Here is a 57,064-nt window from a genome sequence, read left to right as displayed (position 1 = left end):
GGCCTACCCGGTGCGGTTCGCGTCGGCGTTCGACCGGTTGCGGGCCACGCACGCGTCGGGTGCGCTCGGCACGGTGTTCTCGGTCCGTGGCGCGAACAACGGCATGCTGCCGCTCACGCGCGACTGGTTCACGGACCCGGCGCTGAGCGGCGGCGGCGCGATCGTCGACCACGTCGTGCACGTCGCCGACCTCGTCGACGGGCTGACCGGCGCGCGACCGGTGTCCGTCACCGCCGTCGCGAACCGCGTGCTGCACGCCGAGCGCGCACGGGCCGAGACGGCCGGGCTCGTGACGGTGACCTACGACACCGGGATGGTCGTCGCGATCGACTGCTCGTGGAGCCGCCCGGACACGGCGCCCGCGTGGGGCGGCCTGACGCTCGACGTCGCGGGGACGAGCGGCACGGTGTCGGTCGACTTCTTCGGCGCGGCGGCCAGGGGGCTCGACGCGGTCGGCGGCCGGCCGATCGAGCTGCGGTACGGGGCGGACCACGACGTGCCGATGCTGCGGACGTTCCTCGACGCGGTGCGGGACGGCGTGCAGCCCCAGCCCGACGTGCAGGTCGGGTTGCGGACGCTGTCGATCGTCCTCGCGGCACAGGAGTCGGTGCGGACAGGCAGGACGGTGCCCGTCCCGACGGCGTGAGCGACGCGTCGCCCGGCGACCCCACTGCGGACGGGAGGCGCGTGGCGGCCCCGACCCGCGCCTCCAGTCCGCCACACGGCCGGACGGGAGGCGCGCGACCGGCCCGACCCGCGCCTCCGGTCCGCCACCCGGCCGGTCGGGGCATGCTGGACGCATGACCCTCGAGCAGTACGCCAACTCGTTCGGAGCCGCTGCCGACGCCTACGAGCGCGGACGGCCGGGGTACCCGGACGCGGCGGTCGACTGGCTCCTGCCGGCGGACGCCCGACTCGTCGCCGACGTCGGCGCGGGGACCGGCAAGTTCACGCGGAGCCTCGTCGGACGCGCCGCCGAGGTCGTCGCCGTCGAACCGGACCCGGCGATGCGCGACCGGCTCACCGCGGTGCTGCCCGACGTGCGGGCGCTCGCGGGGACCGGCGAGTCGATCCCCCTCGCCGACGGGAGCGCCGACGCCGTGACCTTCGCGCAGGCGTGGCACTGGGTCGACCCGGTGCGGGGGTCGCAGGAGGTGGCCCGGGTCCTCCGCCCCGGCGGCGTGCTCGGTCTGGTGTGGAACGTCCGCGACGAGACCCGGCCCTGGTCCGCCCGGATCAGCGCGATCCTGGCCCAGCCCGAGTCGCGGGCGAGCGTCCAGAGCGCGCCGGTCGTCGGAGCACCGTTCGACGACGGCGCCGTCGAGCACGAGCGGTTCCCGTGGGTGCACGAGCAGGACCGGTCGGCGTTCCTCGACATGGTCGCCTCGCGCAGCTACGTCATCGTGCTGCCGCCGGACGAGCGCACCGCCCTCCTCGACCGGGTGCGGCGCGTGCTCGACGACGATCCGGAGACCGCCGGGAGCGCGACCGTCCCCGTCGGCTACACCACGTACGTGCACCGGTACGTGCGTCCCTGAGCCGCAGCCGCGCTACGCTCGTGGCGATGCGCGCGACCGTGCGGGACGTGGCTGCCCTCGCCGGGGTGTCGCCGAAGACCGTCTCCAACGTCATCAACGGCGGTGTCGTGGTGCGCCCGGAGACCCGCGCACGGGTCGAGCAGGCACTCACCGAGCTCGACTACGTGCCGAACCTGTCCGCCCGGGGTCTGCGCAACGGACGCTCGGGTGCGATCGCCCTGACGCTCCCCGAGATGGCCAGCGCCTACTCGGCCGAACTCGCGCAGTGGTTCGTCGAGCTCTCGCGGGAGCGCGGTTGGACCGTGCAGCTCGACCAGACCGCGAACGACCCCGCCCGCGAGCGGGACCTCGTCTCGCGTGCCCGAGCGCACCTCGTCGACGGGCTGATCCTCAACCCGGTGTCGCTCAGCGCGAGCGTCCTCGCCTCGACCGAGGGGCTGCCCCCGACCGTCGTCATCGGCGAGGTGGAGCCCGAGCACGTCGACCAGGTGCACGTCGACAGCCGTGCCGCGGCCGAGCAGGTGACGTCGTACCTCGTCGGACGGGGCCACCGTCGGATCGCGATCGTCGGTGCCGCCCGTGACGTCGAGGCCACCGCGACGAGCGAGCTGCGGGAGCGCGGGTACCTCGCCGGCCTCGCGGCAGCGGGCATCGGTGCGGACCCGGAGCTGCGGGTCCCGCTGCCGGCGTGGTCGACCAGTGCGGCGGCGTCGGCGTTCGCGGCGTGGCTCGACGAGCACCCGCTGCCCGACGCGGTGTTCGCGTTCACCGACTCGATCGCGTTCGGCGTGCTGCACGTCCTCGCCGCGCGTGGTGTGCGGGTCCCGGAGCAGGTGAGCGTGATCGGGTTCGACGACGTCGACGGGGCCGCGTACGCGATCCCCGCGCTGAGCACGGTGTCGTTCGACCGACGGGCGTTCGCGACGGCGGCGCTCGACCTGCTCACCCGGCGGATCGAGGACCGCGAGGCTCCGCCCGAGACCGTCGTGGTGCCGCACCGGATCGTCGAGCGCGCGAGCGTGGCCACGCGCTGACCGGGGCGGGCGGGTCCGGCGTACGCTCCGCCGCATGACCGCTGCTGACCCGTCGATGCCGACGCTCGCCGCCACCGTGCTGCAGTCGCCGGACCCCCTGGCGCTCGCCCGGTTCTACGGCGCGCTGACCGGCTGGACCGTCCACGAGGACGACCCGACCTGGGCCCGCATCCGCCCCGAGGACGGCCCGGGCCTCTCCGTGCAGTACGAACCCGCCTACGTGGCGCCCACGTGGCCCGGCACCGAGGACGCCCCCGGCATGCAGCTGCACCTCGACTTCCAGGTGGAGGACCTGCCGGCGGCGGTGACCAGGGCGGAGGGGCTCGGCGCTCGTCAGGCGGCGTTCCAGCCGCAGGAGGACGTCCGCGTGCTGCTCGACCCCGACGGACACCCGTTCTGCCTGTTCCTGCCGGGCGCCTAGGGCTCAGGCCGGGGTCGGGCCAGGCCGGGGCTCGGCCGTGCCCGGGTGGTCCGGATCCGCCGCTGCCAGCACCGCCGCACGCGTGCGCGGGTCGCCGAGGATGCGGAAGTGCCCGCCGACCGGGACCCGCACGTTCGTCGCTCCGGCGAGCGCACTGCCCTCGGGGATGAGCGTGTCGAAGACGCCGTACACGCTGGTGATCCGGGCGTTCGCGTCGAGCTCCCGTGCGAGGCCGGCGAGCACCGGGTCGCTCGACCGGAACGCCCGCAGGTGGCGGACGGGTGCGAGCCGCGCGTACCCGGAGCCCGCGAACGGCGTCGACACCGCCACCATGCGGTCGATCCGCGCGCGGTCGTCGAGGCGCGTCATCGCGTACTTCCCGATCAGCCCGCCCTTGCTGTGCGCGACGAGCAGGACGTCGCGGAGGTCGTGTTCGTCGAGGTAGGCGAGCACCTCCGCCGCGGACTCCGGCACCGGACGCAGGTTGTGCCGCAGCACCGGCAGCACGTGCACGGGGTGTCCGCGGTCGTGCAGGGCGTCCATGAGCGGACGCATGAAGTGCCAGGTCTCGTAGACGCCGGGCACGACGACGACGGGCTGGCCGTCGCCGCTCCGGTAGTCGTCGGCGGTCGTCGGCCCGAGGCTCCGCACCTGCCAGCGGATCGCGTACCACCAGTCGAGGACGGCCCACCGGGTGCGGCGGAGCAGGGAGACGTGGACGGGAGGCGCGGTGCGGTCCGTGCGCGTCCCGTCCGTCCCCGACGTGGTCGCGTCGGTCACCGCAGCCCCTCCAGGGTCTGCACGCGGCGGAACTCCCCCACGAGCCGCGCGAACGCCACCGGCTGGCGCTCCTGCACGTGGTGCGGCCCCGGCAGCTCGACGAACGCGCCGCGCGGGGCGGTGGCGGCGACCCGGGCGGACCAGTCGTGGCGCGCGATCGGGTCCTCGGTGCCACGGACGACCAGCACCGGCTGCGCGAGCTCGCCGACGGTGTCCTCGAGGCGGTAGCGGAGCATCGGTCGGAGTTCGGGCACGTACTGCCGCACGCTCCGCAGGTAGTCGGTCACGAGGACGGCGTTCATCCGGGCGCCCTCGACGAAGCCGTCCCGCCCGAGGTCGAGCGCCTGCGTGAGCAGCCGACGACGACCGGCGGCGATGACCGGGCCGACGAGCACGACCGAGGCGACGGCGTCCGGGTGCCGGCGGGCCGCCTCGGCGACGACCTGCGTCCCCATCGACTGCCCCACGAGCACGAGGTCCCCGGCCCCGCGGGACCGCACGGCGCGGACGACGAGGTCCCCGAGCTCCGTCATGGTGAGGCGCCGGCCGGCCGCCGGGAGCCCGCCGAAGCCCGGCAGGTCGACGCTCACGGTCCGGTGCGTCGCGGCGAGCGCCCGCTGCGACCGTGCGAACGACCGGTGCGACATCCCGATGCCGTGCACGAGCACGACGGTCGGGGCGAGGGCGTCGTGCACCCTGCCGGCCGGCGCGAGGGTGTGCAGGCGCACGGGGAGTCCGTCGATCCGGACGGTCTCGACTCTCGCGCGCACGATGCGAGGCTACGCGGACGGCGCTGTGCACAGTGACGCACCAGCGTCGTCATCGCCCGCACATAGGTGACCGGTCTGTACTCGTCCTCATGACCGAGCGCACCCCCGTGAACCCCGAGTCCCGCGAGTCCCGCGACGACGTGGACCCCGCAGCCCACCAGCCCACCACGCCGTACCCCGCCAGCCCGGCCGGCTGGGGCGCCGCACCGACGCCCACATCGACCGCGACGCTCGACGCCCCGGCGCCGGCGCCGGCGCCCGAGCACCCGTACGCGACACCGGCCCCTCCGGCGGGCTCGTGGAACCCGGGCGCCCCGAACGGCGCGACGCCCTGGTACGGCTCCGCGGCGACGCCCCGGCGCGGGCGCGGCCCGCGACCGCCGTGGTTCTGGCAGGTGCTGGCCGTCGGGGTCGGCCTCGCGGCACTGCTGGTCGGTGGCGGCATCGGCTTCGCCATCGGACACGCGATCGGCGGCGGCACGAGCCAGTCCACGACGCAGGTGCCGGGCACGAACGGCGGCACGAACCAGTTCCCCGGCGGCGGCACCGGACAGTTCCCGGGCAACGGCACGCAGGGCGGGACCGGGACCGGCACCGGATCGGACACGAGCGGTTCCTCCGCGAACGGCTGAGGGCTACGCTCCGACCATGCGCAAGGTCACCGCTGGACTCTTCACGTCGGTCGACGGCGTCGTGCAGGACCCGTACACCTTCCAGTACGACTCCTTCGACGACGAGCTCGGTGCGGGCATGGGCGCGTTCATGGCCCGCACCGACACCGTCCTCCTCGGCAGGAACAGCTACCTGGAGTGGTCCGAGTGGTGGCCCGCCCACCCCGACGACCCCTTCGGCCAGTGGATCAACCCGATCGAGAAGCACGTGGCGTCCACCACGCTCGGCGACGACCTGGCGTGGGAGAACAGCACCCGGATCACGGGCGACGTCCCGGAGTTCGTCCGCGGGCTGCAGCAGCGGGACGGCGCCGACATCGCGGTGTGCGGCAGCGTCACCCTCGTCCGCAGCCTGCTGTTCGCGGGGGTCCTCGACGAACTGCAGCTGATGGTGCACCCGGCGATCGCCGGCTCGGGCCGCAGGCTCTTCGAGCCGACCGACCCGCCCACGCGCCTGCGCTTGGTCGACAGCACCGTGACGAGCAAGGGCAACGTCGTGAGCACCTACGCACGGCTCGACGCCTGACGGAGGTGCGCAGCGCCTCCCGGCCGTCGAACGACTGTCCGAACCGCGCGTACCCTCGGTGGTGACCATCTCACCATCCGAGGAAGCCGGAGTCAGCATGCCCCAGGACACCCGCCCGCACGTCGTCATCGTCGGCGGTGGATTCGCCGGTGTCGCGGCCATGCGCGAGCTCGCCGACGCACCGGTGCGGGTCACCCTGGTCGACCGCCACGTCTACAACATGTTCCAGCCGCTCATGTACCAGGTGGCGACCGGTGGGCTGAACGCCGGCGACGTGACGTACTTCCTCCGGAGCCTCCGCGCGAAGCAGAGCAACGCCGAGTTCCGGCACGGGCTGCTCACCGGCATCGACCCGGTCGAGCGGGTCGCCGAGATGTCCGACGGCGAGCACCTGCACTACGACTGGCTGATCCTCGCGAACGGCGTGAACACGAGCTACTTCGGCACGCCCGGTGCGTACGAGTACGCCTACTCGATGTACTCCCGCTCGCAGGCGCTCCGCATCCGCGACGAGCTGTTCACCCGCCTCGAGGAAGCCGCCGCCAACCAGGGCCCCGACGAGATCAAGATCGTCATCGTGGGCGGTGGCGCGACCGGCGTGGAGATGGCCGGTGCGCTCGCCGAGCTCCGCGACCAGGCCCTCGTCGGCGCGTACCCGGAGATCGAGCGCGGCAACATCTCGATCACCCTCGTGCACCGCAGCGGCGAGCTCCTCAAGCCGTTCGCCCCGCGGCTGCGTCGGTACGCGGCCAAGGTCCTCCGCAAGCGCGGCGTGGTCCTGCGCCTCAACACCGGCGTCTCCGAGGTCAAGCCCGACGGTGTGATGACGGCCGAGGGCGAGTTCATCCCGGCGTCGCAGGTCATCTGGGCGACCGGTGTGGCCGCCCACAAGGAGGTCTCCGGCTGGGGCATGCCGCAGACCCACGGCGGGCGCATCCAGGTGAACGACGACCTCAGCGTGAAGGGCGTCGAGCGGATCTTCTCCGCCGGTGACATCGCCGCGCAGGACGACGCCCTCGCGCAGCTCGCCCAGCCGGCGCTGCAGGGCGGACGGCACTCGGCGCGGCAGATCGTGCGGCTCATGGCGGGCAAGCCGACCGAGCACTTCAAGTACTTCGACAAGGGCACGATGGCGACGATCGGCACGAACGCCGCGGTGGCCCAGCTCCGTGGCGGCATCACGATGGTCGGGCCCGTGGCCTGGGCGGCGTGGGTGGCCGTGCACATCGCGTCGCTGCTCGGCAACGGTAACCGGCTGTCGACGCTATCGCACTTCTTCGTGCGGTACCTCTGGTTCATGCGGAAGCGGGCGATCCCGATCGTCGGCGACGTCCGGCCCGTGCGGCCGAACGGCGACCGCGAGCCCGAGCCCTGGCAGATGCAGAAGGCGGAGTAGGCGCGCGGGCGCCGCGCGCCCCGCGGGGCGCGCCCCCGCGCCCCGCGCGCCCACTTGGTGAGCAGAAATGGTCGGTTCCGGAGACGGGACCCGACCATTTCTGCTCACCAAGGGCGCGGTGGTCCGGACCGGCGGCGGTGGTCCGGACCGGCGACGGCCTGGAGGCGCGGGGCGGGGCCGCCACGCGCCTCCAGGCCGACGGTGGGTCGCGCTACGCCACCCGCACGTCGGAGTAGGCGCCGGCGGCGATGTCCTCGAGCAGCCCCGGCCCGGTGGGCTCCCAGCCGAGGAGCTCGCGCGTGGCCTCGGACGTCGCCGACATCTCCATGCCGAAGAACTGCCCGATGAACCCGAAGTGCGACACCGCGTCGGCCGGGTCGACCGAGGTCACGGGCAGCCCGAGGGCGTCGCCGATGGCCTCGGCGATGGCCCGGGTCGGGATCGCGGTCTCGGCGACGGCGTGCAGCCTCGTGCCCGCGGGTGCGTGCTCGAGGCCGAGCCGGACGAGCCGAGCGGCATCGGTGACGTGCACGGCGGCCCAGCTGTTCGTGCCCTCGCCGATGTAGCCGGAGACGCCGGTGCGCTGTGCGGCGGCGACGATCGCGGCGATGAACCCGTGGTCGCCGGTGCCGTGCGTGGTCGGGCTGAAGCGGGCCGCGATGGTGCGCACGCCCTGGTCGACGAAGTCGAACCCGCGGTTCTCGCTGCCGCCGCGCATGCTGTCCGGGCCGACGAACGGGTTGGGGTCCGCCTCGGTCGAGGGGCGGCCCTGTGCGAGTCCGGCGACGCCCGAGGCGACGACGAACGGCCGGTCGGTGCCGACGAGCGCCTCGCCGATGGTCTCGACCGCGGCGCGTTCGCTGGCGTTCGTGGCGGCCGGGTTCGCCCAGTCGTGCTTGTTCGCGAGGTGCAGGACCCCCTCGGACGCGGCGGCCCCGCGGCGGATGGCGTCGAGGTCGTCGAGGTCACCGCGGACGACGGCGACGCCCTTCGCCTCGAGCGCGGCGGCCGACGAGTCGGAGCGGGCGAGGCCGGTGACGGTGTGTCCGGCGGCGAGGAGCTCGTCGACGGTGTGGGAGCCGATCCATCCGGAGGCCCCGGTGACGAACACGTGCATGTGCTTTCCCTTCGCAGGTGTCCACGGCGGTGATGTCATGAACTGACATCACCGTAGCACTCGATGTCAGTCGCTGTCATCAGTAGACTGCGGACATGGCGAGATGGCAACCCGGGACCCGTGAGCGACTGCAGGCCACGGCCCTGCAGCTCTTCGCGGAGCAGGGGTACGACGAGACGACGGTCGCCGAGATCGCCGCCGCGGCCGAGGTCACCGAGCGCACATTCTTCCGACACTTCGCCGACAAGCGCGAAGTGCTGTTCGCCGGGCAGGACGACTTCCTCGGCATGTTCACCACCCCGATCGAGGCCGCACCGGCCGGCACCCCGCCCTTCGACCTCGTCCGGCTCGCGCTCGACGCCAGCGGCGCGTTCTTCCCCGACGAGCGCCGCCCGTGGTCGCGCGCACGCCAGGGCATCATCGACGGCAACCCCGCGCTCGGCGAACGGGAGCTCGGCAAGCTCGCGACCCTGAAGGTCCGACTGGGTGAGGTCCTGCGCGACCGCGGCGTGCCGGAGCCCGCCGCGACCATCGCCGCCGAGACCGCCGTCACCGTGTTCCACCTGTCGTTCGCGCAGTGGATCGCCGACGACGAGGACCGCCCGTTCGCCACGATCGCCCACGAACGACTCGACGCCCTGACGACCCTGGTGCACCCCGGTCGTTGAGACGGCTCTTACCTTCCGCGAGCATCATGTAACGATCCGGTCACGGCCCGACGGCCCGTGACCCCATCGACAGCATCGCGCAGGAGGCGTCCGTGGCCATCACCACGACCTCGCCGGAGCGGACCCGCACGACATCCGCACCGGCCGACACCGACGGCAGGCACGCACGACCGACGCCCCCGCCGCCGCTCACGAACCGTGCTCCGGCGCTCGACGGGCTCCGGACGGTCGCGATCCTCATCGTGATCCTCTACCACCTGCACGTGCCGCAGTTCGAGGGTGGGTTCATCGGCGTGACGGTGTTCTTCGTGCTCTCCGGGTTCCTCATCTCGACGCTGCTCCTCGGCGAGCACCGCCGCACCGGGCGCATCCGGCTCGGCTCGTTCTGGACGAAGCGGCTCCTCCGCCTCTACCCGGCACTGCTCGCGCTCGTCATCGTCGGCCTCGCGCTGTGGAACTGGGTCGGCGACTACAAGGGCGCCTCGTTCTCCCCCGGCGAGGCGGCGTTCATCGCGCTGAGCTACACCGGCAACCTCTTCCGCTCGTACTGGGACACCACGCAGGGCGTCTTCGCGCACACGTGGAGCCTGTCGATGGAGGAGCAGTTCTACCTCGTCTGGCCGCCGGTCCTCGTGCTCCTGTTCGCACTGCGGTCGCGTCGGCGCTGGCTGATGACCGGGCTCGGCGTCGTGATCGTCGGTGCCGCAGCGGCATCGTGGCTGAGCTACCGGACGCCGAACAGCGGCGCGACCCCGGACGTGTACTTCTCCCCCGTGCTCGGCGTCGTGCCGCTGGCGACCGGGTGCCTGCTCGCACTGCTCCTCGACGACGAGCGCTTCCGGACGTGGGCCTCCGGGATCCCCGGACACGTCGGCACCTGGCTCGGCATCGGGCTGCTCGCCGCGGTGCAGTTCTGGATCGACGACGACTGGACGCAGCACGCCTGGTCGTTCGGCGTCGTGCTCCCGGTGACCGGGCTGATCTCGGCGCTGCTCATCGGTGGCCTGGTGTCGGTGCGGTCCCCGCTGTCGGCCGCGCTCGCGTGGACGCCCGTGTCGTGGTTCGGTCGTCGCGTGTCGTACTCGGCGTACCTCTGGCACCCCGTGGTCATCGCGCTGCTCGGCACGTTCGCGATCGGGGCGTGGGGCACGGTGTGGCTCGTGGGGGCGGCGCTGCTGGTGGCAGTCGGGGCGGCCTACGCGGTCGAGGTGCCGGTCGAGCGGTTGCGGAAGCGGTTCCGTGAAGCCCGACGGCTGGTCGCCGCGGATCGGTCCGCGCGCGAGACGGCGGACGCGACCGCCTGACGGACGGGAGGCGCGGGTCGGCCCCGCACCGCGCCTCCCGACCCGCGGTCTGCCGGACGCGACACGACCGACGGCGCGTGCACCGCGCCTCCCGACCCGCGGCCTGCCGGACGCGACACGACCGACGGCGGCTGCACCGCGCCTCCGGGGTCCGCGTCAGCGGGTGCGACGGCTGCGTCCGACCAGCAGTCCGACCGCGCCGACCACGAGCACCAGCGCGACGACCACCGGCAACCGGAAGGCGAGCTCGGTGACGATCCCGGCGACGCCACCGCCGCCGAGCAGCACCCGACCGGCGATCCCGAGCACGGCGAGGACGACGATCGCGCCCGAGGCCACCACGACCGCGGCCTCCGACCGAGCGACCGGTGGCATCCGACGCGGTGTGCTCCGTCGCCACCACACCACGGCCGCGACGACGAGCCCGAGCAACCCGAGCACGCTCGAACCGTCCTGCACGCCGGCCCAGACCGGGTAGGCCGCCGGACCCTCGCGGAGGAACGGGATCGCCTGCACCGCCCACCCGGCCTCGTGCGAGAACGCGTCCCACACGACGTGCGTCACGCTCCCGACGAGACAGGCGACGACGATCGCGACCGCCCGGCGGACCGGCCGGTCCCCGGCACGCGGAGGGGCCGACCAGCTCGCCGGCAGCCGCTCGCGGACGCCGGGCACCGCCTCCGCCCACGCCGGCCGCACCAGGTACCACCAGGCCACGAGGACGACCAGCGCGACCACCAGGTCGATCGTCACGACGCCCACCCACGAGTGCGCCACGACGTAGGGCGGCAGGAACGGCGCGAACAGGACCGCGTCCGGCGCCATGGCTCCGACGGCGACCGCCGCGACGGGCAGCGGGGTGCGGCGGGCGGCCAGGGCGACGACCGCGTGGCTGACGGTGAAGGGCACGACCCCAGCATCGCGGACGGCCCCGGTGGAGCGCTTCGGTCGAGCGGATGACCCCGGGGCGCCGATCGGCTGGGTGGGCGCTGCGTCGACCGTCCGTAGGCTCGGGCCGTGACCACGGAGCGCGTCGACGTCCTCGTCGTCGGCGGTGGGCCCGTCGGCCTCTTCGCCGCGGCGCTCCTCGCGGCCCGCGGGCTCGAGGTCGTGGTGTGGGAACGGCGCGAGGGTGTGCCGACGGGCTCTCGCGCGATCGGGATCCACCCGCCGTCCCTCGACGCGTTCGCGGCGATCGGGCTGGACGGGCCGGTCCTCGCGGAGGCCGTCCGGGTCCGCCGCGGGGTCGCGCGCAGCCGTGGCCGGGAGCTCGGCGCCCTGACGTTCGACCACGCGTCGGCCACGCACCCGTACGTCGCGACGCTCGACCAGCACCGGACCGAGGCCCTGCTGCGGGAACGGCTCGCCGTGGCAGCGCCGGGCGCGCTCCGGACCGGCACGGTGCTCTCGGCGCTCGAGCGGCACCCGGACCACGTCGACGCGGTCGGGACCGGCCCCGGCGGCGCGGTGGCCGTGCGGGCCCGGTTCGTCATCGGGGCGGACGGCTCGCGGAGCACCGTGCGGGACCTGCTCGGCATCGCCACCACCGGTCGCGACTACCCGGACCGCTACGCGATGGGGGACTTCGCCGACGTCGAGGACTCCGCTGCCCGGACGGACGCGCTCGTCGACGTCGGACCGGCCGGTGTGGTCGAGTCCTTCCCGTTGCCCGGCGACCGTCGTCGGTACGTCGTGCTCCTGGCGTCGTCGGACGATCCGTCGCCGAGTGCGGCGGACCTCGCGGCGATCGTGGCGGCACGCACCGGTGTCCGGCCGGACCCGACGTCCTGCAGCATGCGCAGCGGCTTCGGTGTCCGACGCCGGGAGGCCGAGCGGGTCGGCGTCGGCCGTGTCGTCCTCGCCGGGGACGCGGCGCACGAGATCAGCCCGATCGGCGGGCAGGGCATGAACCTCGGGTGGCTCGACGCGGCCGAGCTCGCGCCGCTCCTCGTGGAGGCGGTCGCATCGGGCAGCGCCGGCCCGTGGCCGGAGTACGCGCGGCGGCGGCAGGCGGTCGCGCGGCGGGCGGCGCGGCAGGCGGAGGTGAACATGGCGCTCGGACGTCCGTTCGGCCGTCCGCTCGGCAGGGTGGGGGCGGCCGGACGGGAGGCGCTGCTCCGGACGGTCCTGTCCCTCCCGACCGCGGATGCGCTGGCCGGTGTGTACGCGATGCGGTGGGCGTGACGGGTCGCGGGGGCGCCGGTCAGGCGACCAGGCGGGCGCCGGCGAGGCCGAGCTCGACGACGAGCACGAGCGACGACGCGATGACGAGCCGGAACAGCACCCGCGATGCCCACCCGGCCAGCACGCGCCGCACCCCGACCCCGGCGAGCGCGACGACCACGACGGTCCCGAGCACCGCGAGCACCACCCCCACGCCCCGGACCGGATCGTCCCCGAGCACCTGACCACCGAGCACGAGCAGCGCCGCCACGACGAGCGACCCGAACGCCGTGACGCCCGCGCCCCGGAGCCCGAGCCGTTGCGGGAACCCCCGGACCCCGGTGGCCGCGTCGTCGACCAGGTCCGGCAACACGTTCGTGCAGTGGATCGCGACGCCGAACACCGCCCCCGTCGCGATCGCCCACCACGCCGGCCAGTCGCCGTCCGGCCCGGCCGAGACCGCCACGACCGGGAGCAGCCCGAACGCGACCACGAACGGCACGACGGACCAGACCGTGCGCTTGAGCCCCGCGTCGTACCCCCACCCCGCGGCCACGAGCACGAGGTGCGCGACGGCGGCGACCGGCCCGAGCAACACCGACAGGACGACGGACGCCCCGGCGGTGCCGATCGCCGCGCCACGGACGGTGCCGACGGCGATCGACCCCTGCGCCACGGGCTTGTCCGACCTGCCGACGGCACGGTCGCGATCGGCGTCGATCCAGTCGTTCGCGAGCCCGATCGAGAGCTGCCCGGCGACGACGGTCAGGGCGACGAGGACGACCGTCCACCACGCGTGCCCGACCGCCACGGCGATGACCGTCGCGAGCACGGTCACGGTGACGGTGGGCCCCGGGTGCGACGACGCGAACAGCAACCGTGCGGTCGAGGGTCGGCGTGGCCGGGTCACAGGTGCCAGCGTACGTCCGGCACCCGCCGAGTCACTCGCCTCAGGCCTGCCGGACGCAGTCGAGCCGTTCCGGGAGCATCGTGAAGCCGGCCGCCCGGTAGGTCGCGACGGCGCTGTCGAGGTCGCTCGGGGTGCAGACCCACGCGGTCGACGCTCCCGCCTCGCGGAGCAGTGCCGCACCGGCGACGCAGATCGCGGTCCCGTGCCCCGCACCGCGGTGGGCGGCGTGGACGCCGAGCGGCTCGATGAGTCCGGGACGGCCGCGACCGGCCGACCAGACCGTGATCCCGGCGACCGGTTCTCCGGCGTCGTCCCTGCCGAGCAGACAGCGAGCCTCCGCGAACGGTGCACCGGCGGACATCGCCCTCCAGCGCTCGTCGGTGAACGACCCGTTGTCCCAGGCCGAGCGGTGGACCGCCGTGAAGTCGGACGTGTCCGCGCCGTGCACGATCTCGACGTGCAGCGACGACCCGCGTGCTCCGACCGGCGCGGCCAGGTCGAGGGACAGCGGCGTCCAGGACTCGCCGGCGCCCCATCCCGCAGCGTGCAGCGCTCCGCGCAGGGCGGTGCCGTCCGGTACCTCGATCGACGCAGGGCCGCTCGGGAGCACGCCGGTGCCGGGGTCGGAGGCGTCGGCCGCCAGGGCGCGCGCGAGGTCCGGGTCCGTCCAGCGCTCGGGGGCCACCGTCATGCGGAGCGTGGTCGGTCCGTCGAGGAAGCCGAACGCGACGATCTGCCCGTCGGCCTCCCAGAGGTGCACCGCACGCGCGACCGCGTCCGCCCCCTGGCGCCACGCCCACCCGAGGTCGCCGGGGTGGAGCTGCACGAGTGCGTCGTCGCGCTGCCACGACCGCAGCGCCGCCAGGCCCCGAGCGAGGTCGGCCGGCGACGGTGACCGCACGACGGTGTCCACGTCCACGTCAACTCGCCGCCGGGACCTCCGCGCCGAACCGGTCGACGAGCTCGCGCTTGAGCACCTTGCCGCTCGGGCCGAGGGGCAGCGCGTCGAGGACGTGCACCGCCCGGGGGTACTTGTAGGCAGCGATCTCGGCGGCGACGAAGTCGATCAGCTCCTGCGGCGTCGCCGTCGCCTCGGCACGGAGCACCACGGCGGCCTCGATCTCCTGCCCGTGCAGCTCGTGCGGCACGCCGAACACCGCGGCCATCGTGACGTCGGGGTGGGTTGCGAGGACCTCCTCCACCTGCCGCGGGTACACGTTGTAGCCGTTGCGGATGATCATGTCCTTCGTCCGGTCGACGATCGTCAGGTAGCCGTCGTCGTCCTTCGTGCCGAGGTCGCCCGTCCGGAACCACCCGTCGACGATCGCGGCGGCGGTGTCCTCGGGACGGTCGAGGTACCCGTTCATGAGGTTGTGCCCGCGGATGACGAGCTCGCCGATCTCGCCGTGGGGCAACATCACGATCGCGTCGTGCTGCTCCGGGTCGGCGATCTCGACGTCGACGCCCCACACCGGGGTGCCGATCGTGCCGGGGCGCGGTGGCCGTCCGACGTGGTTGAAGGTCGCGACCGGCGAGGTCTCGGTGAGGCCGTAGCCCTCGTGGATCGGCGCGTCGTAGACGTCCTGGAACCGCTCGAGGACCGCCAGGGGCAGCGAGGCGCCGCCGGAGATCGCGTACCGCAGCGTCGGACGGGCATCGGAACGGGTCGCCGCGTCGAGCAGCGCCATGTACATCGTCGGGACGCCCATGAAGATTCCGCACCCGTGCTCGACCATCGCGGCGAGTGCCGTGTCGCCGTCGAACTTCGGCAGCATGACGATCGTCGCGCCGACCCGGAAGCCGGTGTTCATCGTGCAGGTCTGCCCGAAGGTGTGGAACAGCGGCAGGGCGCCGAGCAGGACGTCCCCGCGGTGCATGTCGAACGTCGTCATCAGGTTCGTGTTGACCTGTTCGAGCAGCGAGAAGTGCGACCCCTCCGCGCCCTTGGGCTTGCCGGTGGTGCCGCTCGTGTAGAGGATCGTCGCGGTGTCGAACGGGTGCCGGGGGACGTAGGTGTCGAGCGGTTCCGCCTGCTGCGCGAGCGCTTCGAGCCGGTCCGGGGAGTCGGCCGGGGCGAGCACCGTCACCACGTCGACCTCGGCGAGCTCGGCACCGGCCGCGCCCTCACCGAGCAGCGGTGCGGCGCAGACGAGCAGCGAGGCGCCGCTGTCGCGCAGGACGTACTCGATCTCGCGTCGTTTGAGCAGCGCGTGCACGGGGACCGCCACGGCGCCGAGCGCGAGGGTCGCGTAGTAGACCCGCGGGAAGTCCTCGACGTTCGGGACGAGCATCGCCACACGGTCGCCCGGTCCCACGCCGCGGGCCCGCAGCGCACCGGCGTACGCGAGCGTCTGGCTCCAGAGCTCGGCGTAGGTGGTGTGCCGGTCGCCGACGATGACGGCGACGTCGTCCGGGTACCGCGCTGCGGACTCGGCGAGGATCGCTGCGACCGAGGCGGTGGCGCTGGTGTGGTGGGTGGCGGTCATGACCGGTCTCCGTCTCCGTCGACGACTCCGTGGACGACTTCTCGGCCCGATCCTACGGCCGCGGTCGCTTCCGGATCCGGCCCCCGTTCAGGCGGGAGCCCGCACGCCCAGACGCCGCCGACCCACCACGCCCGACGCCAGCGCGATGCCGAGCAGCACCACGAGTCCCCCGACCGGCTCGTTCCACCGGACGTGCTCGCCGAGGACCAGCACGCCGAGCACCACCCCGACGACGGGTGTCAGGTAGGTGACCGTCGAGGCGCGACCCGCTCCCCACGCCTGCACCAGCCGCGTGTTCCAGGCGTAGGCCAGCCCCGTGCCCACGCAACCGAGCGCGACCATCGCCCCCACGATCCTCCAGTCCAGCCGTACCGGACCCGTGGCGATGACGGGCGCGACCAGCAGGAGCAGTCCGGAGGCCAGCGTCAGCTGCACCGTCGCGAGGGTGACCGGGTCGTACGCGCTGCCGACCGCCACCCGGCGCAGGTACGCGAGGCCGATGCCGTAGCACGCGGTCATCCCGAGCAGCGCGACCTGCCCCGGCACGCTCGCCAGGACCTCCGGGTCCCCGATGACGTTCCACGGACCGACCAGCACCAGGACGCCGACGATCCCGAGCACGATGCCCGCGACCTGCCGTCCGCGGAGCCGCTCGGACGGTACGAGCACCGCGAGGGCCGCCAACGTCATGATCGGCGTCGTCGCGTTGTAGATGCTCGCGAGACCGGACGGCACGGTCTGCTCCGCCCACGCCATGAGCGACGACGGCACCGCGTTGAGGAACACCGACACCACGAGCAGGTGTCCCCAGACCCGTGGCTCCCGCGGCCAGCGCCGGCGGGTCGCGAGCAGGACCGCGACGAGCGTGAGCGCGCCGAGGACCGTGCGCACCGTGGCGACCTGCTGCGGTGCCAGCCCGTCGAGCCCGATCTTCGCGAACAGGAAGCTCGAGCCCCAGGTCAGTGCCACGAGGAGGTAGAGGACCGCGTTCATGTCGCCTAGTGTCGACATCCTCGGCGCATGCGGCAAACGCATGTCGCTCATGAACGGATGAGGAAGACGCATGACCGTCTCGGTGCCCCAGCTACGCGCGTTCGTCGCCACCGTCGACGCCGGCTCCTTCACGGGCGCGGCGTCCACGCTCGGCGTCGGGCAGTCCGCCGTGTCGCACGCCCTCGCGGGTCTCGAGCGCGAGGTGGGCGGTCCGGTGATCCGGCGCGGGGCGGCCGCCGTCACGACGCCCCTCGGCGACCGTCTGCTGGCCCACGCCCGCAGCGTGCTCGCCTCCGTCGAGGCCCTGGAGGCAGTGATCCGGCCCGCCACGGCGCGCGGCACCGTGCGCCTCGCGGCCGTCCCCACCGTCTGCCAGGGCCTGCTGCCGCGGCTCCGCGAGCTGTGGGCGGTGACGCTGCCGGACGTCGACGTGCAGGTCTACGAGGGAGACGACGACGAGATGCCCGAGTGGCTCGAGGCCGGCACGGTCGACGCCGCCGTGCTCGTCGACCCGACGCCGGTGCCACCGGGCGGTGTGGTCGTCGCGCAGGACGAGATGGCCGCGGTGGTCCGCCGCGACCACCCGCTCGCCGACCTCCCCGCGCTGACGCTCGACGACCTGCACGAGGACGGCCTCGTCGCGGGCGGTGGCGGGTGCGAGCACCAGATCCAGCGGCTGCACGAACTCGACGGGCAGGCGTTCCGGTACGCCCACCGGGTGCGGGAGATGAGCACCATGTTCGGGATGATCGAGCGGGGCGAGGGCGTGTCCATCGTGCCGACGCTCGGGCGGGTGATGCTGCCGCCGGACCTCGTCATGGTGCCGATGGCCCGGCGGCTGTCACGGACGCTCGTGCTGAGCGGGCCGACGTCCCGCGAGTGGCACCCGCTGGCGAGGGCGCTCGTCGAGGCGGTCTGACCCGCTACGGAGGCGACACCGGCAGGATGGGGCGATGGCCGAGACGCACGTGAAGACCTTCGCCTCCCCCGACGAGGCCGCCGCCGAGGCAGCCGGTCTGGACTGGCTCGCCGAGGCCGAACCCGACGGCGGCACCCGGATCGCCCGCGTGCTCGGTCGACCCCGCCCGACGGTCCTCGACCTCGAGCTGATCCCGGACGGTTCGCCGTCGACACGGCAGGCCGAGCGGTTCGGGCGGTCCCTGGCGCACACCCACGCCGCGGGCGCCGAGCACTGGGGCGCGCCGCCCTCCGGCTGGCCGACGGGCACGCCCCTGCGGATGGGACGCTCCCGCACGCCGTTCGTCGCCGCGGCGGACGCACCGGCGACCTGGGGCGAGTTCTTCGCGGAGTACCGGATCCGCGACTTCGTCCGCCGCATCGTCGACGCCGGCGGGTTCGACCACGCCCAGGCAGCCGTGTTCGACCGGGTCGCCGACCGGGTCCAGGACGGGACGCTCGGGTCACCGCAGCCGAAGCTCGTCGGGGACCGGCCGGCGAGACTGCACGGCGACCTCTGGGCGGGCAACGTGCTCTGGCCGACGGAGGCGGAGCCGGTCGACGGGACGACGCCCACGGGAGCGGTGCTCATCGACCCCATCGCGCACGGCGGGCACGCCGAGACGGACCTGGCGCTCCTCGGGCTCTTCGGACTCCCCCGGCTCGAGGCCGTGCTCGCTGCCTACGACGCCGAGTCCCCGCTCGCCGCCGGGTGGCAGGAGCGGGTCGAGCTGCACCAGCTCGCGCCGCTGCTCCTGCACGTGTTCCTGTTCGGCGGCTCGTACACGGGAGCGGCGCTGCACGCGGCGCAGCGGTACGCGTGAACTGCGCGCCGCGCGTCTTAGGGCGCGCATAGCCGACGCAGGGTGACAGTCGGGGAACGCCCGGAATCCTCACTGCCATGACCACGTACCCGATACCCGTGACCGATCGACGCGAGACCGCGCGCACCGACGCGCGGGATCGGCGCCGCAAGCCCGTCGCCCGCCTGTTCCTCGGCGAGCGCGAGGACGCCCGCTGGCTCCGGCCCGCGTTCTGGGCGCTCCTCGCCGTGACCGCCGTGGTGTACCTCTGGGACCTCAGCGTCTCCGGGTACGCGAACAGCTTCTACGCCGCCGCCGTGCAGGCCGGCACGAAGTCGTGGGAGGCGTTCTTCTTCGGCTCCCTCGACTCGTCGAACTTCATCACGGTGGACAAGCCCCCGGCCTCGCTGTGGGTGATGGTGCTGTCCGCCCGGCTGTTCGGCTTCTCGAGCTTCAGCCTCCTGCTCCCCCAGGCCCTCATGGCCGTCGGGTCCGTCGCGCTCGTGTGGGGCACGGTCCGCCGCACGCTCGCCCGGCTCGGGGCCACCACGGCGAACGTCGGCGCGCTGCTCGCGGGCTTCGTCGTCGCGGCGACCCCGGCCGCCGCGCTGATGTTCCGGTTCGACAACCCGGACGCGCTGCTCGTCCTCCTCATGACCGCCGGCGCGTACTGCACCGTGCGGGCGCTCCCGACGGGCAGCTGGAAGTGGATCGCCCTCGCCGGGGTCGCCCTCGGGTTCGCCTTCCTGACGAAGATGCTGCAGGGGCTGCTCGTCCTGCCGGCGTTCGGCCTCGTGTACCTGTTCGCCGCTCGCACCACCTGGGGCAGGCGCGTCGTCGGCCTGCTCGTCGCCGCCGGGTCCCTCGTCGTCGCGGCCGGCTGGTGGGTGGTCGCCGTGTGGCTGTGGCCCGCCGAGTCCCGCCCCTACATCGGCGGTTCGACGAACAACACCGTGCTCGACCTCGTGTTCGGCTACAACGGCCTCGGTCGGATCTTCGGCGGCTCGGGCAACGGCGGCGGAGGCGGCGGCATGACCGGCGGCACCGCGGGCGGTTCGTTCGGCGGTTCGACGGGTCTGAACCGGCTGTTCTCGTCCGAGATGGGCCTCGAGATCTCGTGGCTCCTGCCCGCCGCACTCATCGCGCTGATCGTCGGCCTGGTCGTCGTCGGCCGCCGTCACCTGGCAGACCCGGCCCGCGCCGGACTCGTGCTCTGGGGTGGCTGGCTGCTCGTCACCGGACTCGTCTTCTCGTACATGTCCGGCACGATCCACCCGTACTACACGGTCGCGCTGGCCCCGGCGATCGCCGGACTCGTCGGCACCGGCGGCGCGCTGCTCTGGCACGCCCGCGAGCGCTTCACCGGCCGCATCGGTCTGGCCGCCATGATCGGCGTCACGGCCTTCTGGGGCTGGTGCCTGCTCAACGAGAACCCGACGTGGCTGCCCTGGCTCCGCTGGGTGATGCTGGCCGGCGGCCTGCTGTCGGCAGCGCTCGTCGTGATGGGCAGCGTGCCGTCGCTCCGCAGGCTCGTCACGATCGGCGTGCTCGCCGGCACCCTGTTCGGGCTCAGCGGCACCACGGCCTACGCCCTCGCCACGACGACCGTCGCGCACTCCGGTTCGATCCCGAGCGTCGGTCCGGCGGGCAGCAGCACCGGCGGCATGGGCGGCGGTGGCACGGGTGGCATGCCGGGAGGCGCGGGTGGACCCGGCGGGTCGACCTCCGGTTCCGAGAGCGGCGGCTCCACCTCCGACGACGGCTCCCAGCAGGGTCCCGGCGGGACCCCGCCGGAGGGCATGAGCGGCGAGGCGCCGGAGGGTGCCGACGGGACGGCGCCCGGTGGCGCCTCCGGGACCACCGAGGGCTCGACCGGGACCGACGGCACCGCCGAGGGATCGACCGACGGCGCCCCGAGCGGCATGGGCGGTGGCGGGTCGACGACCTCGTCGGCGTTGCAGAAGCTGCTCGAGGCGTCCGACGCCAAGTGGGCCGCGGCGGTCAACGGCTCGCAGTCGGCCGCACAGCTCGAACTCGACACCGACACGGCCGTGATGGCGATCGGTGGCTGGTCGAGCGACCCGGCACCGACGCTCGCCCAGTTCCAGGCGTACGTCGCCGACGGGGACATCGGGTACTACGTGTCCTCCGGCTCGGGCGGCGGCGGCATGGGCGGCGGATCGTCCACGGCGTCGGCCATCCAGGAGTGGGTCGCGGCGAACTACGAGTCCACGACGGTCGGCGGGCAGACCGTCTACGACCTGAGCAGCACGAAGTGATCGACGACGAGGGCGCGGTGGATAGGCTCGCGGGCGTGACCGGGCAACCGCTGCAGCGCACCGACGGCTCACCCGTCCGCGCCCTCGTCGTCGACGACGAGCACGCCCTCGCGGACGCCGTCGCCCTCGCGTTCGCGGGCGACGGCTGGGAGGTGCGGGCCGTGCACCGCGGGCGCGACGTGCTGTTCGCCGCCCGGGACTTCCGACCCGACGTGGTCGTCCTCGACGTGATGCTCCCGGACATCGACGGGTTCGAGGTGCTCGAACGGCTCCGGGACGCCCGGGACGACGTGCGGGTGCTGTTCCTCACGGCGCGGGACGCCCCCGAGGACCGGCTCGCCGGACTCACGGGCGGCGGCGACGACTACCTGACCAAGCCCTTCGGGATCGACGAGCTGCTCGTCCGGGCGCGGATCCTGGCCCGGACGTCGCCCCGGGTCGCAGCCGTCGGGAGTCCGACCGCGACGAGCGTCGGCGACCTCCGGCTCGACGAGGACGCCAGGACGGTCACGCGCGCCGGTGAACCGATCGACCTCACCCCGACCGAGTACGAGCTGCTGCGGCACCTCGCACGGAACGCCAACCGCGTGCTCTCCCGGGAGCAACTCCTGGCGAACGTCTGGGGGATGGACTTCGGCACGTCGTCCAACCTCGTGGACATGTACGTGTCGTACCTGCGCAAGAAGCTCGACGCCGGACGCGAGCCGATGCTGCAGACCGTCCGCGGAGCAGGGTACGTGCTCCGGCCGACGACGTGAGCCGACCGCGGACGGCGAGCCGCGCCTCCCGGGCCCGGAACGGAACCGACCGTCGGCGGCGCGTGCCGTCGCTGCGGTGGCGGATCGTGGCGGCCGTGGCGCTCCTGCTCGTCGCGACCAACGTCGTCGTCGGAGCGGTGACGGTCGTCGCGTTCCGCGGGTACCTGGTCGACCGGCTCGACGCGGAACTCGCGACCGCGGCCGAGCGGACCGTCGGCGGGCCGGACGGCGAACGGCCACCGCCCCCGTCGACCGGTACCGGCTCCGGCTCGGACCCGGACAACGCGTTCATCGGCGCTCCCGGACAGTCCGCCGGCACCGTCGTCGCGATCCTGCGCGACGGCGCGACCGTCCTCGGCGGGTACACGGACAGCAGCGGCCGGCAGCACGGGCTGTCGTCGGCGCAGGAGGCGACCCTGTCGCGCATCGCCAGCGACGGCGACCCCGTGACGGTCGACCTGGGGAAGCTCGGCACCTACCGGGCGCAGGCCGTCGGCGACGACGGCGACGTCTTCGTGACCGCGCTGCCGCTCGGCGACCTCGACGCCGCCATCGGCCGCCTCCTGCTCGTCATCGGTGTCGTGACGGTCGTCGGGCTGCTCGTCGCGGCCTGGGCGCTGACCCTGCTCGTCCGGCGATCGCTCCGCCCGCTCGAACGGGTGGCGGCCGTGGCGTCCGACGTCACCGAGCTCGACCTGGAGCGCGGGGACACGGACATCCCGGTGCGGGTCTCGGCCGGGGACCTCGCGGCGAACCGCGAGGTCGAGCAGGTCGGCACCGCGCTCAACCGCCTCCTCGGACACGTCGCCCGGGCGCTCACGGTCCGACGCGAGGCCGTGACGGGCATGCGGACGTTCGTCGCCGACGCGTCGCACGAGCTGCGGACCCCGATCGCGACCGTGCGGGCGTACGCCGAGCTCTCGGCGTCGTCGGACGACCCCGAGGCGGTCCGCCGCAACGTCGACCGGATCGGGCGCGAGGCGGTGCGGATGGGCGATCTCGTCGAGGAGCTGCTCCTGCTCGCTCGTCTCGACGCCGTCGCCCTGGCGTCCGGCCCGGCACCGGCGCGCGAGCCGGTCGACCTGACGTCGATCGTCGTCGAGGCGACGATGGACGCGCGCGCGACCGCACCCGGGCACCGGTGGACGCTGCAGGTGCTGGACGACCACCCGCTCGTGGTGTCCGGGGACGCGGCGCAGCTGCGGCGGGTCGTGACGAACCTGCTGGCGAACGCGCGGACGCACACGCCGGAGGGCACGTCCGTGGTGGTCTCCCTGCAGCGGACCGGCGACGTCGTGCGTCTCGTGGTCGCGAACGACGGACCGGTCATCCCCGCCGAGGTGCTCCCGACGCTGTTCGACCGCTTCACCCGTGGCGAGGCGTCCCGGTCCCGCGAGCACGGCACGAGCGGCCTCGGGCTGGCGATCGTCCGGGCCGTCGTGACCGCGCACGACGGGCTCGTCCGGGTCGCCTCGGAGCCGGGGCGGACGGCGTTCACGGTCGATCTGCCGGGTCGGACACCGGACGCCGGCTGACCGGGTTGGTTCGCTCGGGAGCGGCCGAGCAACTAGGTTCGGACGGTGCCCTCACGACTGTCCGCACTCGCCGGTGACCTCCGCATCCGGGCAGGAGTGGCGGCCGTGGTCCTGCTCTGGGCCCTGTACCAGTGCTTCTGGAACATCGGCGGGCCCAACATCACCGGCGACGAGGACATCTACCTCCGCGCCGGGTGGCAGTACGTGCACGGCGACTTCTCGTTCAACCGCGAGCACCCCCCGACCGCGAAGTACCTGTTCGGTCTCGCGCAGCTCGTCGCCGGGCAGGGGCCGATCGGTCCGCGGGTGCTCGTCGCCCTGCTCACCTTCGGCGTCGGCGTCGCGCTGTACTGGTGGCTGCGGCGCGAGATCGGCTACTGGGGCGCCCTGCTCGCCGCCGCCCTCTGGTGGCTGACGCCGCGCGGTGGTGCCGGTCCGCGCGTCGACCGTCTGGCACTGCTCGACCCGGTGATGACCGCGTTCGCCGTGCTCGCGGTGGCCACGGCGTGGGTGTGGATGCGCGGCGACCGGTGGTGGCTCGCGCCCGTGTCCGGTGCGCTGATGGCCCTGTCGGTGACGTCGAAGGTCTCCACCGTGGTGCTGCTGCCGGTGTTCCTGCTGCTGCCCGTGCTGTTCCGGGCCTGGCGTCGACTGCTCGTCGGCGGCGCGATGTGGGCGGCCGCGTTCGGGCTGGTGTTCGTCGTGTCGTACGTGCCGATGGGGATCCGGTCCGCGATCCGGTACATGATCGAGTTCCAGGAGGGGCAGAACACCACCGGCCACCCGATCACCATCGGCGGCACCGTCTACCGGTTCGCCCCGTGGTGGGCGAACCTGCACTTCATGGAGGCCGGCACGGGTGTGCTGCTGCTCGTCGTCCTCGCCGTCGGGGTCGTCGCGGCGCTGGCGATCCGGGCCGACCGGCTCGTCGCGTACGTCGGCATCGCCCTGGCGCTCCTCGTGGGCTTCTACGTGGTCGTCGCGAAGATCGCGCTGCCCACCTACTACTCGGCGTGGATGCCGTTCCTGCTCGTCCTGGCCGCGATCGGGCTGGCGCGACTGCCGCGTGTGCCGGTGCGGCCGGCGGTCCCGGTCGCGACGGCGCTGTCGCTCGTGCTGGTCGTCTCGCTCGTCGTGCCGTCCGTCCGGCTCAGCCAGGACATCGCACGCCAGCACCCGACGGGCATCGCGCTGCTCGGGGACTACCTCGAGGAACAGCACGTGCCCGACGGCAAGATCCTGTTCGTGTCGGCGACCCCGGGGCTCTTCGTGCCGTACGTCGCCGAGCGCGGCACCACCCGGGCCGACCAGGGGCCGTACGTCGCGATCGTGGTCGGGAACGACCGACGCTTCCCGCCGTCCGGGGCCGTGACGCAGCTGTTCGACTCCGAGCGGTCGCGGTTCTCGGTCGCCGAGGTCGGCGGACTCCAGGTGTGGCTGCCGAAGGACGGGCGGGTCGTCCTGCAGTCGGGAGCGCTCACCGTCCAGGGTTGACCCGCAGCTCGGCTGCCGGTGGGCGCGCGGCTGGCGCGGAAGCCGTCGGTGCCGTCGGTGCCGTGGCACACTGGACGGGAACGGACGGGGGCCCGCATGCCGAACGACTTCGCACGACTGCCGGAGCGGCCGCGCGCCGACGACCTCGTGGTCGAGGTGCCCGCGTTCGAGGACGACCGGCCCCAGCCCGAGCCCGCGCCGCCGGCCGCGGCCCCGGAGCTCATCGCGGCGACCGAGTTCGCCCGGACGTCGCACGCGCCGGCCACGATCCGGCGGACGCAGGTGCGCGCCGGGGTCTGGATCGCGGGCGTCCCCATCGCGGTGCTCGTGGTCATCGCGGTCGTGCAGGTGCTGTTCGCGCGCTGACCCGCTGCGTGCTGCCCTGCCGCGGGTGCGCGCTGTTCGCTCCGTGCTGTCCGGCCACGGGTGTGCTCTGACGACGACTGCTCGTGGTCCACCGTGCGCAGTCGTCGCCCGACTGTGCGGTGGCCGCCCGCGCGTTCTTAGACGCGGCACAGCAGGCTGCTGCGGTCCCCGTATGCCCGGTCCCGAGCATGTGCGGTATGACGGAGACGAACCACACCCTCGACATCGACATCGTCGTCCCCTGCTACAACGAGCAGGACACGCTCGCCGCCCACGTCCGCCGCTTGCACACCTTCTGCCGGACGTCGCTCCGGAACACCTGGCGCATCACGATCGCGGACAACGCCTCGACCGACGACACCGCACGCATCGCCGACGACCTCGCCGCGATGTTGCCGGACGTGCACGCGGTGCACCTGCCGGAGAAGGGCCGGGGCCGTGCGCTCAAGGCCGTCTGGGCAGCGTCGCCGGCCACCGTGCTGGTCTACGTCGACGAGGACCTCTCCACCGACCTCGCCGCGCTCGAACCCCTCGTCGCCCCGCTGCTGTCCGGGCACTCGGACGTGGCGATCGGCACCCGGTTGGCGGGCTCGTCACGCGTGGTGCGCGGCGGGAAGCGCGAGTTCATCTCCCGCTCCTACAACCTGCTGCTCCGCACCACGATGGGGGTGTCCTTCTCGGACGCGCAGTGCGGCTTCAAGGCGATCACCCGGCAGGCCGCGGAACACGTCCTGCCCCTCTGCGAGGACGACGCGTGGTTCTTCGACACCGAACTGCTCGTGCTGGCCGAGCACGCCGGACTGCGGATCCACGAGGTCCCGGTCGACTGGGTGGACGACGTGAACTCGTCGGTGCACATCGCCTCGACGGCGACCGAGGACCTCAAGGGGATGTGGCGGGTCTCCCGTGGGCTCGCGACCGGACGGGTGCCGGTCGGCGCCGTGTACGACGCCATCGGCCGCCGTCCGTTCACGCCGCCGCACGTCGGGATCGTCGGGCAGGTGCTGCGCTTCGGGGCGATCGGCGTGCTGTCGACGATCGCGTTCGCCGTGCTCTACGCCCTGTTCCGCCCGGCGATCGGTGCCCAGACGGCGGACTTCCTGGCGCTCCTGGTCACCGCGATCGGCAACACGGCACTCAACCGACGCTTCACGTTCGGGGTGCGGGGACATGCCGGCGCAGGGCGGCACCACGTGCAGGGGCTGGTGGTGTTCGGGATCGCGTGGGCGATCACGTCCGGGTCGCTGGTGATCCTGCACTCGGCGGCACCGGGATCGTCGCACGGTGCGGAGATCGTGGTGCTCACGGCCGCGAACCTCGTGGCGACGCTGGTCCGCTTCGTCCTGTTCAAGGCGTGGGTGTTCCGGTCCCGGCGTCGTCCGGAGCTCATCCGCCCGGGCACGACCCCGGCGGCGGACGCGAGCACGGCGGCGACCGAGCCGATGGCGGTCGACGAGCGCCACGCCGCCTGACGCCGCCGGCCGGCCCGCGGGCCGGGCGCGCGTTCGCACAACCGAAGTCACTCTGCGCCACGGGGATCCGCGGCGCGGAGTGACTTTCGTTGTGCGCAAGCGAACCGCGCCGCACCCCCGCCGCACCCGCGCCGCACACCCCCGCCGCGCCCGCGCCGCGCACCCCGGCCCCGCGGTGTTGCGCGGGCGGTATACCGCGCCGTAGCATCGCCTCACCGCACCACAACCCCACAGGGCCCGACTGCCACCATCGGTCTGCCCGCGGCGAGCGCTCCACTGATGCAGCCTGGCCGTCCGCTGCCGGCAACGCCCCACTGGACCTGCACACGTGAACCCCTCCTCCTTCGGTCTCTACGACCCTGCCCGCGAATCGAGCGACTGCGGCGTCGGTTTCATCACCCGACTCGACGGGACGCCGAGCCACGACGTCATCCGCAAGGGCGACGAAGCGCTGTGCGCCATCCCCCACCGCGGCGGCAAGTCCGCCGAGGGTGTCGGTGACGGCGCGGGCGTGAGCATCGACCTGTCGGTGGAGTTCTTCAGCGCGATCACCGGCGAGGAGCTCCGCGCGGGCCACTTCGGCGTCGCGAACTGCTTCGTGCCGAGCGGCGCGGGCCCGGCTGCGGACGCCGAGCGCGCCCGTGCGCAGCAGACCGTCACGGACGCCATCGAGCAGCAGGGCTTCGAGCTCCTGCTCGTCCGTGACGTCCCGGTGGACCACTCCGTCGCCCGTCCCGAGGCCGAGCAGTACCAGCTGCCGATCGTGCAGTGGGTCTTCCGTGCCCCCGAGGCGTGGACCCGCGCCGAGGTCGACGCCGCCGCCAACCGCGCCCTCCTCGCGATCGAGGCGGTGTCGTACGGTCAGGCCGCCGCCGACCGTGCCGAGCACGCCGCCCTGTACCCGCTGTCGCTCAGCGCCCGGACCCAGATCCTCAAGGGGCGGCTGAACTCCGGCGAGGTCATCGGGTACTTCACCGACCTGCGTGACCCGCGCCACTCGGTCCGGACGCTCTACTTCCACACCCGGTTCTCGACGAACACCGAGCCGCACCCGACGATGGCGCAGCCGTTCCGCCTGATGGCGCACAACGGCGAGCTGAACACCGACCGGAAGAACCGGCTGTCCGACGAGGCCCTCGCCCGTGCACGGACCCGCAGCATCGTCCGCCCGCCCGGCCAGTCCGACTCGAGCCGCCTCGACCAGACCCTGCAGAGCCGGGTGTTCGACGACGGCCTCGAGATCGTCGAGGCCGTGGTCTCGCTCATGCCCCCGGCGTGGGAGAACGACCGCACCCTGACCCCGGCGGTGCGGGACATGCTCGAGTTCTTCTCGCTCTACGAGGAGAAGAACGACGGCCCGGCCGCCGTGATCTTCAGCGACGGCGACGTGGTCGGCGCTCGGCTCGACCGACTGGGCCTGCGCCCGCTGCGGTCCGTGCAGACCGCCGAGTACCTGATGGTGTCGTCCGAGGCCGGTCAGGTCGAGTTCGAGCCCGAGGACGTCGTGCACCGCGGCCGCATCGAGGCGGGAGGCATGCTCGTCGTCGACCACCGCACCGGCACGCTCATGCGCACGCGCGAGGTGCTCGAGATGCTCGCGGCGCGGAAGCCGTACGGGACGCTCCTCGACGCCGCGCGCGTCAACCTGGACGACGTCCCGGCGCCGGAGTACCAGCGCACGACGACCACGCTCGGCTACGAGGGCGATCTGTCGCTCGCGGGCCGCTACGTGGCGTACTCGCTGAACCAGGAGAGCTTCCGGTTCATGCTCGACCCGATGCTGCAGAACGGCTCGGAGCGGATCTCGGCGATGGGCTACGGCAACGCCATCAACGCCCTGAGCGACACCGAGGGCGGCATGGCGAAGTACTTCTCGCAGCGCTTCGCCCAGGTGACGAACCCGCCGCTCGACTCGATCCGCGAGGCCGACGGCATGTCGATGCGCGTCGCCCTCGGCGCGAAGCCCGACGGGACGGGTTCGGCGACGCGGCAGCTCGTCGTGGAGTCCCCGATCCTCGGGCACCTCGACATGGTTCGGCTGCGCGAGCAGGACATCGTGCCGCTCGAGCGCTTCGACATGCTCTACGTGCCGGTGCTCGGCGACGAGCAGGCGAACGCCGACGCGGTCCGCACCGCGACCGAGCACCTCGCCGACGCCGTCGCCGCCTTCGCCGAGCGCACCGGCGGCATCGCCGTGCTCACCGACCGCAACGTGTCGTCGACGCACGCGCCCCTCCCCGTCATCCTCGCCGTGGCCGCCGTCAACCAGCGGCTCATCGAGACCGGCCTGCGCCTGCGGATCTCCGTCGTCGCCGAGTCCGGTCAGCTGCCATCGTCACACCACGTGGCGACGGCGCTCGGCTTCGGCGCCGCAGCGGTGTACAGCCTCTCCGCACGTCTCCGTGCGGAGGAGAAGTACCCCGCAGCGCCCGCCCCGGCCGGCGAACTGACCGCGACCGACCTCGCCCTCAAGCGCTTCCGGAAGGCGGCCGAGAAGGCCCTCGCGAAGACGATGGGCCGCGTCGGGCTCTGCACGGCCGAGAGCTACATCGGCGGCGAGTTCTTCGAGCCGAACTACCTCGACACCCGCGACGACCTGCTCGCCCGCGTCTTCCCGCACATGCAGGCCCCGGTCGGCGGCGTCGGGTTCGCCCGCATCGCCCAGGCGGCGACGGACTGGCACGAGCGCGCCCGCACGGTCGAGTCCGAGGGCCAGGTGCCCATGCTCGGCCTCTTCAAGGAGCGCTCGGACGGTGCCGGGCACTCGTTCGGCGTCGCGAGCGTGCGCGGCTTCGGCGGCATGACCGAGGAGCGTCCGGCCTTCGAGCGCTCCGGCGACTCCGAGGCGCTGCGGCTCCTCACGCTCGGCCAGCTCGACGACGCGTTCGGCATCACCGACACCGCCTACCGCAACACGGGCTACGACCGGCTGAGCGACGCCGAGATCGACGCGCACCGGATCACCCCGGGCTACGTCACGTTCCTGCAGACGACGCACGACGAGCGGTCGCGCCGTCCCGCGGCCCTCCGCGACGTCCTCGCGCTGCCCGCGGACGTCACCGGCATCGACACGGCAGAGGACTTCGCCCGCGAGCTCGGCCGCTTCTCGACCACCGGCAACGCGAGCGTCACGGTGCGCGGACTCTCCGGCTCGCGTCCGGCCGACGACGGGGACCTTCCAGGAGGCACGGCTCGCTTCCGCCTCGAACTCACGTCGACGGGGACCACGGGTGCACTGCGCCACGCGGCCCTCGCGGACGGCCTCGCGCTGCTGCACCCCGGCCAGGTCGACGTCGACTCCGTCGACGACACCCAGGTGACGCTCCGCGCCACCGGCTCCGCCGTCGAGCTGCTCGCACTGCTCGACCACGCCCCGGCGAGCGTCGCGCTCGACGAGGTCCAGCCGGCGCACGAGATCACCCGGACCCTGGCGTCCGGCGCGATGAGCCACGGCGCGCTCGTCGCCACCGCGCACGAGGCGGTGGCGCACGGCACGAACATGGTCGGCGGCATGTCGAACAGCGGTGAGGGCGGCGAGCACCACTCCCGCTACGGCACGATCCGCGGCTCGCGCATCAAGCAGTTCGCCTCGGGACGGTTCGGCATCTGGGCGGGCTACCTCGCCGACCCGATGCTCGAGGAGCTCGAGATCAAGATCGGCCAGGGCGCGAAGCCGGGCGAGGGCGGCCAGCTGCCCGCGCCGAAGGTCACAGTGGACATCGCCGCGGCCCGTGGTGGCACCCCCGGCGTCGAGCTCATCTCGCCGCCGCCGCACCACGACACGTACTCGATCGAGGACCTCGCGCAGCTCATCCACGACTGCAAGGCCGCCCGTGTCCGGGTGATCGTGAAGCTCGTGTCCTCCGAGGGCATCGGCACCATCGCGGTCGGCGTCGCCAAGGCCGGCGCGGACGTCATCAACGTCGCGGGCAACACCGGTGGCACGGGCGCCGCGGCCGTCACGAGCCTGAAGTACGCCGGCCGCTCGGCGGAGATCGGCGTCGCCGAGGTCCACCAGGCGCTCGTCGCGAACGGCCTCCGCCAGAAGGTCACGCTCCGCTGCTCGGGCGCGCACCAGACCGGTTCCGACGTGGTCACGAGCGCGCTGCTCGGCGGCGACAGCTTCGAGTTCGGCACGACCGCGCTCATGATGCTCGGCTGCGTGATGGCGAAGAACTGCAACGTGAAGTGCCCGGCTGGCCTCACCACGAACGCCGAGGCGTTCGAGGGCGACCCCCGTGCGCTCGCGCAGTACCTGCTCAACATCGCCCACGACGTGCGGCAGATCCTCGCCCGCCTCGGCCTGCGCTCCCTGCGCGAGGCCCGCGGTCGCACCGACCTGCTGCAGCTCCTCGACCACCCGGCGAGCGTCGGGCGCCTCGACGTCCGAGCGCTCCTCGCGCAGGTCCCCGAGAAGCTCGTCGAGGACCCGGAGTACCTCGAGAAGGACTTCCACACCGACGACGCGCTGCTCGAGCGGGTCCGCACGGCCCTCGTCGACCACGAGCAGGCGCACGTGCTCGTGCACGGCGTGCTGCTCGGCAACAGCGACAAGTCCGTCGGCGGCCAGCTCGGCATCGACGTGGAGCGCCTGCTCAACCACGAGCTGCGCGACTCCGACCTGTCCGGGCACCCGGCGATCACCACGGACGACCGCGGACGCCGCCGGCTCGTCGACGGCGCGGTCACGATCCGCACGCTCGGGTCGGCCGGGCAGTCGTACGGCGTGTTCAACAACGACGGCATCGTGCTCGAGCACACCGGCACCGCGAACGACGGCGTCGGCAAGAGCCAGAGCGGTGGCCGGATCATCGTCCGCGCCCCCGGTGGTGGCAGTGCCGGACAGGGCGGCAACGTCCTCGTCGGCAACTTCGCGCTGTTCGGGGCGACCGGCGGCCGCACCTTCGTCGAGGGCGAGGCCGGCGACCGGTTCGCCGTGCGCAACTCCGGCGCGACGGCCGTGGTCGAGGGCGTCGGGGACTTCGGCTGCGAGTACATGACGGGCGGTGCCGTGTTCAACCTCGGCACCTTCGGCAAGGGCCTCGGCAACGGCATGTCCGGCGGGTTCCTCTACCAGTACGACCCCTCCGGCGAGGTCACCGAGCGCGCGAGCACCGACTCGCTCCTCGTGTTCCCGGTCACCGACACCGAGCGCGGGGCCTTCCACGAGGCAGCGGCGCGCCTGCTGCTCGAGTGGCACCTCGAGGCGACGGGCTCGGCGCTGGCCGAGCGTCTGCTCGCCGAGTGGGAGACCACCCGCCAGCACGTCTTCGTCGGCATGCCCCGGGCGCTCCTGCTCACCCAGGACGCCGGCGAGATCCTGGCCGCGGCGAGCCGGAACGAACTGCTCGACGAGCTGGCGACCTCGATCGCGACGGACAAGCTCCGCGCGTTCAAGGTCGACTACCGCGACCAGCGCGCCGTCCTCGGTGGCCGTGCCCCGTCGCTCGGCGACCAGGGCGACGACATGTTCTCGCTCCTGTCCTCGTACACGGTGCTCGGCGTCGCCCAGGACCTCGCGCTCGAGCGGGTCCCCGGCGCGGCCGGCCCGAACGACCCCCGGGTGACCGAGGCGGTCAAGAACCTCATCCTCACCGAGGACTTCTTCGTGAAGCAGCGCGTCGTGAAGTACCTGCGCGGCACGCTGGACCGCTTCGCGGACGACGAGCTCGCGACCCTCATCGCGATCAAGCGCCTCGACGACTACAAGCGCGCGCTCACGCAGCGGAACAACCGCAGCATGGACGCGCCGGGCACCACCGGGTGGATCATGCACCAGAACGCCAAGAACGACGGCCGCGTCCGCGAGGCCCGCTTCGACGAGCTGCTCGCGAACGCGGCGCTCGAGGACATCGCCCGCCGTGCACCGCAGGCGCCGACCGAGGCGGTGTCCGCGTGAGCCTGCTCCCCCCGACCGGATCGCTGATCCCGGTCGACGCACCGTTCTCGCAGGCCCAGGAGTCCTGGCTCGCCGGGTTCATCGCCGGCATCGCCGCCGCGGGCAAGCGGGCCTCCGGCGGCGCCCCGACGACGACGATCGACGTGCTGTTCGGCACGCAGACCGGCAACGCGGAGTTCCTCGCCGACGAGCTGGTCTCCGGCGCGAAGGCCCGTGGGCTCGGCGGTCGTGCCACCGCGCTCGACGCCGTCACGCCGGACCAGCTCGCCGGGATGTCGCACGTGCTCGTGGTCACCTCGACGTACGGCGAGGGCGAGATGCCCGACAACGCCGGACTGTTCTGGGACGCGATCCAGGCGAGCACCGTGCCGCGGCTCGAGGGACTGCAGTACGCCGTCCTCGGGCTCGGCGACACGAGCTACGACGAGTTCTGCCAGGCCGGCAAGCTCCTCGACACCCGGTTCGAGCAGCTCGGCGCCACCCGCATCCACGACCGCGTCGACTGCGACGTGGACTACGAGGACCCGGCCGCGCTCTGGACGGCGGCGGTGCTCGACCGTCTGGCGGCGGAGGCGGGCGTACAGCCCGGCGCGACCACGGCGGTGGCGGCGACCGGTGCGACGACCGCGGCCGGCGGGGCGGGCGCGAGCCGTGCCTCCAGGCCCGGTGCCCAGTGGAACAAGCGCAACCCGTACCCGTCGACGCTGGTCGAGAACCGGCTGCTCTCCTCGCCGCGCAGCGCGAAGGAGATCCGGCACTACGAGTTCGACCTCGGCGACTCCGGGATCGAGTACTCGGCGGGCGACGCGCTCGCGGTCGTGCCGGTCAACGACGAGGTGTTCGTCGGCGAGCTGCTCGAGCAGGTCGGCGCGAACGGCTCCGAGACGCTCGACGGCCGCCCGGTCACCGAGGTCCTGCGGACCGACCGCGAGATCCGGACGCCCTCGAAGGACCTCATCGCGGACCTCGTCCAGCGCGCACCGTCGTCCGAGCTCGCCGCCGTCGTCTCGCACGGTGACAAGCACGAGCTCGACCGCTGGCTGTGGGGTCGCGACGTGCTCGACCTGCTCCGCGACGCCGGACCCGCGGCACCCGGACTCGACGAACTCCTGCCGAACCTCCGACCGCTGCAGGCGCGCCAGTACTCGATCTCGTCGAGCCCGCTCGCGCACCCGGACCGCATCCACCTGACGATCGCGTCCGTCCGGTACGGGGACCCGCACCGCATGTACGCCGGCGTCGCGTCGACGTTCCTCGCCGACCGTGTCGCCCCCGACGGCACCGTGGACGTCTACCTGCAGCCGAACGCGTCGTTCGGGGTACCAGCCGACCCGTCCGCGCCGATGATCATGGTCGGCCCGGGGACCGGGATCGCACCGTTCCGCGGGTTCCTGCACGAGCGTGCGGTCTCCGGGGCGACGGGACGGAACTGGCTGTTCTTCGGCGACCAGCACCGCGACACCGACTTCGTCTACGAGGACGAACTCACCGAGCTGCAGGAGCAGGGCGTGCTGGACCGCCTCGACCTGGCGTTCTCGCGCGACCAGGCCGAGAAGGTCTACGTGCAGACCCGGATGCTCGAACAGGCCCCGGAGCTCTACTCGTGGCTCGAGGACGGCGGGCACCTCTACGTGTGCGGTGACGCCTCACGGATGGCGAAGGACGTCGAGCAGGCGCTCCTGGCCGTCATCGGGAGCCAGCGGGGCAAGGGCGAGGACGACGCGCAGGCGTACCTCGCCGACATGCGGCGCGGCAAGCGCTACGTCCGCGACGTGTACTGAGCGGCGCGCGCGGCCGGTGCCACGCCCGTCGCCCCGGTGCGGAACCCGAATCCACGACCGGGGCGACGGCGAGGGGGCGCTGTGGGCCGGGAGGCCCCTGATCCGGGACTCCTCGCGCGTCGCGTGGTTCCCCCCTCCGACCGCGGAGCCACCGTCACCGGCTCCCTGGGCCGGAGTCGATCACTCGCGCGGTACGCCCACCGTACTCAGACTGCACGGACGTGCGCGACCCGTTGACCGTTCACGGGCTGTGTGCTATCCGGCGTCGTCGGTACCGGAGTCGTCGTCCGCGTCGCCGGGCACCACCGCACGGGACCACGCCGAGTCGTCCGCCGTGCTCGTGTCCGACGGCTCCGGGGTGAGCACGAGACCGGAGCCCGAGGTGGCGGCGGCGTAGAGGTCCTCGAGCCAGCTGCGGTTGATCCGGGGCACCCGGCTGCCGGAGAACTTGAAGTGCAGGCTCACGTTCGGGTGCATCCAGATGGTGCTGCGCCCGTTGCCGTGGACGGCGTCGTCCTTCCACGAGAACGCGAACCGGTGCTCCCGCCGGAGCATGTTCACGATGACGATCTGCAGGTGTGTGAGCGCTCGGTCGTCGATCCGGAGGTCGAGCGGCTCTCCGTCGTAGATGAGCTGACCCATGCGTCCTTGTACACCGCGGGGGTTGTGCGGCGGGCAGGACCGTCGTAACGTACAACCAAATGGTTGCACGAACCGAACTGAGCGATGCCGAGGTCGACCGGGTCTTCCACGCCCTGGCCGATGCGACCAGACGCGACATCGTCCGTCGCACCCTGGTCGGCGAGGCGTCCGTGAGCGCGCTCGCGGACGCCTACGCGATGTCCTTCGCCGCCGTCCAGAAGCACGTCGCCGTCCTCGAAGGAGCAGGACTCGTGACCAAGGAACCCCGGGGCCGCACCCGCATCGTGCGCGCCGAGCCGGGACAGATCGATCGCGTCCGCGGGCTGCTCGACGGCTACGCGGACCTCTGGCGCGGCCGGATCGACCGGCTCGACGCACTGCTGGGAGCAGACCGCGCGCCGCGCGGCGACGACCGAACGCAAGGGAGCCACTGATGCCGACCACGTCCGTCCACACCGACCCCGAGGAGCTCACCATGACCCTCGTGGCCGAGTTCCCCGTCCCCGTCGAACGCCTCTGGGCAGCGTTCGCGGATCCCCGGCAGCTCGAACGCTTCTGGGGCCCGCCCGGGTTCCCCGCCACGTTCACGTCGTTCGACCTCCGTCCCGGCGGCGTCGCCCACTACCGGATGACCTCGCCCGAGAACGAACGGTTCCACGCACTCTGGCAGGTGTCCGAGGTCGACGAACCCCGCCGGATCGCCTTCCGCGACCTGTTCTCCGACGCCGAGGGCACGGTCGACGACTCGCTGCCCGCGAGCGAGACCGTGCTGTCGTTCGACACCGTCGACAGCGGGTCACGGGTGACGGTGCTGACGTCGTTCGCGTCCTCCGCCGACCTCGACGCCATGCTCGAGATGGGCATGCTCGACGGCTACGAGCAGGCGTTCGGGCAGCTCGACACGGTGCTGGCCGACCTCCGCGAGTACGCCCTCGGCCGGGGCACGGTCACCGAGATCGTGGACGACACCCACGTGGTCATCACCCGCGCGTTCGCGGCGCCGCGGCGCCTGCTCTGGCGTGCGCACACGGAGCCGGAGCTGATGCGCCGATGGCTGCTCGGCCCGGACGGGTGGGAGATGACGGTGTGCGAGAACGACCTGGTCGTCGGCGGCTCGTTCCGGCAGGCCTGGGCGCCCGTCGGGGACACCGAGGGCGAGGCGTTCGGGTTCGAGGGCGAGAACCTCGTCATCGAGCCGGAACGCCGCATGGTCACGACCGAACGGATGACCGGTGCGCCGTTCCCGGCCAACGTCAACGACCTGCAGTTCGACGAGGCCGAGGGCGTCACGCTCATGACGCTCCGCATCACCTACCCCGACCGGGAGCAGCGGGACATGATCCTCGCGACCGGCATGACGGACGGCATGGAGACGAGCTACCAGCGTCTGGAACGCGAGGTCCTGTCCACAACGGCGTGAGTCGTGATGGACGGGAGGCGCGGTGCCGGCCGGCACCGCGCCTCCCGTCCGTCAGCCGGTCACGTCAGGGACGCGTCGCCTCGTAGCGGCGTGCGCCGCCGCGGACGCCGGCGAAGCGGTACGGCGCAGCCGTGACCCGCGGACGCTCGACGTCCTCGCTCGTCGCGGCACCCGCGGCGTGCAGCTCGCGGTAGGCGTCGACCGAGAGCGGCACCCGGGCGGCGAGGAGCTCGCGGACCCGACCCACACGGCGGTGCTCGCGGTACGCCGGCTGCACGATGCCGGTGATGAGCTCCCCGACGCTGCCGGACCCGTAGCTGAACAGGCCGATGCGCTCCCCGGCGAGGTCGTCGTCGAGGTCGAGCAGTGCGGCCAGCCCGATCCAGAGCGACGCCGTGTAGGTGTTGCCGGTCTGCTTGTTGTACGTGAACCCGAGGGCGAGCTCGGACTCGTCGAAGGGCACCCCGACGTGCTGCGTGAGCTTCCGGTGCGCCTTGAGCGCCATCTTCGTGAACGGCTGGTGATGGACGAAACGCACGATGTCCTCGTACGCCGGGCCGCCCTGCGCCGCGAGGTCGTCCCACGCCCCGACGAACGCGTGGACGTAGGCGCTCACGGACAGGCGGCCGTCGACGAGTGCGGTGGAGCGGTCGTTCGGCCGCCAGAAGTCGTCGACGTCGGCGGTGAAGACACCCGCGGCCGGCTCGATCTCGATGAGGTCGGGGTCGGCGGCGATCAGGATCGCGGCGGCTCCGGCACCCTGCGTCGGCTCGGCGGCCGTGTCGACGTCGTAGCGCGCGACGTCGGCGGCGATGACGAGCACGCGCTCCCGCGGAGCCCGCGCGACGATGCCGAGGGCGAGCTGGACGGCAGCGGTCCCGCCGTAGCAGGCTTGCTTCAGCTCGACGACGCGGACGTTCTGCGGCAGCCCGAGCAGGCCGTGCACGAACACCCCGGCGGCCTTCGACTGGTCCACCCCGGACTCGGTGGCGAAGAGCACCGTGCGGATGCCGTCGGCACCGTGGCGGTCGATGATCTCCTTCGCGGCGGCGGCGCCCATCGTGACGATGTCCTCGTCGGGAGCGGGCACGCTGAACGCGTCCTGCCCGATGCCGACGTGGTACTTCGCCGGGTCCACCCCGAGGCGCTCGGCGAGGTCGTCGAGCTCGAGCACGTGGTGCCCGGTCGCGACGGCGAGGTCGTGGATGCCGATGCGGGTCACGCTGCACCTCCGGCGGGCTTCGCGCCGCGACGTTCCATCGCGACGTGGGCGGCCATCAGCTCGCCCGGGTTGGTCTGCGCGGCGAGCAGGGAGAGCTCCCCGCACAGGACGGTCGCGGCGCAGAGGGCGGCGAGCCGGCGGGCGTTCGCACCGGGCTCGCGGTCCTCGCGGCAGCCGAGGCGCACGAGGGCGTCCTCGACGACGGGCAGGTCCCCGCCCTTGCCGTTGCCGACCGTGCCGACGATGAGGTGCGGGAGCGAGGTGGCGAAGTACAGGTCGCCGTCGCGGTCCTCGGCGCTCGTGATGCCCTGGGACCCCTCGACGATGTTCGCCGCGTCCTGCCCGGTGGCCAGGTAGAAGCCGAGGAGCATGTTCGCGTAGTGGGCGTTCGCGGAGCGGATGGCCCCGGCGATGGTCGACCCGACGAGGTTCTTCGCGACGTTGAGCTCGGCGATGCGTGCCGCGCTCGACCGGAGCCGCTTCTCGACGACCTCGCCCGGGATGACGATCTCGGCGACGGTGTTCCGGCCGCGTCCGCGGATGCCGTTCACCGCGGTGGCCTTCTTGTCGGTGCAGAAGTTGCCCGAGACGCTGACGTACCGCAGGCCCGGCTCCCACGCGAGGATCGCCGGCAGGAGCTTGTCCGCCGCCTGCGTGACCATGTTGTGCCCGGAGGCGTCGCCGGTGGTGAACGCGAAGCGCAGGAACAGCAGGTCCCCGACGATCTCCGGGTGCACCTCGATGAGCTTCGCGAAGCGGCTCTGGCCGGCGACGATCTGCTCGAGCTCGTCCTGCCGGGCGAGGATGCGCCCGGTCGCGAGGTGTGCCGCGGCCGCGCTGTCGGCACGGACGACGACCGAACGGGTCATGCGCTCGTCCACGACGGTCGCGACGATGCCGCCCTCGACCATGCGCGAGATGCGGGCACCGCGGCCGACGGACGGCCAGAGCGGTGACTCGTACGTGGCGAGCGGCACCTCGTGCTCGCCCTCCACCGCGTTGCCGCTGATGCGGATCGGCCCCACCCACTTCGTGGGGATCGGGGTCAGCAGGTCAGTCATCGACGCTCCCTTCGGGCGCTTGCACCGCGACGCTGAGGTGTCTGATGTCGTGCGCCTCCCAGGCGCGGTGGATGCCGGCGAGGTCGGTGTCCGCCGGGACGAGCGCGATGCCGCAGTCGCCGCCGCCGGCACCGGACGGCTTGGCCGCCCCGCCCGCGGCTTCGACGACGTCGCACAGGGTCGCGAGTCGCTCGGTCTCGATCTGCGAGCCGACCGACGTGCCGAGGCGCTGGAGCAGCCCACGGGCGCGCCGGAGTGCCCCGAGGGTGCGCTCGGCGTCGCCGGTCTGCAGACCGACGGTGAGGTCGTCGACGCAGGTGCGACTCTCGTCGAGGAACGCCTGGTAGCCGCCGTTGCGGTGCCGACGGACGACACCGACGAGCTTCGTGGTCGAGGCCGGCGAACCGGTCCAGCCGACGAGCAGCTCGAGGTTCTCGGGGGCGGGCAGCCGCTGGACGTCGAAGCCCTCCCACGCGTCCGCGTCGCCGAGGATCTCGGTCACGGTGCGGGTGTCGAGCTGCGCCGCGAGCCGTTCGCGGTCCGGTGCGCTGTAGCGGAGCCAGCCGCCGAAGGTGCTCGCGGCGAGGTCCCCGCCGGATGCGCGCGGGTTCACCCGGATCGTGGCGAGCAGGGCGACCTGGAAGCGCTTCCGCTGCGAGAGCCCGAGTCCGTAGAAGCGGTCGAGGGCCCCCACCGTGGCGACGGTCACCGCCGCGGAGGACCCGAGCCCGAATTTCCGGCCGCTCGCGTCGTCGAGCTGGCTGTGGATGCGGAGGTCGTGGAACCGCGGAGCGATGCCCTGCTCGGCGCGGAGCTTCTCGACGAGGTCGATCGTCGCCATCACGTAGTCGTACGGGTGGTGCTCGGTGTCGAGTGCGATGCCGTCCTCGGCGCGGGTCCAGGTGAGCGGGAGGTGTCCGTACTCCTCGGAGTGCACGCTGCCGGCGCCGTGGCCCTCGCGCACGCGCGCGGTGATGGCGCGGTCGAGGGCGATGATGACGGACGGCTGGCCCGGCTCGACGACGGCGTACTCGCCCGCGACGAACAGCTTGCCGTGGGCACGGAACTCGATCACTCGGCGGACTCCTCTGGTCGGACGACACCCGGTGCGGGTGCCTCCGGGTCCTGCGTCGCAGGGACTTCGGAGCCGAGCAGGCGCGCGCCTGGTCCGGTACCGGACTCGATGACGTCGCCGAAGCCCGCGAGCGCGGACGCCACCGCGCCCCGGTCCTCGGGCTTCGTGAGCACGACGACGTTCGGGCCGGCGTCGGCGGTGGCGTACGCCTCGACCCCGGCGGCACGGAGTTCGGCCACGGCGTCGAACACGGCGACGCTGCGGGCGTTGAGGTAGCGGATGGGCGGGAAGGCGCCCTCGATCGTGGCGTGCATGCGGAGGGCGTTGCTCTCGGTCAGCTCGCCGATGCGGGTGAAGTCCCCCGCGGCGCAGGCGGTGAGCATGTCCCCGACGGTCTCGGTGGTCGAGGTGACCCAGGCGGGGTAGAACGGCGACGTCGCGATGGTGCGCCGCATCGCCTCGCGCGAGCCGATCGCCTTCGGGCCGGCGTCGATCGTCACGACGACCATGGCCATCGGCGGCGCGGGGATCGGCTCGGCGTAGGAGCCCTCGTCGTCGCCGGCGTGCCAGACCGCGACGCCACCGGGGATCGACCGGGTGGCCGAACCGGAGCCGCGTCGGGCGAGCCGGGACAGGTCGCGCGCGGAGAGGTCGAGACCGTACGCGGCCGCGGCCGCGGTCGCGAGCGCCGCGAACCCGGAGGCGCTCGAGGCCAGTCCGGCTCCGGTCGGCACGGTGTTCTCGGACACCACCGACGCCCGCGCCGAGGACCCGGCGAGCTCGCGCACGAGGTCGAGGAACTGCGTGACCCGCACGAGCGCCCCGTCGGTCGAGACCGAGCCGTTGAGCGTGAGGGTGTCGTCCGCCGTGTCCCCGACGGTCACCGACGTCGTCGTCGGGAACACGTCGAGTCCCATCGAGACGCTGCCGGTCGCCGGCAGGGCGAGGGAGGCGTCCGCCTTGCCCCAGTACTTGACGAGGGCGATGTTGGGGTGCGCGACGGCGGTGGCGGTCATCAGGCGCGGTCTCCGATCGTGGTGGTCCAGGTGGCTGCGGCACCTGCGCCGCGCAGTGCGGCCGCGATGCGGTCCGCGTGGTCGACGTCCGTGGCGAGCGCGATGACGCACCCGCCGCGGCCCCCGCCCGTGAGCTTCGCGCCGAGGGCGTCGGCCGCACGTGCGGCGCCGACGAGCCGGTCCAGGTCGTCGCTCGACACGTCGAGGTCGCTGAGCAGCTCGTGCGCGGCGTCCATCGTGGCACCGAGCGCCTGTGCGTCGCCGTCCACGAGCGTCGCCCGCGCGCGTCGGGCGAGTGCGCCGATCCGGTCGATCACGGCGCCGGTGCCGTCCGGGTCGGCGTCGTGACGGGCACGGACGGCGGACACCGCCTCGCGCGTGTGGCCGGGGACCCCGGTGTCGGCGACCACGAAGGCGAACCGGGCGCCGAGCTCGACCGGCTCGATGCGGCCGCCCTCGAACCAGACCGGTGCGTCGGCGACGACCCCGCGGGCGTCGAGTCCGGACGGACGGCCGTGGGCGACCCGCTCGCACTCCTGGATGAGTCCGTGGTGCGCCTCGGCGTCGAGCGTCTCGCCGAGTGCGTCCGCGACCGCCGCGGTCACCGCCGCTGCCACCGCCGCGCTCGATCCCATGCCGCGAGCGGTGGGGACCTCGCTGTCGACGCGCACGTGGAAGCGGCGGTCCGTCACGCCGAAGTGCCGCAGCGTGGCGGTGACCGCGGTGACCGTCGGCATCACGGCGGCGGGGGCGAGGTCGAGCGGGCCGGTGTGCACGGTCGACTCGAGGTGGTGTCCCTCAGCGTCGTCGATCGGCGTGACCGTCGCGACCACCACGGCGTCGATGACCGGCAGGACGAGCGCGGGTGCGCCGTAGACCACGGCGTGCTCCCCGATCAGGATCGTCTTGCCGTGGGACGACGCCCTACCGGTGCGGCGGGTGGGGCCGGCTCCAGTGGTCGCTGAGTTGTCGAGGTCGTTGGTGGTCATCGTGGGTCACGTCAGCCTAACCGTCCCGGCCATGCACGCGCTCGACGGTGTCCGTACCCCGCCCGTGAGCGCGCTCCACGAGATCCCCCTCCGAGGCGTACGGTGATCGTCAGCATGCTGACTACCCGAGGAGCCGCCCCGTGAGCACCCACCACACCCCCGACCGCCGACGCTGGGCCGGCCTCGTCGTCATCAGCATCGCCGTCTCGCTCATCATCGTCGACTCGACCATCGTGAACGTCGCGATCCCGAGCATCGTGGCCGACCTCGACATCGGTTCCACCCTGGTGCAGTGGGTGCAGGAGAGCTACACCCTGGTCTTCGCGGCGCTCCTGCTCGTGTTCGGCTCGCTCGCCGACCGCTTCGGCCGACGGCGCCTGCTGATCGTGGGCGTCACGGTGTTCGCGCTCGCCTCGGTCCTCGCCGCACTGGCCCCGACGGGCGACCTGCTCGTGCTCGCCCGCATCGTGCAGGGCGTCGGCGGCGCGATGGTGCTGCCGACGACCCTCTCGCTCGTGAACGCCACCTTCACCGGCCGCGAGCGCGGGATCGCCTTCGCCGTCTGGGGCTCCACGATCGGCGGCATGGTCGCGGTGGGCCCGCTCCTCGGCGGCTGGCTGACGACGGACTTCTCGTGGCGGTGGGCGTTCGGCATCAACGTGCCGCTCGGCATCGCGATCGTCGTCGGCGCGTCCCTGACCGTCCGCGAGTCCCGCGACACCGTGCACGCCGGCCGGATCGACGTCGTCGGCGCCGTCCTCAGCGTCGTGACGAGCGCCTCGCTCGTGTTCGGCCTCATCGAGGGACGCACGTACGGCTGGTGGTCGAACGCCACCCGGCTGACGGTCGGCGACTGGACCTGGCCCGGACCGCTCTCCCCGATCCCGTACGCGTTCGCGCTCTGCGTCGTCGCGGGCGTGGCGTTCGTCCTCTGGACGAGGCGGCGACAGCGCGCGGGCCGCTCCACGCTCATCGCGCTCGACCTCTTCACGATCGGGTCGTTCCGGAACGGGTCGATCGCGGCACTCATCGTGTCGCTCGGCGAGTTCGGCATCATCCTGTCCCTGCCGATCTGGCTGCAGAACGTGCTCGGGTACTCGGCGCTGCAGACCGGGTTCGTCCTGCTCGCCCTGGCCATCGGGTCGTTCGTCGCGAGCGGGTTCGCGGCGACGGCCGGCCAGCGGATCGGCGCGCTGCGGATCGTCCGGATCGGCATCGCCGCGGAGATCGTCGGCGTCGCGGCGATCGGCTTCGTCGTGACCGCGTCGACGCCGTGGTGGGCGATCGTGCCGTGCCTGTTCGTCTACGGGTTCGGTGTCGGGCTCGCGACCGCGCAGCTCACGAGCGTCGTGCTGCGGGACGTCCCGGTCGAGCGCAGCGGCGAGGCCTCCGGCGCCCAGAGCACCGCCCGGCAGATCGGGTCGGCGCTCGGCATCGCGGTGCTCGGCACGGTGCTGTTCACGTCGACCGGCACGCTGCTGCAGCACCGGCTCGAGGACGCCGGGGCCTCGAGCGCGGCCGCGTCACAGATCGCCGACGCCGTGGTCGCGTCCTCCGGCGGGTCGATCGCGGCACTCACCGAGCAGAGTCCGACGGCAGGAGCCGCTGCGGCCGAGGCGTTCAGTGACGGCACGCGCGCGGCCGCCTGGTCGGCCGCGGGCTTCCTGGTGCTCGGCCTCGCGGCGACCCTGCGCCTGCGCAGCCGGCCGGAGGACACCGAGGAGGCCGGACCGGACGCCGCCCCGGCGACCGCCGACGCGACCGACTGACGGACGGGAGGCGCGGGTCGGCCCCGCCCCGCGCCTCCCGTCCGCCGCACCGGGCCCCGCGCCGGGGGCGACGCTCTCGTCCGCGCGGGTCGTGGGCATCGGCGGCGTCCTCGCCGCGGTGGGGACGGCGGTGACCATGGGCGGTCGACCGGGCGTGACCGGGACAGATCGGCAACAGGTGTCCCCGATACTGTTGTGCACAACTGAGTTGCGTGCAATGCTTGTGGCATGCCCGTGACCGACGAGATGGTGTGCTTCTCCCTCTACGCGGCGAGCCGTGCGACCACGCAGGCGTACCGGACCCTGCTGGAACCGTGGGGACTCACCTACCCGCAGTACCTCGTCCTCGTGACGCTGTGGATCGAGGGCGACCAGACCGTCTCCGGTCTCGGCGACCACCTGCAGCTCGACTCCGGCACCCTCTCACCGCTCCTGCGCCGCATGGAGCAGTCGGACCTCGTCCGTCGCGAACGTCGCAGCACCGACGAGCGGGTCGTCACGATCACGCTCGGTGACCGCGGCCGCTCGATCCGCGGCGAACTCGCCCACATCCCGTCGACGATCGCCGCCGGGATGGGCCTGCCCGACGAGCACGCCGCGACGGAACTCATCGCGACGCTGCACCGGCTGACCGAGACCATGCACGCCGCTGCGACGCCGAACCGCGCCGCCGCGGACCACTGACCCCACGAAGGAAGGAACACCATGGAAGCCCTCTACACCGCCGAGGCCCTCTCCACCGGCGCCGGCCGCGACGGCCGCGTCGCCACCAGCGACGGCTCGTTCGCGCTCGACCTCGCGATCCCGAAGGAGATGGGTGGCTCCGGCGCCGGCACCAACCCCGAGCAGCTCTTCGCCGCCGGGTACGCCGCGTGCTTCCACTCGGCACTGCAGGGTGTCGCCCGCAGCCAGAAGGTGAAGATCGCCGACTCCTCCGTCGGTGGCCGCGTGCAGATCGGCCCGAACGGCGAGGGCGGCTACCAGCTGGCCGTGCTGCTCGAGGTCGTCCTGCCCGGGCTCGAGCACGACCAGGCACAGGCCCTCGCGGACGCCGCGCACCAGGTCTGCCCGTACTCGAACGCGACCCGCGGCAACATCGACGTCACCATCACCGTCTCGGAGGACTAGTCCATGAGCACCACCCCCACCACCATGCGCGCCGTCGTCCACGAGACCTTCGCCGAGCCGGCCGAGGTCCTCGGCGTGCAGGAGCGCCCGGTCCCCACCCCCGGCACCGGCGAGGTCCTCGTCCGCACGGTCCTCTCCCCCATCCACAACCACGACCTCTGGACCGTCCGCGGCACCTACGGCTTCAAGCCCGAACTGCCGGCGGCCTCCGGCACCGAGGCGCTCGGCGTGGTCGAGGCCCTCGGCGAGGGCGTCACGAACCTGCAGGTCGGCCAGCGCGTCGCCGGCGGGGCGTTCGGCGTCTGGGCCGAGTACTACACCGCGAACGCCGCCGGGCTCGTCCCGGTGCCCGACGCGATGCCCGACGAGGCCGCGGCCCAGCTCGTCTCGATGCCGTTCAGCGCGATCAGCCTGCTGCACTCGCTCGACCTGCACGAGGGTGACTGGCTGATCCAGAACGCCGCGAACGGTGCGGTCGGCCGCATGGTCGCCCAGCTCGGCGCCGCGCGTGGCATCAACGTCATCGGGCTCGTCCGCCGCGCCGCCGGCGTCGAGGAGCTCCGCGAGCAGGGCATCGAGCGCATCGTCACCACCGACGCGGACGACTGGAAGGACCAGGTCGCCGCGATCACCGGCGGTGCGCCGATCGTCGCGGGCGTCGAGTCCGTCGGTGGCAAGGCCGCCGGCGACATCGCGAGCGTCCTCGGCGAGAACGCCACCCTCGTCGTGTTCGGCGCGATGGCCTCCCCCACGCTCGAGATCCCGTCCGGCAAGGTCATCTTCGGCCAGCTCACGGTGAAGGGCTTCTGGGGCAGTGTCGTGAGCAAGACGATGCCGGCCGAGACGAAGGGGCAGCTCTTCGGCGAGCTCATCACCCGCGTGCTCGACGGTTCGCTGACGCTCCCCGTCGCGGAGACGTTCGCCTTCGAGGACGTCCGCGACGCGGTCCGTGCCTCGGACACCGCCGGCCGCGTCGGCAAGGTGCTCCTGCGCCCGTAGACGCGACATCGCAACGGACTGGAGGCGCGGTGCCAGCTGGCACCGCGCCTCCAGTCCGTTGTGGTGGTCTGTCTACCGCCGTGCCTGCTTCGCGGGGACGGTGAAGATGTTGCCGGTGGTGACGCCCTCCTCGACCTCTTCGAGGGTGCGACCGCGGCTCTCCGGGACGAACTTCCAGATGAAGAGCAGGGCGAGCACGCCGACGATCGCGAAACCGAAGAAGGTCCCGGTGATGCCGGTCGCGGCGACGATCGTCGGGAAGTACAGCCCGAGGAACGCGTTCGCGATCCAGAGGCAGAACACCGCGATGCCCATGCCGAGCGCACGGATCTGCGTCGGGAAGATCTCGGACAGGATCACCCACGTGGCGATGTTGAGGAACGTCTGCATCGAACCCACGAACGCGACGACGAGGAACAGGATGACCCACGGGCGGGCCGGGTTGCCCTCGACGAGCGTCATCGACGCGATGCCGATGAGGAAGTGGCAGACCGTCGTCAGCGAGTAGCCCAGGATGAGCGTCGTGCGCCGGTTGATCTTCTCCATGTTGTAGATCGCGATCACGCCACCGATGACGGCGATGATCCCGGGGGCGATGTTCGCGATGAGTGCCGCCGACTGCTGGAAGCCCGACTCGATGAGCACGGTCTGGCCGTAGTACATGATCGAGTTGATGCCGGTGAGCTGCTGGGCGACACCGATGCCGGCGCCGATGAGCACGATGCGGATCAGCCACTTGTTGCCGAGCAGCGTGCGCCAGCCACTCTGCTGCTGGACCTTCGACTCGAACTCGTTCGAGCGCTTGATGTCCTCGAGCTCGGCCTCGGCACGTTCCTTCGAGCGGATCTGGCCGAGGACCTCGAGCGCCTCGTCGTTGCGGCCCTTCGACGCGAGCCAGCGCGGCGACTCGGGGACGCGCAGCATGCCGACGAACAGCGCGATCGCGGGGAGCGCGCAGACGGCGAGCATGACGCGCCAGACACCGTTGCCCTCACCCCAGAGGTTGCCGATGATCGCGTTCACGACGAAGGCGGCGAGCTGCCCGATGACGATCATGAGCTCGTTGCGGCCGGAGAGCGACCCGCGGATCTCGTACGGGGCGAGTTCGGCGAGGAACACCGGGACGACCGTGGACGCACCGCCGACCGCCAGACCGAGCAGGACGCGGCCGACCACCATCACGCCGAACACCGGCGCGAAGACGCAGATCAGCGTGCCGACGAAGAACGTGACCGCGAGCAGGATGATCGTCTTGCGGCGGCCCCAGCCGTCCGCGATCCGGCCGCCGAGCATGGCGCCGACCGCGGCACCGAAGAGGAGCGAGCTCGTGACGACGCCCTCGGTGAGGTTCGTCAGGCCGAGCTCCTGCTTCATCGGCAGGAGCGCGCCGTTGATCACGCCGGTGTCGTAGCCGAAGAGCAGCCCGCCGAAGGTGGCGACGAGCGCGAGGACGCCGAGGCGGCGGACGTGTGGCCCCTGTCCGACGGGCGGGAGCGGGACGCTCGGGGCTGTCGGTTTGATGTCGACCATGCGGGTGACTCCTTCGTCAGTGATCAGGCTGCATCGCTTGGAAGGATCGTAACCCGAATCCATGTCCTGTCAATCGGTCATGAAGACAACATGGCGATTGGATCGCTCCACGAAAGTCCTGGTCAGCGATCATTCGTCGTCGTCGGCCGGCTCGTCGAGCACGTCCCCCAACGACGCCATGTCCGCACCGTGGTCCGTGTAGCGCCGGACCGTCCGTCGCGCCGCGGCGCTCGCGGCACCCGAGAGCCGTGGGTTCTTCCGTGCGGCGTCGGCGACTCGTCCGGCGTGCCCCGCGGTCGACAGCAGGATGTTCGCCAGGGCCCGCGCGTCACCCGGTTCCGGCACGCCCGTGACCGTCCACGCCGTGCGGACCTGTTCGTCGGGCGTGACCCCGCGCCGCGTGCCCATCCGGTGCCAGTCCGAGAGCGAGCCCTCGGTCCGGGAGGCGGCACGGTCGGCCTCTCCCGCCCGCCGACGGTCGGCGTCACGCGCGGCGTCGTCCGCGGCTTCGCTCCGCTCGATCCGGTCGACGAGCCCGTCCGCCCGCTTCCGGACGAGTTCGGCCCGTTCGCGTGCGGCGGCGTCGTCACCGCCGGCTTCGGCGATGCGGGCGGCGTGCGCGGCAGCCGCCGCGGCGAGGATCTCCGAACGCTCCATGCTCCGACGGTAACCCGTGCAGCCGACAGCGCCGCACACGAACCGCGCGCACGGGTTCCGGATAGCCTCCAGCCAGCAGCGGCACCTCGTGCGCTCCCGCACGGTCAGCCGACGACCACGAACGGAAGTGGACGACCATGGCAGGACTCGACGACCTCCTCGGGGCGATCCCGATCGGCGACATCGCGAAGAAGCTCGGCATCGACGAGGCGACCGCGAGGAACGCCGTCAGCCAGGCGGTCCCGGCGCTCGTCGGTGGGCTGCAGAAGAACGTGGAGAACGGTGGCGCGGCCTCGCTCGACAGGGCCCTCGACAAGCACGCCGCGAAGCCGGACCCCAGCACGATCGACGACGTCGACGAGGAGGACGGCAACAAGATCGTCGCCAACGTCTTCGGCGGCAAGCAGCAGGACGTGGCGGCGGCGCTCGGCAGCACCGGCGGCGGCGTGGACCTCGGCGGGATCATCGGCAAGGTGCTCCCGCTCGTCGCGCCGATCGTGTTGAGCAAGCTCGGGAACCAGAAGGCGGCGACGCAGTCGGGCGGTGGCGGGTTCGACATCGGCGGGCTGCTCGGGGGCTTCCTCGGCGGCGGATCCGGTGCGGCCGGCGGGGCGGGCGGCGGCAAGGGTGGCGGCGGCCTCGACGTCGGCGGCATCCTCGGCAGCCTGGGCGGCCTGCTCGGCGGCGGCAAGAAGTAGCGCGGCCGCGACGGCCGCCGGCCGCAGGGCGACCAGCAGACGGACGGGAGGCGCGGTGCCAGCCGGCACCGCGCCTCCAGTCGGTCAGGTGCGTGCGTTACTCGCCGCGCAGCTCCAGGTACTTGGCGATGAGCGCCTTCGTCGAGGAGTCCTGCGCGTCCAGCGCAGCCTGGTCGCCGTCGACCGCCGGGGCGATCTGCAGCGCCAGCTGCTTGCCGAGCTCGACGCCCCACTGGTCGAACGAGTCGATGCCCCAGATGGTGCCCTCGGTGAACACGATGTGCTCGTACAGCGCGATGAGCTGGCCGAGGACGCTCGGGGTGAGCTCCGGCGCGAGGATCGACGTCGACGGCTTGTTGCCCGTGAACGTGCGGGCGGAGACGATTGCCTCGTCCGTGGTGCCCTCGGCGCGGACCTCGTCCGCGGTCTTGCCGAACGCGAGCGCCTTCGTCTGCGCGAAGAAGTTCGCGAGGAACAGCGCGTGCACGTCCTGCCCTGGCTGTACGGCCTTGCCGTCGCCGGTCTCGTCCTTGAGCGGACGAGCGGGCTTCGCGACCGTGATGAAGTCCGTCGGGATGAGTCGCGTGCCCTGGTGGATGAGCTGGTAGAACGCGTGCTGGCCGTTCGTGCCCGGCTCGCCCCAGAAGACCTCGCCGGTTTCCGTGGTGACGGGCGAGCCGTCCCAGCGGACGCGCTTGCCGTTCGACTCCATGGTGAGCTGCTGCAGGTACGCGGCGAAGCGGTGCAGGTACTGCGTGTACGGCAGGACCGCGTGGCTCTGCGCGCCGAGGAAGTTCGAGTACCAGACGTTGAGCAGGCCCATCAGGACGGGGACGTTCTGCTCGAGCGGCGTCGCGCGGACGTGCTCGTCGATGGCGTGGAAGCCCGCGAGGAACTGCTCCCAGTTCTCCGGGCCGATCGCGATCACGACGCTCGTGCCGATGGCGGAGTCGACCGAGTACCGGCCGCCCACCCAGTCCCAGAAGCCGAAGGCGTTCTCCGGGTCGATGCCGAACGCGGCGACCTTGTCGAGCGCGGTCGAGACGGCCACGAAGTGCTTCGCGACGGCGTTCGACTTCTCGTCGTCGGAGGCGTCGGTGAGTCCGAGCCGCTCCCAGAGCCACTGCCGCGCGAGGCGGGCGTTCGTCAGGGTCTCGAGCGTGCCGAAGGTCTTCGACGCGACGATGAAGAGCGTGGTCTCGGGGTCGAGGTCCGCGGTCTTCTCGTAGATGTCCGCGGGGTCGATGTTCGAGACGAAGCGCGCCTCGAGCCCGGGCTGCACGTACGGCTTCAGGGCTTCGTAGACCATGACCGGGCCGAGGTCCGAGCCACCGATGCCGATGTTCACGACGGTCTCGATGCGCTTGCCGGTGACACCGGTCCAGGACCCGTCGCGGACCTTCGTGGCGAAGGCGTAGACCTTGTCGAGCGTGGCGTGCACGTCGGCGTCGACGTCCTGGCCGTCCACGACGAGCGCCGGCGAGGCACCCTTCGGGCGGCGGAGGGCGGTGTGCAGGACGGCGCGGTCCTCGGTGGCGTTGATGTGCTCACCGGCGAGCATCGCCTGGAAGCGCTCGGCGACGCCGGTGTCCTTCGCGACCTGCAGCAGGTCCTGGAGGATCTCGTCGGTGACGAGGCCCTTCGACAGGTCCACGGTCAGGTCGGCGGCCTGGAACGTGTAGCGCTCGGCACGACCGGGGTCGGTGTCGAACCACCCTCGCAGGTCCGGGGTGAAGCCGTCGGCGATGCCGGCGAGCTTCTTCCAGCCGTCGGTCGATGTGGGGTCGACGGGAGCGGATTCGGTCACTTGGGTCCTCCTGGGATCACCTTCAAGACGTACAAGCCCGCGGGTCACCGCAGCGCTGCGTCGCGGACCGTCTTCGAGCGTAGCGCCGTCCGACGGGTGGCGCGCACCGCCGGACGGGAGGCACGGGGTGCGTTCGCTGCGCGCGTCACCGAACCAGCGTGGCGAGTGCGTCCGCGACGGCTCCGGTCGGTGCGGCGCGCCAAGCGCGTCCGGCCCACAGGTGGAGCCGCTCGGCGGCGCGAGTCGTACACGAGGGCCCGGCAGCTCCGAGGGCTCCTGGCAGCTGCACCATGCCCCCATCCTGCCCGAACCGCATCGGCGAAATACCGGTGATGTCGTCCACCCGGTCCAGCCGTGCAATCGTGGCCGGATGCCGGGGAGTGACGTGGAGCTGCACGCCTGGATCGATGAGAGTGCCCGCGTCGCGAACGCCGAACCCCCTGCGTACTTCCTCGGCGGCGTCGTCGCCGCTCCTGGAGCGAGCGAAGCACACCGTGACGCCCTACGGCCACTCCAGAACACGCGCCGGAAGTTGCACTGGCGGGACATCGACGGACCACACCGGCGGCGCGTGATCTCCGTCATCAAGGGGTTCGACGTCCAGCACGTGGTGGTGGTCGGGACGCCGATGGACTCGAAGCGACAAGAACGAGCCCGCGCGCTGTGTCTCGAGCGGCTGGCGTGGGAGCTCTGCGAACGGCACCACGTGATCCACACGACGCTGGAGGCACGCACGCCCTCGTTGATGCAGCGCGACCGCCGCACCATCGATGCGCTGCGCGGTCGCGGCGGCCTGCCGAAGGGCATGCGCGTCGACCACGGCAATCCACTCGACGAGCCCATGCTGTGGATCGCCGACCAGATCGTCGGCGCGGTGGGCGACGCGCACACCGGGGACGGCCGATGGCTGCAGGCACTCACGAACGCGGTCGAACTCATCCGCATCGAGCTCTGAACAGCGCGAAAGCCGGGTCCCGTCAAAGGGCGGGGATCCCGGCTTCTACTTCCACATCCCCCAGCGGGGGCGGGCAGATTCATGGTACACCGAGCCGCGGGCCCCGCGCGGGACCCGCGGCGCGGTTGTCAGGGCAGCGGGGTGAAGCGGCGCAGGCGCAGGCTGTTCGTCACGACGAACACCGACGAGAACGCCATCGCGGCACCGGCGAGCACCGGGTTGAGCAGCCCCGCCATCGCGAGCGGGATCGCCGCCACGTTGTACGCGAACGCCCAGAACAGGTTCCCCTTGATCGTGCGCAGGGTGGCCCGGGACAGCCGGATCGCCTCGGCGACGACCGTCAGGCGGCCGCTGACCACCGTGATGTCGCTCGCTGCGATCGCCGCGTCCGTGCCGGCCCCCATCGCGATGCCGAGGTCGGCAGCGGCGAGGGCTGCGGCGTCGTTCACGCCGTCGCCGACCATCGCCACGCTGCGCCCCTCGGCCTGCAGGCGACGGACGGTCTCGAGCTTCGAGGCCGGGGTGGCGCGGGCGTGCACCTCGTCGATCCCGACCGCGGCGGCGACGGCACGGGCAGCGCCCTCGTTGTCGCCGGTGAGCAGCACCGGGTGCAGGCCGAGCTCCACGAAGCGCCGGACGGCGTCCGCCGCCTCGGGCTTGACCGTGTCCGCGACGACGACCACGCCGAGCGCGCGTCCGTCCGACGCGACGACGACCGCCGTGCCGCCGTCCGCCTCGGCGTCCCGGACCGTCTGCGCCACGGCGTCGGGCACCGTGATCGCCCACGACGCCTCGAGCCACGCGACGGTCCCGACGAGCACGACCTCGCCGTCGACGACCGCCTGGACGCCGGCGCCGGGCGTCGCGGTGAACTGCGTCGCACCGGCGACGTCGAGTCCGCGGGCCCGTGCGGCCGTGACGATCGCGCGCGCGACCGGGTGCTCGGAGCCGTCCTCGACCGCGGCGGCGAGACGGAGGACCGCCGCGTCGTCGGTGTCCGGCGTGCCGGTGACCGAGCGGAGGGCCATCGACCCCGTGGTGACGGTGCCGGTCTTGTCGAGGACGATCGTGTCGACGCCGCGGGTCTGTTCGAGGACCTGCGGACCGCCGATGAGGATCCCGAGCTGCGATCCCCGGCCGGTCCCGACGAGCAACGCGGTCGGGGTCGCGAGTCCGAGCGCGCAGGGGCAGGCGATGATGAGCGTGGCCACCGCCGCGGTGAAGGCCGCCGTCAGGGAGCCGCCGAGGACGAGCCACCCGACGAAGGCCAGCACCGCGAGCCCGATGACGATCGGGACGAAGACGCCGGACACCCGGTCGGCGAGGCGCTGGACCTCGGCCTTCCCGGTCTGCGCGTCCTCGATGAGACGGCCCATGCGGGCGAGTTCGGTGTCGGCTCCGACCCGGGTGATCGTGACGACGAGCCGCCCGCCGACGTTGATCGTGGCGCCGGTGACGTCGTCGCCCGGGCGGACCTCGACCGGCACGGACTCGCCGGTGAGCATGCTGAGGTCGACGGCCGATGAGCCCTCGCGCACGGTGCCGTCGCTCGGGATCCGCTCCCCCGGCCGCACGACGACCACGTCGCCGACGACGAGCGAGGCGGCGGGCACGCGGGACTCGGACCCGTCGCGGAGCACCGTCGCGTCCTTCGCCCCGAGTTCGAGCAGGGCGCGGAGCGCGGCCCCGGACTGCTGCTTCGCGCGGGCCTCCATGTACCGCCCGGCGAGGATGAACACGGTCACGGCGGACGCGACCTCGAGGTACAGGTCACTCGCCTCGGGGTCGGTGGCGAACCACGAGAAGGTCATGTGCATGCCGGGCATCCCGGCGTCACCGAGGAACAGCGCGTACAGCGACCACCCGAACGCCGCGAGGACGCCGACGCTCACGAGGGTGTCCATCGTCGCGGCACCGTGCCGGGCGTTCACCCACGCAGCGCGGTGGAAGGGCAGGGCACCCCAGACGGCCACGGGGGCGGCGAGTGCGAGGGCCAGCCACTGCCAGTTCGGGAACTGCAGCACGGGCACCATCGACAGGACGACGACGGGGACGGCGAGGACGGCCGAGACGACCAGGCGCTGCCGGAGCGCCGCGGACGCGTCGTCCTCGCGCGGAGCGGTGGGGTCGTCCGGTGCGGGCGGGGTGGGCACGGACGCCCCGTACCCCGCCGACTCCACGGCCGCGATGAGCGCGCCGGTGTCCGAGCTGCCGGAGACCGTGGCCTTCTCGGTCGCGTAGTTCACGGTCGCCGTGACGCCGGGGAGCTTGCCGAGCTTCCGTTCGATGCGGTTCGCGCACGAGGCGCACGTCATCCCCGTGATGTCGAGTTCGACCGCGCCGTCCGTCACGACCGCACGACCTCGTAGCCGGCCTCGGTGACCGCGGCGCGGAGCGCATCGGACGGCATCGGGGCGTCGGACGTCACCGTGACCTCGGAGGCACCGCCGGGGACGAGTCGCACCCGGACGTCGGACACGCCGTCGAGCTCGGTGAGCTCCTCGGTGACGCTCATCACGCAGTGGTCGCAGGTCATGCCCTCGACGAGCAGCAGTTCGGTGTTCATGGTGGTTCCCTTCAGGAGCGGACGAGTCGGGCGATGGCCTCGCTGGCTTCGCGGACCTTGGCGTCGGCGGCCTCGCCGCCCTCGGCGACGGCCTCGGCGACGCAGTGCTTGAGGTGGTCCTCGAGCAGCGACAGGGCGACACGCTCGAGCGCCCGGTTCGCTGCGGAGATCTGGGTGAGGACGTCGATGCAGTACGTCTCGTCCTCGACCATGCGGGCGATGCCGCGGACCTGACCCTCGGCTCGGCGGAGTCGCTTGAGCAGGTCGTCCTTGTCGCCGATGTAGCCGACGTGTTCGTGCATGCTGGCCTCCGTCATGGTCAATACGGTACCCCCCTAGGGTATTCCCTGACGCCGAACGCGCAACCATGGCAGGATGCGCCCATGACCGAGGCGGCGACGAACGGCTTCCGCAGGCTGCGGTTCGCGGACGCCGACGGCTCGGACTACTCCGACATCTTCGAGGCCGAGTACCACGGCTCGGACTTCGCCTCCGACACGTTCGCGACCGAGGACGCCCGCTACGAGTACACGGTCGTGGGCGACGACGACCTGACGCTCCGCACGATGCGCGCCGAGGGCGGGAAGCGCGGTGGCGTCATCGGCCCGCGGGACGACCACGTCGTGTTCTGGCTCACCAGGGGCCAGCTCGAGATGCACTTCGCGGACCGCTCCCGCGTGGTGGAGCCCGGGAGCCCGTACATCGCCTCGGCGTCCGAGGCCTACCGCTTCGAGTCCACGGGCACGGTCTACAACGGCGTGCACATCGCCGACCGGTTCCTCCGCACGGTCGGGCGGGACCTCGGCTTCGCCCTCCCCGACGGGCCGCTCCTGTTCGAGCAGCAGGACGAGGCCGTCGCGCGCCAGGAGCCCCTCCGCCACCTCGTCCGCGAGATCGGCCCGATGCTCGTCGACGACCGCGTGCTCGGACCGATGCGGACGGCCCTGAACCGGCGGCTCGCCGTCGTCGTCCTCGACACCTTCCCGATCCGGAACCGCGGATCGGACGTCCCGGTGGCGAACCGCCTGCGGGACGCGGTGCGGTTCATCGAGGAGCACGCCGCCGAACGTCCCTCGGTCCCCGAGATCGCCGCCGCGTGCGGGCTCAGCCAGCGGGGGCTGCAGGACGTCTTCGCGCGGACGCTCGACTCGACCCCGCACCGGTTCCTCCGCGACCACCGGCTCGACCGCGTCCGACGCGAGCTCCTGCACTCGGACGGCGACGAGAGCGTCACCGAGATCGCCCGACGCTGGGGCTTCACGAACCACGGCCGCCTCGCCGGCGCGTACCGCGACCGGTACGGCGAGGACCCCGCCACGACGCTCCGCTCGTCGCGCGCCGCCAAGCCGGGCCGCGCCTCCTGGCGGCTCCGCCGAGCCGTCGAGTTCATCGAGTCGCACCCCGACGAACCGGTGACACTGCAGGCGATCGCGGACGCGGCGGGCGTGCGTCCGCGCCGGCTCCAGCAGCTCTTCCTGGAGGAACGGGGCGAGTCCCCGATGGCGGCCGTGCGGTCGATCCGTGGTGCTGCAGGACGCAACCAGACGGACGGAATCAGCGCAGTCCGCTGAACGTCCCACCAGCCGGGGTACGGAAACACTGGCATCCGGCGGTGTCTCTGAAAAGTTCCTGAATCCGATCACCTCCGTGTGACGAACGTCTGGTGGGCCCCGTCTCATCCGTGAACAGCAACCGCTGGGAACGCCCGGCGGGTCTACGGAAGGAACGAACATGGCTGACACCACGACCACCACGACTGCTTCGGCTGCGACGGCTTCGGCGGTCGCTCGGAACACGGGCACCCACACCGGCGGCGTCACGGGCAAGACCGTCATCGACGACACGGTCGTGTCGAAGGTCGCCGGGATCGCTGCGCGTGAGGTGAACGGGGTGCACTCCCTCGGCAACGGTGCCGCGCGTGCGATCGGTGCGATCCGTGACGCGATCGGGCAGCGTGACTTCGGTCAGGGCGTCAAGGTCGAGGTCGGCGAGAAGCAGGTCGCCGCGGACATCGTGATCGTCGCGGAGTACCCCGTCGCCCTGCAGCAGGTCGCTGACGGTGTCCGCGCCGGTGTCGCTCGTGCGCTGGAGCAGATCGTGGGCATGGAGGTCGCCGAGGTGAACGTGACCGTGCAGGACGTGTTCATCCCGGGTGACGACGACGACAAGGACGACGAGAAGAAGGAAGCGCGAGTCGCATGAGCAACACACTGATCGGAGCCCTCATCGGGGCGATCCTCGCCGTCGTGGCGTTGCAGTTCGGGTTCTGGGGCTTCGTGCTCGTGGTCGTGTTCGGTGCCGTCGGGGCTCTCGTGGCCGCGCTGGTCACCGGCCGCATCGACCGGGGTGCCCTCGCCGACGTGCTGACCGGACGCCGGAGCTCCCGGTGAACGCCGGCCCGGACGTCCCGGGCCGTGTCGAGATCACCGCTCGCGCACTGACCTCGCTGGCGCGGGCCGTCGCAGCCGAACGGCTCGGCGCCCCCGCCAAGCGGGTGCGCGTCGGTCTCGGCGACACCTCCGGCGCGCTCGCGCTCGACATCACCGGACCCATCGCCGCGGGCGACGACATCGTCACCCGCACCGCCCGGGTCGCGGACGAGGTCAAGGGCCGTGTCGGGGAACTCACCGGCCGCCGCGTCGGTAGTGCCCACATCGAACTCACCGGGATCGTGCGCGAGCACCAGTCCCGGATCGCCTAGGAGGCCATCATGAGCAACGGTTCCGTCGAACGACGCATCCGTCGCCGGAGCGTGCACCGCTCCCGCTCGACCGCCGTGGCGGTGTCGCTCGTGGTGCTCGCCCTGGTCGCTGCGTGGATCGGCACCGAAGCGGTCCTCGCCGCCATCGGCCGGCCCCCGCTGCTCGCCGACCCGCAGACCGTCGTCGACGCCGCGCTCCGCCCGGACGCCGCGTTCGTCACGATCGCGGAGGTCATCGCCGTGGTCCTTCTGGTCCTCGGTGTGGTCCTGATCGTCCTGGCCCTGAAGCCCGGCCGGCAGCACCGCTCCGTCATCGACCACGACCGTGGTGCCGTCGTCATCGACACCCGCATCCTCGCCTCCACCGCCGCGAACGCCGCCGGGATGGCCGCCGGTGTTCCGGAGGGCAACGCGTCCGCGACCGCCCGCGGACGCTCCACCACGGTCCGGGTGGTGCCCGTCAGCGGGATCCCCGTCGACGACGCGGTCATCCGCGACGCCGTCCGGGACCGCCTGTCGGGGTTGGACGAACGTTTCGGCCGACGTGTCAGCGTCACGGTCGAGGAGAAGGGAACCCTCGCATGACCCGGAGCAACCGGACCCTGAACCGGATCATCCTGTTCGTCCTCGGCCTCGTCGCGGTCATCGTCGGCATCACCATCGGCGCGGGCGTCCTGCCCGCCGTCCGCGACGCCGTCGAACCCTACG

53 protein-coding genes (1 of these 53 cut by a window edge) are annotated in these 57,064 nt (G+C 72.7%); 33 read left to right on the top strand and 20 right to left on the bottom strand.

Annotated features, from left to right (window positions below; all coding sequences use genetic code 11):
• From BM028_RS08420 to BM028_RS08405, 4 genes are all read left to right on the top strand, one after another.
• A protein-coding gene (locus BM028_RS08420; RefSeq protein WP_092385920.1) for a Gfo/Idh/MocA family protein crosses the window boundary here: on the top strand, positions 1-646 show its 3' portion. It extends 380 nt beyond the left edge of the window; only the last 646 of its 1,026 coding nucleotides appear in the window; its start codon lies beyond the left edge, outside the window; it ends in the stop codon at positions 644-646.
• Between the two features lie 154 nt (positions 647-800).
• Complete coding sequence (locus BM028_RS08415) at positions 801-1,538, top strand: class I SAM-dependent methyltransferase (RefSeq protein WP_092385918.1); 738 nt, start codon at positions 801-803, stop codon at positions 1,536-1,538.
• Between the two features lie 26 nt (positions 1,539-1,564).
• On the top strand, positions 1,565-2,572 hold the full coding sequence (locus BM028_RS08410) for a LacI family DNA-binding transcriptional regulator (protein WP_092386582.1): 1,008 nt from the start codon (positions 1,565-1,567) through the stop codon (positions 2,570-2,572).
• 34 nt (positions 2,573-2,606) lie between these two features.
• On the top strand, positions 2,607-2,993 hold the full coding sequence (locus BM028_RS08405) for a VOC family protein (protein WP_071302846.1): 387 nt from the start codon (positions 2,607-2,609) through the stop codon (positions 2,991-2,993).
• A gap of 3 nt (positions 2,994-2,996) precedes the next feature.
• Here the strand turns inward: BM028_RS08405 and BM028_RS08400 are convergent, their stop codons facing one another.
• Entirely contained in the window at positions 2,997-3,773 is a 777-nt protein-coding gene (locus tag BM028_RS08400) for an esterase/lipase family protein (RefSeq protein ID WP_254789492.1), read from the bottom strand.
• On the bottom strand, positions 3,770-4,543 hold the full coding sequence (locus tag BM028_RS08395) for an alpha/beta fold hydrolase (protein WP_071296085.1): 774 nt from the start codon (positions 4,541-4,543) through the stop codon (positions 3,770-3,772). Before BM028_RS08395 ends, BM028_RS08400 begins: the two co-directional genes overlap by 4 nt.
• An 89-nt stretch (positions 4,544-4,632) precedes the next feature.
• Here BM028_RS08395 and BM028_RS08390 point away from each other — a divergent pair, with 89 nt between their 5' ends.
• The 3 genes from BM028_RS08390 (at position 4,633) to BM028_RS08380 (ending at position 7,136) form a co-directional block, all read left to right on the top strand.
• Positions 4,633-5,175 carry a hypothetical protein gene (locus BM028_RS08390; protein WP_092385915.1) on the top strand — a complete coding sequence of 181 codons (543 nt, stop codon included), beginning with the start codon at positions 4,633-4,635 and terminating at the stop codon, positions 5,173-5,175.
• Between the two features lie 16 nt (positions 5,176-5,191).
• On the top strand, positions 5,192-5,740 hold the full coding sequence (locus BM028_RS08385) for a dihydrofolate reductase family protein (protein WP_070418076.1): 549 nt from the start codon (positions 5,192-5,194) through the stop codon (positions 5,738-5,740).
• Between the two features lie 61 nt (positions 5,741-5,801).
• Positions 5,802-7,136, top strand: coding sequence for an NAD(P)/FAD-dependent oxidoreductase (locus BM028_RS08380; protein ID WP_229086779.1), 1,335 nt, complete (start codon positions 5,802-5,804; stop codon positions 7,134-7,136).
• A 211-nt stretch (positions 7,137-7,347) separates the two neighbouring features.
• Here the strand turns inward: BM028_RS08380 and BM028_RS08375 are convergent, their stop codons facing one another.
• On the bottom strand, positions 7,348-8,253 hold the full coding sequence (locus BM028_RS08375) for an SDR family oxidoreductase (protein WP_071296088.1): 906 nt from the start codon (positions 8,251-8,253) through the stop codon (positions 7,348-7,350).
• A gap of 95 nt (positions 8,254-8,348) precedes the next feature.
• On the opposite strand from BM028_RS08375, the gene BM028_RS08370 reads away from it, so the two are divergent.
• Entirely contained in the window at positions 8,349-8,921 is a 573-nt protein-coding gene (locus BM028_RS08370; protein WP_070418073.1) for a TetR/AcrR family transcriptional regulator, read from the top strand.
• 92 nt (positions 8,922-9,013) lie between these two features.
• The gene (locus BM028_RS08365) at positions 9,014-10,225 is read left to right on the top strand and encodes an acyltransferase family protein (protein WP_175496030.1); all 1,212 of its coding nucleotides are present in this window, start codon (positions 9,014-9,016) and stop codon (positions 10,223-10,225) included.
• 156 nt (positions 10,226-10,381) lie between these two features.
• Here the strand turns inward: BM028_RS08365 and BM028_RS08360 are convergent, their stop codons facing one another.
• Positions 10,382-11,134 (bottom strand): DUF4184 family protein, encoded by a 753-nt coding sequence (locus BM028_RS08360; protein ID WP_175496029.1) that lies wholly within the window; start codon positions 11,132-11,134, stop codon positions 10,382-10,384.
• Between the two features lie 108 nt (positions 11,135-11,242).
• Between BM028_RS08360 and BM028_RS08355 the strand changes: the two genes are divergently transcribed.
• A complete protein-coding gene (locus BM028_RS08355) occupies positions 11,243-12,409 on the top strand; it encodes an FAD-dependent oxidoreductase (protein WP_092385911.1) in 1,167 nt (388 codons plus the stop codon).
• Between the two features lie 19 nt (positions 12,410-12,428).
• Here the strand turns inward: BM028_RS08355 and BM028_RS08350 are convergent, their stop codons facing one another.
• From BM028_RS08350 to BM028_RS08335, 4 genes are all read right to left on the bottom strand, one after another.
• Positions 12,429-13,298 carry a UbiA family prenyltransferase gene (locus BM028_RS08350; RefSeq protein ID WP_092385909.1) on the bottom strand — a complete coding sequence of 290 codons (870 nt, stop codon included), beginning with the start codon at positions 13,296-13,298 and terminating at the stop codon, positions 12,429-12,431.
• Positions 13,299-13,338: 40 nt separating this feature from the next.
• A complete protein-coding gene (locus BM028_RS08345) occupies positions 13,339-14,217 on the bottom strand; it encodes a GNAT family N-acetyltransferase (RefSeq protein ID WP_254789490.1) in 879 nt (292 codons plus the stop codon).
• Position 14,218: 1 nt separating this feature from the next.
• Positions 14,219-15,784: a long-chain-fatty-acid--CoA ligase gene (locus BM028_RS08340; RefSeq protein WP_092385907.1), complete on the bottom strand. Its 1,566-nt coding sequence runs from the start codon at positions 15,782-15,784 to the stop codon at positions 14,219-14,221.
• Positions 15,785-15,871: 87 nt separating this feature from the next.
• A complete protein-coding gene (locus BM028_RS08335) occupies positions 15,872-16,777 on the bottom strand; it encodes a DMT family transporter (RefSeq protein WP_092385905.1) in 906 nt (301 codons plus the stop codon).
• 70 nt (positions 16,778-16,847) lie between these two features.
• Here BM028_RS08335 and BM028_RS08330 point away from each other — a divergent pair, with 70 nt between their 5' ends.
• The 10 genes from BM028_RS08330 to BM028_RS08285 all read left to right on the top strand — a co-directional run bounded on the left by BM028_RS08330 (position 16,848) and on the right by BM028_RS08285 (position 34,121).
• Positions 16,848-17,696, top strand: coding sequence for a LysR family transcriptional regulator (locus tag BM028_RS08330; RefSeq protein ID WP_092385903.1), 849 nt, complete (start codon positions 16,848-16,850; stop codon positions 17,694-17,696).
• 34 nt (positions 17,697-17,730) lie between these two features.
• The gene (locus BM028_RS08325; RefSeq protein ID WP_092385901.1) at positions 17,731-18,558 is read left to right on the top strand and encodes a fructosamine kinase family protein; all 828 of its coding nucleotides are present in this window, start codon (positions 17,731-17,733) and stop codon (positions 18,556-18,558) included.
• A gap of 98 nt (positions 18,559-18,656) precedes the next feature.
• Complete coding sequence (locus tag BM028_RS08320) at positions 18,657-20,816, top strand: ArnT family glycosyltransferase (protein WP_254789487.1); 2,160 nt, start codon at positions 18,657-18,659, stop codon at positions 20,814-20,816.
• Positions 20,817-20,851: 35 nt separating this feature from the next.
• Positions 20,852-21,574, top strand: a complete 723-nt coding sequence (locus BM028_RS08315) for a response regulator transcription factor (protein WP_092386570.1) — start codon at positions 20,852-20,854, stop codon at positions 21,572-21,574.
• Positions 21,575-21,636: 62 nt separating this feature from the next.
• Positions 21,637-23,109 carry a sensor histidine kinase gene (locus BM028_RS08310; protein ID WP_139219785.1) on the top strand — a complete coding sequence of 491 codons (1,473 nt, stop codon included), beginning with the start codon at positions 21,637-21,639 and terminating at the stop codon, positions 23,107-23,109.
• 45 nt (positions 23,110-23,154) lie between these two features.
• Positions 23,155-24,603 carry an ArnT family glycosyltransferase gene (locus tag BM028_RS08305; protein ID WP_092385897.1) on the top strand — a complete coding sequence of 483 codons (1,449 nt, stop codon included), beginning with the start codon at positions 23,155-23,157 and terminating at the stop codon, positions 24,601-24,603.
• A 96-nt stretch (positions 24,604-24,699) separates the two neighbouring features.
• A complete protein-coding gene (locus tag BM028_RS08300; protein ID WP_092385895.1) occupies positions 24,700-24,969 on the top strand; it encodes a hypothetical protein in 270 nt (89 codons plus the stop codon).
• Positions 24,970-25,157: 188 nt separating this feature from the next.
• Complete coding sequence (locus tag BM028_RS08295; protein WP_092385893.1) at positions 25,158-26,441, top strand: bifunctional glycosyltransferase family 2/GtrA family protein; 1,284 nt, start codon at positions 25,158-25,160, stop codon at positions 26,439-26,441.
• A 328-nt stretch (positions 26,442-26,769) separates the two neighbouring features.
• On the top strand, positions 26,770-32,340 hold the full coding sequence (locus tag BM028_RS08290; RefSeq protein WP_092385891.1) for a glutamate synthase-related protein: 5,571 nt from the start codon (positions 26,770-26,772) through the stop codon (positions 32,338-32,340).
• Positions 32,337-34,121 carry a sulfite reductase subunit alpha gene (locus BM028_RS08285; RefSeq protein WP_092385889.1) on the top strand — a complete coding sequence of 595 codons (1,785 nt, stop codon included), beginning with the start codon at positions 32,337-32,339 and terminating at the stop codon, positions 34,119-34,121. The genes BM028_RS08290 and BM028_RS08285 overlap by 4 nt, the downstream gene beginning before the upstream one ends.
• A 255-nt stretch (positions 34,122-34,376) precedes the next feature.
• Here the strand turns inward: BM028_RS08285 and BM028_RS08280 are convergent, their stop codons facing one another.
• On the bottom strand, positions 34,377-34,763 hold the full coding sequence (locus BM028_RS08280) for a DUF7882 family protein (protein ID WP_070418059.1): 387 nt from the start codon (positions 34,761-34,763) through the stop codon (positions 34,377-34,379).
• 59 nt (positions 34,764-34,822) lie between these two features.
• Here BM028_RS08280 and BM028_RS08275 point away from each other — a divergent pair, with 59 nt between their 5' ends.
• Both BM028_RS08275 and BM028_RS08270 read left to right on the top strand, forming a co-directional pair.
• Positions 34,823-35,197 carry an ArsR/SmtB family transcription factor gene (locus BM028_RS08275; RefSeq protein WP_070418058.1) on the top strand — a complete coding sequence of 125 codons (375 nt, stop codon included), beginning with the start codon at positions 34,823-34,825 and terminating at the stop codon, positions 35,195-35,197.
• Complete coding sequence (locus BM028_RS08270; RefSeq protein ID WP_092385887.1) at positions 35,197-36,183, top strand: SRPBCC family protein; 987 nt, start codon at positions 35,197-35,199, stop codon at positions 36,181-36,183. The genes BM028_RS08275 and BM028_RS08270 overlap by 1 nt, the downstream gene beginning before the upstream one ends.
• 64 nt (positions 36,184-36,247) lie before the next feature.
• Here BM028_RS08270 and BM028_RS08265 read toward each other — a convergent pair whose 3' ends face one another.
• From BM028_RS08265 to mvk, 5 genes are read right to left on the bottom strand one after another with little or no spacing between them, the layout of a single operon-like run.
• Positions 36,248-37,405, bottom strand: coding sequence for a hydroxymethylglutaryl-CoA synthase (locus BM028_RS08265; protein WP_092385885.1), 1,158 nt, complete (start codon positions 37,403-37,405; stop codon positions 36,248-36,250).
• Positions 37,402-38,466: a hydroxymethylglutaryl-CoA reductase gene (locus BM028_RS08260; RefSeq protein WP_070418055.1), complete on the bottom strand. Its 1,065-nt coding sequence runs from the start codon at positions 38,464-38,466 to the stop codon at positions 37,402-37,404. The genes BM028_RS08265 and BM028_RS08260 overlap by 4 nt, the downstream gene beginning before the upstream one ends.
• A complete protein-coding gene (locus tag BM028_RS08255; protein ID WP_070418054.1) occupies positions 38,459-39,541 on the bottom strand; it encodes a phosphomevalonate kinase in 1,083 nt (360 codons plus the stop codon). The genes BM028_RS08260 and BM028_RS08255 overlap by 8 nt, the downstream gene beginning before the upstream one ends.
• Complete coding sequence (gene mvaD / locus BM028_RS08250; protein ID WP_254789485.1) at positions 39,538-40,557, bottom strand: diphosphomevalonate decarboxylase; 1,020 nt, start codon at positions 40,555-40,557, stop codon at positions 39,538-39,540. Before mvaD ends, BM028_RS08255 begins: the two co-directional genes overlap by 4 nt.
• Positions 40,557-41,546 carry a mevalonate kinase gene (mvk, locus tag BM028_RS08245; protein WP_083413974.1) on the bottom strand — a complete coding sequence of 330 codons (990 nt, stop codon included), beginning with the start codon at positions 41,544-41,546 and terminating at the stop codon, positions 40,557-40,559. The genes mvaD and mvk overlap by 1 nt, the downstream gene beginning before the upstream one ends.
• 140 nt (positions 41,547-41,686) lie before the next feature.
• Here mvk and BM028_RS08240 point away from each other — a divergent pair, with 140 nt between their 5' ends.
• From BM028_RS08240 to BM028_RS08225, 4 genes are all read left to right on the top strand, one after another.
• The gene (locus BM028_RS08240; RefSeq protein ID WP_092385883.1) at positions 41,687-43,315 is read left to right on the top strand and encodes a DHA2 family efflux MFS transporter permease subunit; all 1,629 of its coding nucleotides are present in this window, start codon (positions 41,687-41,689) and stop codon (positions 43,313-43,315) included.
• 228 nt (positions 43,316-43,543) lie between these two features.
• The gene (locus BM028_RS08235; RefSeq protein WP_175473692.1) at positions 43,544-43,999 is read left to right on the top strand and encodes a MarR family winged helix-turn-helix transcriptional regulator; all 456 of its coding nucleotides are present in this window, start codon (positions 43,544-43,546) and stop codon (positions 43,997-43,999) included.
• Positions 44,000-44,020: 21 nt separating this feature from the next.
• Positions 44,021-44,443, top strand: coding sequence for an organic hydroperoxide resistance protein (locus BM028_RS08230; RefSeq protein WP_022905450.1), 423 nt, complete (start codon positions 44,021-44,023; stop codon positions 44,441-44,443).
• 24 nt (positions 44,444-44,467) lie between these two features.
• Positions 44,468-45,442, top strand: a complete 975-nt coding sequence (locus tag BM028_RS08225; RefSeq protein ID WP_092386566.1) for a zinc-binding dehydrogenase — start codon at positions 44,468-44,470, stop codon at positions 45,440-45,442.
• 72 nt (positions 45,443-45,514) lie between these two features.
• Here BM028_RS08225 and BM028_RS08220 read toward each other — a convergent pair whose 3' ends face one another.
• Together BM028_RS08220 and BM028_RS08215 are read right to left on the bottom strand one after the other, a co-directional pair.
• Entirely contained in the window at positions 45,515-46,972 is a 1,458-nt protein-coding gene (locus BM028_RS08220) for a sugar porter family MFS transporter (protein WP_092385881.1), read from the bottom strand.
• Positions 46,973-47,101: 129 nt separating this feature from the next.
• Positions 47,102-47,629, bottom strand: coding sequence for a hypothetical protein (locus BM028_RS08215; RefSeq protein WP_070418049.1), 528 nt, complete (start codon positions 47,627-47,629; stop codon positions 47,102-47,104).
• 137 nt (positions 47,630-47,766) lie between these two features.
• Between BM028_RS08215 and BM028_RS08210 the strand changes: the two genes are divergently transcribed.
• On the top strand, positions 47,767-48,327 hold the full coding sequence (locus BM028_RS08210; RefSeq protein ID WP_092385879.1) for a DUF937 domain-containing protein: 561 nt from the start codon (positions 47,767-47,769) through the stop codon (positions 48,325-48,327).
• A gap of 97 nt (positions 48,328-48,424) precedes the next feature.
• Here BM028_RS08210 and pgi read toward each other — a convergent pair whose 3' ends face one another.
• The gene (pgi, locus tag BM028_RS08205; RefSeq protein WP_092385877.1) at positions 48,425-50,134 is read right to left on the bottom strand and encodes a glucose-6-phosphate isomerase; all 1,710 of its coding nucleotides are present in this window, start codon (positions 50,132-50,134) and stop codon (positions 48,425-48,427) included.
• Positions 50,135-50,504: 370 nt separating this feature from the next.
• Here pgi and BM028_RS08195 point away from each other — a divergent pair, with 370 nt between their 5' ends.
• Entirely contained in the window at positions 50,505-51,089 is a 585-nt protein-coding gene (locus BM028_RS08195; RefSeq protein ID WP_175496028.1) for a hypothetical protein, read from the top strand.
• Between the two features lie 128 nt (positions 51,090-51,217).
• Here BM028_RS08195 and BM028_RS08190 read toward each other — a convergent pair whose 3' ends face one another.
• The 3 genes from BM028_RS08190 to BM028_RS08180 are packed head-to-tail and all read right to left on the bottom strand — an operon-like array spanning position 51,218 to position 53,972.
• A complete protein-coding gene (locus BM028_RS08190; RefSeq protein WP_092385871.1) occupies positions 51,218-53,440 on the bottom strand; it encodes a heavy metal translocating P-type ATPase in 2,223 nt (740 codons plus the stop codon).
• Complete coding sequence (locus BM028_RS08185; RefSeq protein WP_092385869.1) at positions 53,437-53,655, bottom strand: heavy-metal-associated domain-containing protein; 219 nt, start codon at positions 53,653-53,655, stop codon at positions 53,437-53,439. The genes BM028_RS08190 and BM028_RS08185 overlap by 4 nt, the downstream gene beginning before the upstream one ends.
• 11 nt (positions 53,656-53,666) lie before the next feature.
• On the bottom strand, positions 53,667-53,972 hold the full coding sequence (locus BM028_RS08180; protein WP_139199276.1) for a metal-sensitive transcriptional regulator: 306 nt from the start codon (positions 53,970-53,972) through the stop codon (positions 53,667-53,669).
• Positions 53,973-54,038: 66 nt separating this feature from the next.
• Between BM028_RS08180 and BM028_RS08175 the strand changes: the two genes are divergently transcribed.
• The 5 genes from BM028_RS08175 to BM028_RS08155 all read left to right on the top strand — a co-directional run bounded on the left by BM028_RS08175 (position 54,039) and on the right by BM028_RS08155 (position 56,941).
• Positions 54,039-55,226: a helix-turn-helix domain-containing protein gene (locus tag BM028_RS08175; protein ID WP_070418043.1), complete on the top strand. Its 1,188-nt coding sequence runs from the start codon at positions 54,039-54,041 to the stop codon at positions 55,224-55,226.
• 160 nt (positions 55,227-55,386) lie between these two features.
• Complete coding sequence (locus BM028_RS08170) at positions 55,387-55,857, top strand: Asp23/Gls24 family envelope stress response protein (protein ID WP_092385867.1); 471 nt, start codon at positions 55,387-55,389, stop codon at positions 55,855-55,857.
• On the top strand, positions 55,854-56,045 hold the full coding sequence (locus BM028_RS08165; protein WP_070418041.1) for a DUF2273 domain-containing protein: 192 nt from the start codon (positions 55,854-55,856) through the stop codon (positions 56,043-56,045). The genes BM028_RS08170 and BM028_RS08165 overlap by 4 nt, the downstream gene beginning before the upstream one ends.
• Positions 56,042-56,356 (top strand): hypothetical protein, encoded by a 315-nt coding sequence (locus BM028_RS08160; protein WP_092385865.1) that lies wholly within the window; start codon positions 56,042-56,044, stop codon positions 56,354-56,356. Before BM028_RS08165 ends, BM028_RS08160 begins: the two co-directional genes overlap by 4 nt.
• A 9-nt stretch (positions 56,357-56,365) precedes the next feature.
• Entirely contained in the window at positions 56,366-56,941 is a 576-nt protein-coding gene (locus BM028_RS08155; RefSeq protein ID WP_092385863.1) for a DUF6286 domain-containing protein, read from the top strand.
• Positions 56,942-57,064 lie beyond the last annotated feature (123 nt).

This window comes from Curtobacterium sp. YR515 (genome assembly GCF_900113095.1).
In the GTDB taxonomy this organism is placed as follows: domain Bacteria; phylum Actinomycetota; class Actinomycetes; order Actinomycetales; family Microbacteriaceae; genus Curtobacterium.
Note: the sequence above shows the minus strand (reverse complement) of the source record. Positions and strands in the feature narration are given on the sequence as shown.

What these genes read in the sequence shown, in the direction of transcription:
- BM028_RS08325 (WP_092385901.1), top strand. Translation starts at nt 17,731, where the DNA reads ATGGCCGAGACGCACGTGAAGACCTTCGCCTCCCCCGACGAGGCCGCC.
- mvaD (WP_254789485.1), bottom strand. Translation starts at nt 40,557, where the DNA reads ATGACCGCCACCGCCGTCGCGCACCCCAACATCGCCCTCGTCAAGTAC.
- BM028_RS08410 (WP_092386582.1), top strand. Translation starts at nt 1,565, where the DNA reads ATGCGCGCGACCGTGCGGGACGTGGCTGCCCTCGCCGGGGTGTCGCCG.
- BM028_RS08185 (WP_092385869.1), bottom strand. Translation starts at nt 53,655, where the DNA reads ATGAACACCGAACTGCTGCTCGTCGAGGGCATGACCTGCGACCACTGC.
- BM028_RS08230 (WP_022905450.1), top strand. Translation starts at nt 44,021, where the DNA reads ATGGAAGCCCTCTACACCGCCGAGGCCCTCTCCACCGGCGCCGGCCGC.
- BM028_RS08415 (WP_092385918.1), top strand. Translation starts at nt 801, where the DNA reads ATGACCCTCGAGCAGTACGCCAACTCGTTCGGAGCCGCTGCCGACGCC.
- BM028_RS08155 (WP_092385863.1), top strand. Translation starts at nt 56,366, where the DNA reads ATGAGCAACGGTTCCGTCGAACGACGCATCCGTCGCCGGAGCGTGCAC.
- BM028_RS08195 (WP_175496028.1), top strand. Translation starts at nt 50,505, where the DNA reads ATGCCGGGGAGTGACGTGGAGCTGCACGCCTGGATCGATGAGAGTGCC.
- BM028_RS08220 (WP_092385881.1), bottom strand. Translation starts at nt 46,972, where the DNA reads ATGGTCGACATCAAACCGACAGCCCCGAGCGTCCCGCTCCCGCCCGTC.
- BM028_RS08295 (WP_092385893.1), top strand. Translation starts at nt 25,158, where the DNA reads ATGTGCGGTATGACGGAGACGAACCACACCCTCGACATCGACATCGTC.
- BM028_RS08180 (WP_139199276.1), bottom strand. Translation starts at nt 53,972, where the DNA reads ATGACGGAGGCCAGCATGCACGAACACGTCGGCTACATCGGCGACAAG.
- BM028_RS08300 (WP_092385895.1), top strand. Translation starts at nt 24,700, where the DNA reads ATGCCGAACGACTTCGCACGACTGCCGGAGCGGCCGCGCGCCGACGAC.
- BM028_RS08275 (WP_070418058.1), top strand. Translation starts at nt 34,823, where the DNA reads ATGGTTGCACGAACCGAACTGAGCGATGCCGAGGTCGACCGGGTCTTC.
- BM028_RS08210 (WP_092385879.1), top strand. Translation starts at nt 47,767, where the DNA reads ATGGCAGGACTCGACGACCTCCTCGGGGCGATCCCGATCGGCGACATC.
- BM028_RS08175 (WP_070418043.1), top strand. Translation starts at nt 54,039, where the DNA reads ATGACCGAGGCGGCGACGAACGGCTTCCGCAGGCTGCGGTTCGCGGAC.
- BM028_RS08390 (WP_092385915.1), top strand. Translation starts at nt 4,633, where the DNA reads ATGACCGAGCGCACCCCCGTGAACCCCGAGTCCCGCGAGTCCCGCGAC.
- BM028_RS08335 (WP_092385905.1), bottom strand. Translation starts at nt 16,777, where the DNA reads ATGAACGCGGTCCTCTACCTCCTCGTGGCACTGACCTGGGGCTCGAGC.
- BM028_RS08375 (WP_071296088.1), bottom strand. Translation starts at nt 8,253, where the DNA reads ATGCACGTGTTCGTCACCGGGGCCTCCGGATGGATCGGCTCCCACACC.
- mvk (WP_083413974.1), bottom strand. Translation starts at nt 41,546, where the DNA reads ATGACCACCAACGACCTCGACAACTCAGCGACCACTGGAGCCGGCCCC.
- BM028_RS08340 (WP_092385907.1), bottom strand. Translation starts at nt 15,784, where the DNA reads ATGACCGCCACCCACCACACCAGCGCCACCGCCTCGGTCGCAGCGATC.
- BM028_RS08165 (WP_070418041.1), top strand. Translation starts at nt 55,854, where the DNA reads ATGAGCAACACACTGATCGGAGCCCTCATCGGGGCGATCCTCGCCGTC.
- BM028_RS08260 (WP_070418055.1), bottom strand. Translation starts at nt 38,466, where the DNA reads ATGACTGACCTGCTGACCCCGATCCCCACGAAGTGGGTGGGGCCGATC.
- BM028_RS08385 (WP_070418076.1), top strand. Translation starts at nt 5,192, where the DNA reads ATGCGCAAGGTCACCGCTGGACTCTTCACGTCGGTCGACGGCGTCGTG.
- BM028_RS08280 (WP_070418059.1), bottom strand. Translation starts at nt 34,763, where the DNA reads ATGGGTCAGCTCATCTACGACGGAGAGCCGCTCGACCTCCGGATCGAC.
- BM028_RS08235 (WP_175473692.1), top strand. Translation starts at nt 43,544, where the DNA reads ATGCCCGTGACCGACGAGATGGTGTGCTTCTCCCTCTACGCGGCGAGC.
- BM028_RS08270 (WP_092385887.1), top strand. Translation starts at nt 35,197, where the DNA reads ATGCCGACCACGTCCGTCCACACCGACCCCGAGGAGCTCACCATGACC.
- BM028_RS08370 (WP_070418073.1), top strand. Translation starts at nt 8,349, where the DNA reads ATGGCGAGATGGCAACCCGGGACCCGTGAGCGACTGCAGGCCACGGCC.
- BM028_RS08405 (WP_071302846.1), top strand. Translation starts at nt 2,607, where the DNA reads ATGACCGCTGCTGACCCGTCGATGCCGACGCTCGCCGCCACCGTGCTG.
- BM028_RS08225 (WP_092386566.1), top strand. Translation starts at nt 44,468, where the DNA reads ATGCGCGCCGTCGTCCACGAGACCTTCGCCGAGCCGGCCGAGGTCCTC.
- BM028_RS08330 (WP_092385903.1), top strand. Translation starts at nt 16,848, where the DNA reads ATGACCGTCTCGGTGCCCCAGCTACGCGCGTTCGTCGCCACCGTCGAC.
- BM028_RS08215 (WP_070418049.1), bottom strand. Translation starts at nt 47,629, where the DNA reads ATGGAGCGTTCGGAGATCCTCGCCGCGGCGGCTGCCGCGCACGCCGCC.
- BM028_RS08170 (WP_092385867.1), top strand. Translation starts at nt 55,387, where the DNA reads ATGGCTGACACCACGACCACCACGACTGCTTCGGCTGCGACGGCTTCG.